The 57,671-nt window shown below is 28.9% G+C and carries 50 protein-coding genes (2 of these 50 cut by a window edge); 29 read left to right on the top strand and 21 right to left on the bottom strand.

Features of this window, described 5'->3' with window-relative positions; translation table 11 throughout:
* The 19 genes from CLTEP_RS00855 to CLTEP_RS00765 form a co-directional block, all read left to right on the top strand.
* Positions 1–2,112, top strand: the 3' portion of a protein-coding gene (locus CLTEP_RS00855; RefSeq protein ID WP_066821128.1) for an FtsK/SpoIIIE family DNA translocase. The gene continues 240 nt to the left of window position 1, outside the view; 2,112 of the gene's 2,352 nt are visible here — the last part of the coding sequence; its start codon lies beyond the left edge, outside the window; it ends in the stop codon at positions 2,110–2,112.
* Positions 2,113–2,151: 39 nt separating this feature from the next.
* Entirely contained in the window at positions 2,152–3,486 is a 1,335-nt protein-coding gene (rimO, locus tag CLTEP_RS00850; protein WP_066821126.1) for a 30S ribosomal protein S12 methylthiotransferase RimO, read from the top strand.
* Complete coding sequence (gene pgsA / locus CLTEP_RS00845; RefSeq protein WP_066821124.1) at positions 3,470–4,015, top strand: CDP-diacylglycerol--glycerol-3-phosphate 3-phosphatidyltransferase; 546 nt, start codon at positions 3,470–3,472, stop codon at positions 4,013–4,015. Before rimO ends, pgsA begins: the two co-directional genes overlap by 17 nt.
* A 179-nt stretch (positions 4,016–4,194) precedes the next feature.
* Positions 4,195–5,241, top strand: a complete 1,047-nt coding sequence (recA, locus tag CLTEP_RS00840; RefSeq protein WP_066821121.1) for a recombinase RecA — start codon at positions 4,195–4,197, stop codon at positions 5,239–5,241.
* Between the two features lie 266 nt (positions 5,242–5,507).
* Positions 5,508–7,055, top strand: coding sequence for a ribonuclease Y (gene rny / locus CLTEP_RS00835; RefSeq protein ID WP_066821119.1), 1,548 nt, complete (start codon positions 5,508–5,510; stop codon positions 7,053–7,055).
* Positions 7,056–7,198: 143 nt separating this feature from the next.
* Complete coding sequence (locus CLTEP_RS00830; RefSeq protein WP_066821117.1) at positions 7,199–7,459, top strand: stage V sporulation protein S; 261 nt, start codon at positions 7,199–7,201, stop codon at positions 7,457–7,459.
* Between the two features lie 528 nt (positions 7,460–7,987).
* The gene (locus CLTEP_RS00825; protein ID WP_066821115.1) at positions 7,988–8,497 is read left to right on the top strand and encodes a GNAT family N-acetyltransferase; all 510 of its coding nucleotides are present in this window, start codon (positions 7,988–7,990) and stop codon (positions 8,495–8,497) included.
* A 323-nt stretch (positions 8,498–8,820) separates the two neighbouring features.
* Complete coding sequence (locus CLTEP_RS00820) at positions 8,821–10,011, top strand: pyridoxal phosphate-dependent aminotransferase (protein WP_066821113.1); 1,191 nt, start codon at positions 8,821–8,823, stop codon at positions 10,009–10,011.
* Between the two features lie 235 nt (positions 10,012–10,246).
* Positions 10,247–11,227, top strand: a complete 981-nt coding sequence (locus CLTEP_RS00815; RefSeq protein ID WP_066821111.1) for a tyrosine-type recombinase/integrase — start codon at positions 10,247–10,249, stop codon at positions 11,225–11,227.
* Positions 11,228–11,578: 351 nt separating this feature from the next.
* Complete coding sequence (locus CLTEP_RS00810) at positions 11,579–12,454, top strand: hypothetical protein (RefSeq protein ID WP_066821103.1); 876 nt, start codon at positions 11,579–11,581, stop codon at positions 12,452–12,454.
* 350 nt (positions 12,455–12,804) lie between these two features.
* Positions 12,805–14,760, top strand: coding sequence for an aconitate hydratase (locus CLTEP_RS00805; protein WP_066821100.1), 1,956 nt, complete (start codon positions 12,805–12,807; stop codon positions 14,758–14,760).
* 88 nt (positions 14,761–14,848) lie between these two features.
* Positions 14,849–16,045 carry an isocitrate/isopropylmalate family dehydrogenase gene (locus tag CLTEP_RS00800; protein ID WP_066821091.1) on the top strand — a complete coding sequence of 399 codons (1,197 nt, stop codon included), beginning with the start codon at positions 14,849–14,851 and terminating at the stop codon, positions 16,043–16,045.
* Between the two features lie 132 nt (positions 16,046–16,177).
* On the top strand, positions 16,178–16,462 hold the full coding sequence (gene citD, locus CLTEP_RS00795; RefSeq protein ID WP_066821081.1) for a citrate lyase acyl carrier protein: 285 nt from the start codon (positions 16,178–16,180) through the stop codon (positions 16,460–16,462).
* Positions 16,463–16,475: 13 nt separating this feature from the next.
* The gene (citE, locus tag CLTEP_RS00790; RefSeq protein WP_066821079.1) at positions 16,476–17,351 is read left to right on the top strand and encodes a citrate (pro-3S)-lyase subunit beta; all 876 of its coding nucleotides are present in this window, start codon (positions 16,476–16,478) and stop codon (positions 17,349–17,351) included.
* A 13-nt stretch (positions 17,352–17,364) separates the two neighbouring features.
* Positions 17,365–18,906 (top strand): citrate lyase subunit alpha, encoded by a 1,542-nt coding sequence (citF, locus tag CLTEP_RS00785; protein WP_066821077.1) that lies wholly within the window; start codon positions 17,365–17,367, stop codon positions 18,904–18,906.
* Positions 18,906–19,451, top strand: coding sequence for a citrate lyase holo-[acyl-carrier protein] synthase (gene citX, locus CLTEP_RS00780; protein WP_066821075.1), 546 nt, complete (start codon positions 18,906–18,908; stop codon positions 19,449–19,451). Before citF ends, citX begins: the two co-directional genes overlap by 1 nt.
* Before the next feature lie 147 nt (positions 19,452–19,598).
* Positions 19,599–20,378 carry a short-chain-enoyl-CoA hydratase gene (locus CLTEP_RS00775; RefSeq protein WP_066821073.1) on the top strand — a complete coding sequence of 260 codons (780 nt, stop codon included), beginning with the start codon at positions 19,599–19,601 and terminating at the stop codon, positions 20,376–20,378.
* Positions 20,379–20,544: 166 nt separating this feature from the next.
* Positions 20,545–21,717 carry a 30S ribosomal protein S1 gene (gene rpsA, locus CLTEP_RS00770; RefSeq protein ID WP_242863842.1) on the top strand — a complete coding sequence of 391 codons (1,173 nt, stop codon included), beginning with the start codon at positions 20,545–20,547 and terminating at the stop codon, positions 21,715–21,717.
* A gap of 78 nt (positions 21,718–21,795) precedes the next feature.
* Positions 21,796–22,662: a DUF6414 family protein gene (locus CLTEP_RS00765; protein WP_066821068.1), complete on the top strand. Its 867-nt coding sequence runs from the start codon at positions 21,796–21,798 to the stop codon at positions 22,660–22,662.
* Positions 22,663–22,790: 128 nt separating this feature from the next.
* On the opposite strand, the gene CLTEP_RS00760 is transcribed toward CLTEP_RS00765, so the two are convergent.
* A complete protein-coding gene (locus CLTEP_RS00760) occupies positions 22,791–23,000 on the bottom strand; it encodes a DUF378 domain-containing protein (RefSeq protein WP_066821066.1) in 210 nt (69 codons plus the stop codon).
* Positions 23,001–23,191: 191 nt separating this feature from the next.
* On the opposite strand from CLTEP_RS00760, the gene purB reads away from it, so the two are divergent.
* The gene (purB, locus tag CLTEP_RS00755; RefSeq protein WP_066821064.1) at positions 23,192–24,622 is read left to right on the top strand and encodes an adenylosuccinate lyase; all 1,431 of its coding nucleotides are present in this window, start codon (positions 23,192–23,194) and stop codon (positions 24,620–24,622) included.
* A gap of 285 nt (positions 24,623–24,907) precedes the next feature.
* A complete protein-coding gene (locus CLTEP_RS00750) occupies positions 24,908–25,900 on the top strand; it encodes a tyrosine recombinase XerC (RefSeq protein ID WP_066821061.1) in 993 nt (330 codons plus the stop codon).
* Positions 25,901–25,942: 42 nt separating this feature from the next.
* On the opposite strand, the gene CLTEP_RS00745 is transcribed toward CLTEP_RS00750, so the two are convergent.
* A complete protein-coding gene (locus CLTEP_RS00745; RefSeq protein ID WP_066821059.1) occupies positions 25,943–26,368 on the bottom strand; it encodes a hypothetical protein in 426 nt (141 codons plus the stop codon).
* A 168-nt stretch (positions 26,369–26,536) separates the two neighbouring features.
* On the opposite strand from CLTEP_RS00745, the gene lexA reads away from it, so the two are divergent.
* Complete coding sequence (lexA, locus tag CLTEP_RS00740; protein WP_066821056.1) at positions 26,537–27,151, top strand: transcriptional repressor LexA; 615 nt, start codon at positions 26,537–26,539, stop codon at positions 27,149–27,151.
* Positions 27,152–27,238: 87 nt separating this feature from the next.
* Here the strand turns inward: lexA and CLTEP_RS00735 are convergent, their stop codons facing one another.
* The 6 genes from CLTEP_RS00735 to miaB form a co-directional block, all read right to left on the bottom strand.
* On the bottom strand, positions 27,239–28,531 hold the full coding sequence (locus CLTEP_RS00735) for a methionine gamma-lyase family protein (protein ID WP_066821053.1): 1,293 nt from the start codon (positions 28,529–28,531) through the stop codon (positions 27,239–27,241).
* Positions 28,532–28,689: 158 nt separating this feature from the next.
* On the bottom strand, positions 28,690–28,929 hold the full coding sequence (hfq, locus tag CLTEP_RS00730; RefSeq protein WP_066821049.1) for an RNA chaperone Hfq: 240 nt from the start codon (positions 28,927–28,929) through the stop codon (positions 28,690–28,692).
* Between the two features lie 78 nt (positions 28,930–29,007).
* Complete coding sequence (gene miaA, locus CLTEP_RS00725; RefSeq protein WP_066821046.1) at positions 29,008–29,949, bottom strand: tRNA (adenosine(37)-N6)-dimethylallyltransferase MiaA; 942 nt, start codon at positions 29,947–29,949, stop codon at positions 29,008–29,010.
* 12 nt (positions 29,950–29,961) lie between these two features.
* On the bottom strand, positions 29,962–31,824 hold the full coding sequence (gene mutL / locus CLTEP_RS00720; protein ID WP_066821043.1) for a DNA mismatch repair endonuclease MutL: 1,863 nt from the start codon (positions 31,822–31,824) through the stop codon (positions 29,962–29,964).
* Between the two features lie 36 nt (positions 31,825–31,860).
* Positions 31,861–34,542 carry a DNA mismatch repair protein MutS gene (mutS, locus tag CLTEP_RS00715; protein WP_066821041.1) on the bottom strand — a complete coding sequence of 894 codons (2,682 nt, stop codon included), beginning with the start codon at positions 34,540–34,542 and terminating at the stop codon, positions 31,861–31,863.
* Between the two features lie 14 nt (positions 34,543–34,556).
* Positions 34,557–35,882: a tRNA (N6-isopentenyl adenosine(37)-C2)-methylthiotransferase MiaB gene (miaB, locus tag CLTEP_RS00710; RefSeq protein ID WP_066821039.1), complete on the bottom strand. Its 1,326-nt coding sequence runs from the start codon at positions 35,880–35,882 to the stop codon at positions 34,557–34,559.
* Between the two features lie 258 nt (positions 35,883–36,140).
* On the opposite strand from miaB, the gene CLTEP_RS00705 reads away from it, so the two are divergent.
* From CLTEP_RS00705 to CLTEP_RS00700, 3 genes are all read left to right on the top strand, one after another.
* Positions 36,141–37,325: an aminotransferase-like domain-containing protein gene (locus tag CLTEP_RS00705; RefSeq protein WP_066821037.1), complete on the top strand. Its 1,185-nt coding sequence runs from the start codon at positions 36,141–36,143 to the stop codon at positions 37,323–37,325.
* A 66-nt stretch (positions 37,326–37,391) separates the two neighbouring features.
* Complete coding sequence (locus CLTEP_RS14800; protein WP_161938333.1) at positions 37,392–37,553, top strand: hypothetical protein; 162 nt, start codon at positions 37,392–37,394, stop codon at positions 37,551–37,553.
* A gap of 22 nt (positions 37,554–37,575) precedes the next feature.
* Positions 37,576–38,772: a pyridoxal phosphate-dependent aminotransferase gene (locus CLTEP_RS00700; RefSeq protein ID WP_066821850.1), complete on the top strand. Its 1,197-nt coding sequence runs from the start codon at positions 37,576–37,578 to the stop codon at positions 38,770–38,772.
* A gap of 107 nt (positions 38,773–38,879) precedes the next feature.
* Here CLTEP_RS00700 and CLTEP_RS00695 read toward each other — a convergent pair whose 3' ends face one another.
* The 10 genes from CLTEP_RS00695 to CLTEP_RS00650 form a co-directional block, all read right to left on the bottom strand.
* Positions 38,880–39,428 (bottom strand): GNAT family N-acetyltransferase, encoded by a 549-nt coding sequence (locus CLTEP_RS00695; RefSeq protein ID WP_066821034.1) that lies wholly within the window; start codon positions 39,426–39,428, stop codon positions 38,880–38,882.
* Positions 39,429–39,464: 36 nt separating this feature from the next.
* Positions 39,465–40,520, bottom strand: coding sequence for a CotS family spore coat protein (locus tag CLTEP_RS00690; protein WP_066821031.1), 1,056 nt, complete (start codon positions 40,518–40,520; stop codon positions 39,465–39,467).
* Positions 40,521–40,627: 107 nt separating this feature from the next.
* Complete coding sequence (locus CLTEP_RS00685) at positions 40,628–42,541, bottom strand: bifunctional 4-hydroxy-3-methylbut-2-enyl diphosphate reductase/30S ribosomal protein S1 (protein WP_066821029.1); 1,914 nt, start codon at positions 42,539–42,541, stop codon at positions 40,628–40,630.
* A 21-nt stretch (positions 42,542–42,562) separates the two neighbouring features.
* Positions 42,563–43,210: a (d)CMP kinase gene (cmk, locus tag CLTEP_RS00680; protein ID WP_066821026.1), complete on the bottom strand. Its 648-nt coding sequence runs from the start codon at positions 43,208–43,210 to the stop codon at positions 42,563–42,565.
* Between the two features lie 75 nt (positions 43,211–43,285).
* Positions 43,286–43,642 (bottom strand): chorismate mutase, encoded by a 357-nt coding sequence (gene aroH, locus CLTEP_RS00675; RefSeq protein ID WP_066821023.1) that lies wholly within the window; start codon positions 43,640–43,642, stop codon positions 43,286–43,288.
* Between the two features lies 1 nt (position 43,643).
* Complete coding sequence (locus CLTEP_RS00670) at positions 43,644–44,876, bottom strand: BaiN/RdsA family NAD(P)/FAD-dependent oxidoreductase (protein WP_066821020.1); 1,233 nt, start codon at positions 44,874–44,876, stop codon at positions 43,644–43,646.
* Positions 44,877–44,989: 113 nt separating this feature from the next.
* Positions 44,990–46,354, bottom strand: coding sequence for an NADP-specific glutamate dehydrogenase (gene gdhA / locus CLTEP_RS00665; RefSeq protein ID WP_066821017.1), 1,365 nt, complete (start codon positions 46,352–46,354; stop codon positions 44,990–44,992).
* Between the two features lie 177 nt (positions 46,355–46,531).
* Positions 46,532–47,416, bottom strand: coding sequence for a MurR/RpiR family transcriptional regulator (locus tag CLTEP_RS00660; RefSeq protein ID WP_066821014.1), 885 nt, complete (start codon positions 47,414–47,416; stop codon positions 46,532–46,534).
* A gap of 128 nt (positions 47,417–47,544) precedes the next feature.
* A complete protein-coding gene (gene mnmM, locus CLTEP_RS00655; protein WP_066821004.1) occupies positions 47,545–48,093 on the bottom strand; it encodes a tRNA 5-(aminomethyl)-2-thiouridylate-methyltransferase MnmM in 549 nt (182 codons plus the stop codon).
* A gap of 37 nt (positions 48,094–48,130) precedes the next feature.
* A complete protein-coding gene (locus CLTEP_RS00650) occupies positions 48,131–48,844 on the bottom strand; it encodes a pseudouridine synthase (RefSeq protein ID WP_066821001.1) in 714 nt (237 codons plus the stop codon).
* A gap of 187 nt (positions 48,845–49,031) precedes the next feature.
* Here CLTEP_RS00650 and CLTEP_RS00645 point away from each other — a divergent pair, with 187 nt between their 5' ends.
* The 4 genes from CLTEP_RS00645 to CLTEP_RS00630 all read left to right on the top strand — a co-directional run bounded on the left by CLTEP_RS00645 (position 49,032) and on the right by CLTEP_RS00630 (position 54,556).
* The gene (locus tag CLTEP_RS00645) at positions 49,032–50,165 is read left to right on the top strand and encodes a THUMP domain-containing class I SAM-dependent RNA methyltransferase (RefSeq protein WP_066820998.1); all 1,134 of its coding nucleotides are present in this window, start codon (positions 49,032–49,034) and stop codon (positions 50,163–50,165) included.
* Positions 50,166–50,417: 252 nt separating this feature from the next.
* Positions 50,418–50,897, top strand: coding sequence for an NADH-quinone oxidoreductase subunit NuoE (nuoE, locus tag CLTEP_RS00640; protein ID WP_066821847.1), 480 nt, complete (start codon positions 50,418–50,420; stop codon positions 50,895–50,897).
* Positions 50,898–50,909: 12 nt separating this feature from the next.
* Positions 50,910–52,805: an NADH-quinone oxidoreductase subunit NuoF gene (gene nuoF, locus CLTEP_RS00635; RefSeq protein ID WP_066820995.1), complete on the top strand. Its 1,896-nt coding sequence runs from the start codon at positions 50,910–50,912 to the stop codon at positions 52,803–52,805.
* A gap of 23 nt (positions 52,806–52,828) precedes the next feature.
* Complete coding sequence (locus CLTEP_RS00630; protein WP_066820992.1) at positions 52,829–54,556, top strand: NADH-dependent [FeFe] hydrogenase, group A6; 1,728 nt, start codon at positions 52,829–52,831, stop codon at positions 54,554–54,556.
* Positions 54,557–54,612: 56 nt separating this feature from the next.
* Here CLTEP_RS00630 and CLTEP_RS00625 read toward each other — a convergent pair whose 3' ends face one another.
* From CLTEP_RS00625 to CLTEP_RS00615, 3 genes are all read right to left on the bottom strand, one after another.
* Positions 54,613–55,890, bottom strand: a complete 1,278-nt coding sequence (locus tag CLTEP_RS00625; protein ID WP_066820989.1) for an FAD-dependent oxidoreductase — start codon at positions 55,888–55,890, stop codon at positions 54,613–54,615.
* Entirely contained in the window at positions 55,887–56,903 is a 1,017-nt protein-coding gene (locus CLTEP_RS00620) for a sulfide/dihydroorotate dehydrogenase-like FAD/NAD-binding protein (protein WP_169798781.1), read from the bottom strand. Before CLTEP_RS00620 ends, CLTEP_RS00625 begins: the two co-directional genes overlap by 4 nt.
* A 105-nt stretch (positions 56,904–57,008) precedes the next feature.
* Positions 57,009–57,671 carry the 3' portion of an ROK family protein gene (locus CLTEP_RS00615; RefSeq protein ID WP_066820987.1) on the bottom strand. 297 nt of this gene lie beyond the right edge of the window, so the window shows 663 of its 960 coding nt (coding positions 298–960); the start codon falls outside the window, past its right edge — the gene reads right to left on this strand; its stop codon occupies positions 57,009–57,011.

The following is a 57,671-nucleotide window of genomic DNA, read 5'->3' as shown; positions in this document are numbered from 1 at the left end:
TTTTGTTTGATTGTTAAAAAAGGAAAAGTTAATTTTAATGCAAAATTTTATGGTATTAATTTGTTTCTCATAAATACACTTTTATTCATTCAAATGGTTAAGTTGAAAGACTTCTATAGTGAAGGGAAATTCAAACTTGGATTTGAAAAGTTTTGGCATGTAAAATCAATTGTTCATGGAGGTATATTAGGGTATATTATTGATGTACCTTTGTACAAGCTATTTTCAAATGTTGGTTGCTATATTATTTTTTCAGCAATATATATAATTAGCTTATTATTGATATTTAGAATATCATTGTATGATATATTTGCATCATTAAAGGAAGTTTTAAAAAGAGAAAGGAAAATAAGTAGCGTAGAATTTGGAGATAATGATATTGAAACTGATGATGAAGCATTAATTGTTTGTGATAATAACAAAGAAAGCTTTATAAAGAACATCAATAGTAAAATTAAGATAATTGATTTCGTAAAAAAAATAAATATCGATAATGATGATAGTGAAGATGAAAAAATAGATTATTACAAGGAAAAAAATGAAAAAATAAAACTTGACTACGAAAATGTAATTATTCAAGAAGATAATACCGATAAGGAAAATGAGATTAACTCATTTGATGATAAAAAAACAACTAAAGAAAAAATAGAAGAAGAAATAAAAATAAATTCCTTAGTTATGAAAGAAAAACCAATATATACATTTCCAACTATAGATTTGTTAGAAGAAAACAATGAACATAAATCTAAAAAAAGTGATAAAAGAGAGTTACTTAATAGTGCCACAAAACTTCAAGATACATTGAATAGTTTTGGCGTAAAAGCTAAAGTTATTCAGGTTACAAAAGGACCTTCAGTTACAAGATTTGAATTGCAACCAGATCCAGGTGTTAAAGTTAGTAAAATAGTTAATTTAGCAGATGATATTGCGCTAAATTTAGCATCTTCTGGAATAAGAATTGAAGCTCCTATTCCAGGAAAAGCAGCCGTTGGAATAGAGGTACCAAATAAAGAGCAACTTCCTGTTTGCTTGAGGGAAGTAATAGAATCAACAGAATTTAGCAGTTCAAAGAATAATTTAGCATTTTGCCTTGGTAAGGATATCGCAGGAAATTGTGTTGTAGGTGATTTAAGTAAAATGCCTCATGTATTAGTTGCTGGTGCAACTGGTTCAGGGAAAAGTGTTTGCATTAATTCATTAATAATAAGTTTATTGTTCAAATATTCTCCAGAAAATGTTAAACTGTTATTAATAGATCCTAAAGTTGTTGAACTCAACATTTACAATGGTATTCCTCATTTGTTAATTCCTGTTGTGACCGATACTAAAAAAGCTGCAAGTGCATTAAATTGGGCTGTAAATGAAATGACTAGAAGATATAAAGCTTTTGCAGATAATGGTGTTAGAAATATTGAAGGTTATAATTATTTAGTAGAGCAAGGAAAAATTTCAGAAAAAATGCCTTGGATTGTAATAATAATTGATGAATTAGCTGATCTTATGATGGTTGCACCCAAGGATGTAGAAGATTATATAGCTAGATTAGCACAAATGGCACGAGCTGCTGGAATGCATTTGGTAATTGCTACACAAAGGCCGTCTGTAGATGTTATTACAGGCATGATAAAAGCAAACATACCTTCTAGAATTTCATTTGCAGTTTCAAGTCAAATAGATTCAAGAACTATTCTTGATTCATCAGGAGCAGAAAAATTATTAGGTAAGGGAGATATGTTATTCTATCCCGTTGGTGCACCAAAGCCTATAAGAATTCAAGGTGCTTTTATTTCTGAAGCTGAAGTTGAAAGGGTTGTAGAATTTATAAAAGTTCATGTAGAAAATATAGAATACGAGACGGATATTATTAATGAAATTGACAATAATTTAAATGCAGATAATAGTAAAAAAAATGAAACTGATTCTTTATTGAGTGAAGCAATTGAATTTGTGATTAAAAGCAACTATGCATCTACATCAATGCTTCAAAGAAAATTTAAAATAGGTTATAATAGAGCTGCTAGATTAATGGATGAAATGGAGGATAGGGGAATTATTTCTGCAAGAAATGGAAGCAAACCAAGACAAGTGTTAGTAACAAAAGAACAAATATAGTAGAATTAATTTATAAGAACTACTTAGGAGGAAGATGAAGTGAACAATTTAAAAGCGTGTGTTATTAATTTAGGATGTGATAAAAATAGAATAGATTCTGAGATTATGCTGAATTCTTTAAGTAACAACTATAAAATAACTGATAAGCCGGAAGAAGCGGATATTATCATTATAAATACTTGCGGTTTTATAGAAGATTCTAAACAAGAATCGATTAATACGATTTTGTATATGGCGAATTATAAAAAACAAAATTGTAAAGCCTTGATAGCAACAGGATGTTTAACACAAAGATATGGTAAAAAGCTATTAGAATTAATGCCTGAAATAGATGGTATTTTAGGTGTTAATGATTATATTCATTTAAATGATGTTATTGAAGGTGCATTAAATAAAAAAGAGAAATGTTCTTTTTGTAGCTATAGTGATATCAATATTAATACTGGTAAAAGAGTACTTACTACAAAACCACATATTGCTTATTTAAGAATTTCTGAAGGATGTAACAATAGTTGTGCATATTGTGCAATACCACAAATAAGAGGAAAATTTAGGAGCAGATCAATAGAAGATATATATAATGAAGCTATTGAGCTTGTTGATATGGGAGTAAAAGAACTCATTCTAGTTGCACAGGATACTACAATGTATGGTGTGGATTTATATGGTCAAAAGAGTTTACATTTGCTATTAAATAAATTATCGAATATTAAAGAGCTAAAGTGGATAAGATTATTATATTGCTATGCAGAAGAAATAACAGATGAAATTATAGATGAAATTGCATCAAATGAAAAAGTATGTAAGTATATTGATATTCCTCTTCAACACATAAGTGACAATATACTAAAAAATATGCGAAGAAGAGGAAGGAAAAAAGTTATTCTGAACAATATAAATAAAATTAGAGAAAAGATTCCAAATGTTATATTAAGAACTACGTTTATAGTTGGTTTTCCGGGGGAAAAGGAAGAAGAATTCAATGAACTTAAAAATTTTATTAAGAAAACAAGATTTGATAAGTTAGGTGTTTTTAAATATTCTAGGGAAGAAGATACTGCTGCATATGATATGCCTAACCAAATAGATGAAGAAGTAAAAGAATTTAGAGAAGCAGAACTAATGTTTTTACAACAAAATATTTCATTTGAAATTAATTTAAGTAAGATTGGTAAAGTGTATGAAGCTATTGTTGATGAATATGATGGTCAATATTATCATGTAAGAAGCTATGAAATGGCTCCTGAAGTAGATGGTGAAATATTAGTTAAATCAAATGTTTCTTTAAATGCTGGTGATATTGTTAATGTAAAAATAATTAAAGCTTTAGAATATGATTTGATGGGGGTTATAAACGATGAATCTAGCAAATAAACTAACTATTTTAAGAATAATATTAGTTCCTATATTTTTATTTTTTATTATTGCAAAAGGAATACCATATGGGACATTAATAGCTACAATTATCTTTATTTTAGCATCTATAACAGATAAACTCGATGGATATATAGCTAGAAGTAGAAATCAAATAACAAATTTTGGTAAGTTTATGGATCCGCTAGCAGATAAATTATTAGTTATTTCAGCATTGATATGTTTCGTTGAATTAAAAGTAGTACCTAGTTATTATGTCATAATAATTATTGCTAGGGAATTTGCTGTATCAGGTCTAAGAACAATTGCTGCATCTGAGGGGAAAGTTATTGCAGCTAGTTGGTGGGGCAAAATTAAAACAGTAATTCAAATGACAGCTATAATAACTGCATTAGTAAATCTCATAATAAATAATAATATAATAGATATTTTGACTCAAATATTATTTGTTATTGCTGTTATAATTACAATAGTTTCAGGTGTTGATTATTTTGTTAAAAATAAAAATATAATACATACCAATAACTAATGCATAAATTCTAAATAGCGACTATAAAAGTATATTTTGGTAATAATTTAAATAAACAATTTAAAAAGAAATTAATGCACCGCTTGTATTAATATTGACTTGTTTAAGTAATTTGTGTATAATTGTATTAGAACAGGCGTTCGATAATGAAAGGAAGGTGAACCCTTAGGGTATTTACTATGAATAATGATAAATTAAAAGCTTTAGAAGCAGCTATGGGTCAAATCGAAAAACAATTTGGCAAAGGTTCTGTCATGAAACTTGGAGAAAAAACCATATTAAATGTTGATGCTATATCTACGGGATGTTTAGGTTTAGATATTAGTTTAGGGATAGGTGGAGTACCTAGAGGAAGAATAATTGAAATTTTTGGGCCAGAATCATCTGGTAAAACAACAGTTGCACTGCATATCGTAGCAGAAGCTCAAAAAAATGGGGGAGTTGCAGCTTTCATTGATGCTGAACATGCACTCGATCCTGTTTATGCCAAAGCACTAGGTGTTGATATTAATAATTTAGTTGTTTCCCAACCTGATACAGGCGAACAGGCATTGGAAATAGCAGAAGCTCTTGTACGTTCGGGAGCTGTTGATGTTATTGTAGTCGATTCAGTTGCAGCTTTGGTACCAAAAGCTGAAATTGAAGGAGAAATGGGAGATTCACATGTTGGATTGCAAGCTAGACTTATGTCACAAGCTTTACGAAAACTTGCTGGTTCAATAAGTAAATCTAAATGTGTTACAATATTTATAAATCAGCTTAGAGAGAAAGTTGGCATAATGTTTGGCAATCCAGAAACTACTCCAGGTGGTAGAGCACTTAAATTTTATTCATCCGTAAGAATGGATGTTAGAAGATTTGATACAATTAAACAGGGTGATCAATTTTTAGGAAATAGAACACGTGTAAAGATTGTTAAAAATAAGGTTGCGCCACCATTTAAACAAGCTGAATTTGATATCATGTTCGGAGAAGGTATTTCTAAGGAAGGAAACATTTTAGATATAGGTGTTAAAGAAAACATTGTTCAAAAAAGTGGAGCTTGGTTTTCATATGGAGATATACGTCTTGGACAAGGAAGAGAAAATTCAAAGCAGTATCTAAAAGATAATCCTAATATTGCAGTTGAAATAGAGAATAAAATAAGGGCAAAGTACAATTTGCCACTTGCACAAAACAATAACATTGTAAATGATGATAAAAAGAAAGAAAAAGATAAAAAATAATCTACATTATTTATAAAAAATCACGGGAAGTAATGCCTGTGATTTTTTATAAATAAAAAAAATGGGCATAATAGCTACTATAGAAATAGTTAAACTAATTTCAAAAATTCTATTATCTTGACATAATTTGAAAAGTAATATACAATTAACGTGAGTGCTATTTTTGCATATTGAAAATACTGCTAAGTCTTAAAATATGACACCTTTTCAAACTTTAACGTATACCCGTTAAGTCATACATTACCGACTAAAGGAGGTGTTATGGTATGAGAACAGACTTGATTTTAATTGTGTTAGCTGCTAGTATTGTGGGTTTAATTGCAATTTTTGTTATTATATATACAAGAAAAAATATATCTCAGGCTAATATTGCAAAAGCTGAGCAAGAAGCGAATCGTATAATTGAAGAAGCTAAAAAGGAAGCTGATGCGAAGAAAAAGGAATCTATCATTGAAGCCAAAGAAGAAATACATAAGCTTCGTGCAGAACTTGAAAAAGAGTCAAGAGAAAGAAGAAATGAGCTTCAGAGGCTTGAAAGAAGAAATTTGCAAAGAGAAGAATTTCTAGATAAAAAAAATGATACATTAGAAAAGAGAGAAGAAATTCTTAACAAAAGAAGTCTAGAAATCGACAAAATGGAACAGCAAATAAATGAGCTTTATGTTGAGCAAAAAGAAGAGCTTGAAAGAATTGCAAATCTTACTACTGAAGAAGCAAAACAATTATTGCTTGAAGATATTAGTAAAGAAATTAAACATGATGCAGCTATGATGATAAAAGAAGTTGAAACTAAGGCTAAGGAAGAGGCAGATAAAAAAGCTAGAGAGATTATTACTTGTGCAATACAAAGATGTGCAGCTGACCATGTAGCTGAGTCTACTGTCAATGTTGTTTCCCTACCTAATGATGAGATGAAAGGTAGGATTATAGGAAGAGAAGGAAGAAATATTAGAACGCTTGAGACATTAACAGGTATAGATCTAATTATTGATGATACACCTGAGGCGGTCATTATTTCGGGTTTTGATCCTATACGAAGGGAAGTAGCTAAAATTGCATTAGAAAAATTGATTGTTGACGGTAGAATTCATCCTGCTAGAATTGAAGAGATGGTTGAAAAAGCGAAAAAAGAAGTAGAAAGCATTATAAAGGAAGAGGGCGAACAAGCAACATTTGAGACGGGTGTTCATGGACTTCATAGTGAAATGATAAGATTATTAGGAAGATTGAAGTACAGAACAAGTTATGGTCAAAATGTGTTAAAACATTCTGTTGAAGTTTCATTCCTTGCTGGTATGATGGCGTCTGAATTAGGACTTGATCCATCGATTGCCAAAAGGATAGGATTACTTCATGATATAGGTAAGGCTGTTGATCATGAAATTGAAGGGCCACATGCATTAATTGGCTCAGAAATAGCAAAGAAATATAGAGAATCTTCAGTCGTTGTGAATGCTATTGCCGCACATCATGGTGATGTGGAGCCTCAAACTATAGAAGCTATTTTAGTTCAGGCTGCAGATGCTATTTCAGCAGCTAGACCTGGAGCAAGACGAGAAACACTAGAAGCCTACATTAGGAGGCTTGAGAAATTAGAAGAGATTGCAAATTCATTTGAAGGTGTTGATAAGTCTTATGCTATTCAAGCAGGTAGAGAATTAAGAATTATGGTTAAACCTACTGAGATTGATGATTTGGGTGCTGTAGAAATGGCTAGAGGTATAATAAAAAGAATAGAAAATGAGATTGAATATCCAGGGCAAATAAAAGTTAATGTTATAAGGGAAACACGTGCAGTAGAATATGCTAAATAGTATTAATAGATGTTTAATTTAATTGAGAATATAACCTTTTAATTTGTAAATTTTAGTACAAATTAAAGGGTTTTTTTTAAATTTGTAGAATATTATTAGAAGCAAGTATTAGAATAATAATGTATTTAATGCAGGAGGTAACTATGGAAATATTGAAAGTTTCAGCAAAATCAAATCCAAATTCTGTTGCAGGAGCTTTAGCGGGAGTATTGAAGGAAAATGGTACAGCAGAAATTCAAGCTATTGGAGCGGGAGCAATCAATCAGGCTGTCAAAGCAATAGCAATAGCTAGAGGATTTGTTGCACCAACAGGTGTAGATTTAGTTTGTATTCCAGCTTTTACTGATGTCAAAATAGATGATGAAGAAAGAACAGCAATTAAATTTATTATCCAAGCCAGATAATTAATAAAATTATCTTCTTGATATCTCTTGATCGATTCTATAAGACTCCCACTCCTATAAGTGGGAGATTGAAGCTTTTTGCTTCAGGTGGAATAGAGTCTCCGCCTGAAGTCTCGATGTTTTGCTTTAGCAAAACGAGTTAACTAATTTTTAGGAATATAGGGGGGAGGTAGACTGTTGCAGAATTATTATAAAAAGCTATAAAACTATCTAAAAAATTGTTAAGGATACAAGTACTAAATTTGTGATATAATTAGAGTTAGCTATTGTGAATCCCGTATATTGCGAAAGTGATATAACCATTGGGTAGAACCATGAGGGTGGTAGCTAGCAAAAACCAAGCAAATGTTAGTGAATACAAGTAGTTACACTTAAAAGTAAACTTGTATATGTAGGATTCGTTGTATCCGAATTTAAGCCCTCGGACTATTATATCAAACCAAAGTAGCTTCGGCAAAATGGGATAGGTTGAACAGGGAATTAAACAAGCTTTATAGAGTTTTATAAGGTTTTGGCAACGGAATGTAAATGAACTATATAATAAGACCTATACAAATTGAAGATGCTAAATTTATAAACGAAATTAGACGTATGGATGGCGTACGTGAAAACATAATGGGGATTAAATCTGATAGAATAAGCAAAACAGAAGAATTTATTAGAAATCTTTCACCAAACAATCATATATTAGTTGCTGAGATTCAAGAAAACAACATTAAGAAAGTTGTTGGTATGGTAGGATTGACTGTGAATCAAAGTCCTAGAGTAAGGCATTCAGGATATGTAGTAATTTTTGTTCACAAAAATTATCAAGGAATGGGTATAGGTAGAACATTACTAAACCAAATCATCGATTTGGCTGATAACTGGTTAATGCTTGTACGATTAGAACTAGGTGTCTTTACCGACAATGAAGTAGCTATTAATCTTTACAAATCTCTAGGTTTTGTTATTGAAGGAACAAAAAAATTTGCTGCAATACGAAATGGAAAATATGTTGATGAATATATAATGGGTAGATATTCAAATTTACATTAAATTTGTTTTTTACATTAGTAAAATTTAAGTTGATTTGCGTATTAATTTAATCATTTATATCCCAAAATACATATTTATTTATATTGAACAAAATACAATACTAAATTATAGGTATCAACATTATTGTGTATGGTAAATATTATTTTGAATTAGGTTTATATTGCTTTTTATACTTTTATTATTTACAACAGTGATAAATAGTGATATATTATTTATATGAAGGATATTATGCATAATAATATGTTGATGAAGAAATAGTTTCAATATAATAAATTATGTATCTTCATTACAAAATTAATTTTATGTATATGGGGGAATATTATATGATATTATCGAATAAAGCAAATCAAATTGCAGCATCATTAACTTTAGCTATAACTGCAAAGGCAAAAAAAATGAAGGCTGAAGGCATTGATGTTATAGGTTTTGGAGCGGGTGAGCCAGATTTTAATACACCTGATAATATTCAAAATGCTGCTATAGAAGCAATTAAATCTGGTAAAACTAGATATACTGCGGCATCTGGAATTTCTGAATTAAAAGAAGCTATATGTGCAAAGTTCAAGAGAGATAATAATATAGAATATACACCATCTCAAATAATAGTTTCAACAGGTGCAAAGCAATGTTTAGCTAATGCTTTTCAAGCAATATTGAATCCTGGTGATGAGGTTATAGTAGCTATACCATATTGGGTAAGTTATCCAGAATTAATTAAACTTGCAGATGGAGTACCTGTATTTGTAAAAACCACAGAAAAAAATCATTTTAAATATGATATTAAAGAATTAGAAGAAGCTATTACAGATAAAACAAAAGCTATTCTTATAAATAGTCCAAATAATCCTACCGGTACAGTGTACAGTGAAAAAGAATTGAAAGATATTGCTGAATTAGCCCAAAAATACGATTTAATAATAATATCAGATGAAATATATGAAAAGTTATTGTATGGTGAAGATAGCCATATTAGCATTGCAAGTATTTCAAAAGATGCTTATGATAGAACAATAGTGATTAATGGAGTTTCCAAGGCATATGCTATGACAGGTTGGAGGATTGGATATGCAGCAGCAAGTGAGACAATAATTAAGTTGATGTCAAACATCCAAAGTCATACTACTTCTAATCCAAATTCAATTGCACAATATGCTTCTTTAGAAGCATTAAATGGAGATCAAAATAATTTAAATTATATGATTGAGGAATTTAAACACAGAAGAGACTATATGGTAAATAGAATAAATAATATAAATAATTTATCATGTATAAACCCAAATGGAGCATTTTATGTGATGCTAAATATTTCAAAAGTACTTGGTAAATCGATTGATGGAGAAATTGTTAATGATTCATTAGATTTCGCTAGAATTCTATTGGATAAGGAAAAAGTTGCTGTAATTCCTGGTGCAGCTTTTGGTGTCGATGAATTTGTTAGATTATCTTATGCAACATCAATGGAGAATATTATTGAAGGATTGAATAGGATTGAAAATTTTATAAAGAACATATAAAATAATTAAATTTGTGTTATTAATAAAAGCTGTCTTCTTTTAGACAGCTTTACTTATTTTGTTCACAAATCTGTAAGATTTCTTTTTATAAGTAGTAAATTAAAAATTAATTCTTCAGTAAAACGAGTTCGTTTTCATATGCTATAATGTTGTTATAGAATTATAAATTTAAAACAAATGATAGAAGACTATATAATTTGCAAAGAGAGAATAGTAATGAGGTGATAAGTGAATTATGGAAAATAATAAACTTATTAGTAAAATAATAAACGAAATAAGAATCCCTGAAAGAAAGCATTTTATTAGATATTTTTTAGATTTAAAAGCAAATAAAAGTAAATATACTGCAAAAAGTTATGAAAAAGATATTATAGATTTTTTCAATGTAGATGATATTGAGCATATTACTATAAACGATATAATCAATGTTACAATATTTGATGCGGAAAACTTCATTTTAAAGTTATCTCATGAAGGTAAATCTTCTGCTACGATTAATAGGAAAATATCTGCACTCAGTTCATTGTATAGATGGTTACTGAAATTTGGTGATAATTCGACTGGTATTCAAATAATAAAATACAATCCTTTTGCAAATTTAAAAGAAGAAAAACCTAAAGTCATTAATAAAGAAACTGAATTTCTTACAAAAGAAGAGAGTGTTAAACTTCTAGATAGTATAGATACTTCCACAGTTCTTGGATTGCGAAATAAGGCAATACTCTCATTAGCACTTACAACTGCATTGAGAAAATCAGAATTGATCAATATAAAGTTGGGAGATATTATAGTATATAATGGTATAAGTGCTATTAAAGTAATAAGGAAAGGTAATATAAAGGATATGGTTAAATTACAACCATCGGTAGAACAGCTTATAAATGAATATATAAAAAAGACAGGACGAAACAAAAATGATAATTCAGATGAATATCTCTTTATTGGACATTCATCTAATGGGCTTAACGGTAAAAAGCTAAATCCTAATACGCTCAACTTAATGATAAGAAAGGTTTGCAAAAAAGCGGGAATAAATAAAAAGTTAAAGGTTCACTCAACTCGACATACAGCTATTACTCTTGCTATAACTGCTGGAGCTTCTATTGAAAAGGTAAGGGATTTTGCAGCACATAAAAATTTAGCAACTACAAATAGGTATATTCATTCAATTGATAAATTAAAGAATAATGCTAGTGATTTTATAGATATTGTTTAATACTCTATTTTGCTCCCTCTTTTTGTACTGAATTAATAATCAATATAAACCATAATTTTTATTTTTATAAGCAGAAAACTTAATACTCATACCCGTATAAATTATAATAATAATTTCATTTTCAACCACTAGATATAATAAAAGTTATATCTAGTGGTTGATTTTTGCACAAAATTAAGGTAAAATACTAGTATACAATATGTAAACATATCGTATACCTTTTAAATACTTATGTTTACATATGTAAACATAAGTATTTAAGGAGCGGTGATATCGTTTTTTTATATTTAAATTTATAAGAGAGGTAGGTGAAATACCAATTTACTGAAATATGTTAAATTGGTGATGTATATGGGAGATTCAATTATAAGCGTAAGAATTAATGAAGAACAAAAGAAGAAATTTAATGAAATGGCTCAAAAAATAGGAATAAACAATAAAGAATTCATGGAATTACTAATAAGTTCTTATGAGTTAAATAAAGCACAAGAATTAAATACAGATATGTCAAATGATATTAAAGAATTGCAAAGATTATCAAAAAGAATTGTTGATATATATGTAAATTCAATTGAACGTTTTGAAATTAAAAATATAGAGAGCAGTAAAGAATTTCAAAGGAGTATAAAAGAAAAGAATAATAAAATTAACGAACTAAAAGACATGGTATCAAAACTTCAAGAAGAAGCTAAAAAGGTCAAAATTAAAGAAAAAGAGATTATAGAATACAAACAAAAGATCCAAGGGTTTGAAGAAGCGTGTAATAATTTAAAATCTCTAAATAAACTCCAAGAAGAGAAACTAAAAAAAATGGAGGACAGCAAAGATGATATAAAAAAAATGCTTAAACAGACTTCAAATCTAAAAGCTATAATAAGTGAATTGGAAAATAAAAATAGAGAATTATCAACAATAAATGCAGAATTGACAAATGAAAATAAATTTTTGAAAGAGAAATTAATAGATATAAACAAAAATTTCGAAAACGAGATTAATTCACTGAAAAAAGACTTTGATAATAAATTGCAATTTACCAATGAAAAATTTGAATTAGAAAAAAATAATATATATTTAAAACTTAAGCAAGAATATAACGAGAAAATGGTACAACTTCAAGAAAAATACGAAAATAAACTATATAAACTTATGAAAGAAAAAGAAGATTACTATAATCAATATATTTTACTTTTAAAAGAAAATAACAGTAAAAGAAATGGACTAAAATAAAAAGTCCATTTCTTTTACTGTTATATAGATATAAATATTCCAAAATATATTACATTAAGAAATAAATATTAATAAAAATAGTGCACATATTTAAAGATGAAAATACATACTTTATATTATAAAGCCTTGGAATTCAAGCTATTTAGCGTTTTTAGCAACTTTTCAATATAAATCTAAATTTTTTGAAAATAAAAAAATAATCAAAAATTTAGCATATTTATATTGAAATTATATTTCTAATATGGTATTATACTCTTGAAAATGGATTAGTCCATTATTCCATTTTTATGGACTTGCTCTATTAAATATGGAATTTAAATAATAAATATGATTGAGGGGGCTTAGATAATATGGCGAAAAGTATTGTTCAGAAAATATTGGAAAACCATATTGTAGAAGGAAAGTATGAACAAGGTAAAGAAATTGGTATCAGAATTGATCAAACATTAACACAAGATGCTACTGGTACAATGGCATATTTGCAGTTTGAAGCGATGGGAGTACCTAAAGTTAAAACTGAACTCTCTGTAAGTTATGTTGATCATAATACTGTTCAAATTGGTTTTGAAAATGCAGATGATCATAAGTATCTTCAAACTGTAGCAGCAAAGTATGGTATAGTTTATTCTAGAGCGGGTAACGGAATTTGTCATCAAGTTCATCTTGAAAGATTTGGTAAACCGGGCAAGACTCTTCTTGGAAGCGACTCGCACACACCTACTGGTGGTGGTATAGGTATGTTAGCAATTGGCGCAGGTGGATTGGACGTTGCTGTTGCAATGGCTGGAGGATGTTTTTATCTAAGTTGCCCTAAAGTAATAAAAGTAAACTTACATGGAAAGCTTAGACCATGGGTAGCAGCTAAAGATGTTGTATTAAAAATGCTTGATATTTTCACAACAAAAGGAAATGTTGGCTGCGTATTTGAATATGGTGGAGATGGTGTTAAATCTCTTTCAGTTCCAGAAAGAGCTACAATAACCAACATGGGTGCAGAATGTGGTGTTACAACATCAGTATTTCCTAGTGATGAAGTTACAAGAGAATTTTTAAGGTCTCAAAACAGAGAACAAGATTGGGTTGAAATTGTTGCTGATGAGGGAGCAGAATACTATAAGGAAATTGATATAAATCTTGATGAGTTAGAACCTATGGCTGCAACTCCTCATAGTCCAGGAAATATTAAACTTGTTAAAGAATTAGAAGACATAACTGTAGATCAGGTATGCATCGGTAGTTGTACTAATTCATCATATAAAGATTTAATGACAGTTGTAAATATATTAAAAGGTAGAAAAACACATCCTAATGTGAGCTTTGTTGTAGCTCCTGGTTCAAAACAAGTTTTTGAAAATATTGCAAGAGAAGGTGCTTTAACTGATTTAATATCTGTAGGAACTAGAATTGCTGAATCTGCATGCGGATTTTGCATAGGAAATAGTCAATCTCCTAAGACAAATGCTGTATCATTAAGAACTAGCAACAGAAACTTTTATGGACGTTCAGGAACAAAAAGTGCAAATGTTTACCTTGTTAGTCCAGAAACTGCTGCAGCAGCTGTTATTACTGGTAAAATGACAGATCCAAGAAAGCTTGAAGATATGGGTATAGAATATCCAGATGTAAAAATGCCTTCAAAATTTCATATCGATGATAGTATGTTTATTTTCCCTAATGAAATTAAAGAGGATGTAGAAGTATACAGAGGACCAAATATAGGAAACCCACCTCAAAGTGAATCACTTCCAGAAACAATCCATGGTGAAATTACTATAAAAGTTGAAGATAAAGTTACTACTGATCATATAATTCCAGCAGGAAGCAAAATGAAGTATCGTTCTAATGTACCTAAGTATTCTGAGTATTTATTTGAAGTGGTAGATCCAACTTTCCATGATAGAGCTGAGAAAATAAAGAATGCAGGAGAACACAATATAATTGTAGCTGGATATAGTTATGGACAGGGATCATCTAGAGAGCATGCTGCACTTTGCCCAATGTATATGGGAGTTAAAGCAGTAATTGCAAAATCTATAGAAAGAATTCACAATGCTAATCTTATAAACTTTGGTATTGTACCACTTACTTTTAAAAATGAAGAAGATTATGAAAAGATAGAACAAGGTGATAAACTTGAGATACCAGATATACGCAATAGAATACTTAATGATTTACCTCTAATAGTTAAAAATAAATCAAAGAGTATAGAATTTGAGGTAAATTATAACTTCTCTGATAGAGAAAAAGAAATATTAGCTATTGGGGGAACATTAGAGTATATGAAAAAGCACTCAAAAAATGCTTAAGACAATCATATTTAGTGTTATATCAATTGATTTTAATTATGTGATTATTAAATTAATTTAAATATTAAAATTGAGGGAGTTGTGGAATATGTATAATAAAGAAATAGAAAAAGCAATGCAACACTTAGCAACCATTACAAAGAGTCAATTAGAGCGTATAGAACGCATGAAAGCTGCAGAAGAATGGGTGAATTTTGATGAATTAGATACAATCGTTATAGGTGTTGTTGGTGGCGATGGTATAGGACCTATGATATGTGAACATGCCAAAAATGTACTTGAATTTATGCTCAAAGATGAAGTGGAAAAAGGTAGAATTGAATTCAGAACAATTGAGGGCTTAACAATTGAAAATCGTGCTAAAGCTATGAAAGCAATACCTGATGATGTTCTTGAAGAAATCAAAAAATGTCATGTTATATTGAAAGGACCAACTACAACACCAAAGAAAGGTGATAAGTGGCCTAATATTGAAAGTGCAAATGTAACAATGAGAAGAGAATTAGATTTGTTTGCAAATGTACGTCCAGTTAAGGTACCAGATAAAGGTATAAACTGGATGTTCTTCAGAGAAAACACAGAAGGAGCCTATGTACTTGGAAGTAATGGAATCAATGTAACTGATGATCTAGCATTAGACTTTAAAGTAATAACAACTCAAGGAGCCGAAAGAATTATACGTTTGGCATTCGAATATGCTAAAAATAATGGAAACAAGAAGGTTACAGTTGTTACGAAAGCAAATATACTCAAAACAACTGATGGAAAATTTTTAAGTATTGCTGAAAAAGTTGCAAAAGATTATCCTGAAATCAAATGGGATGATTGGTTTATAGATATAATGACTGCTAAACTTATAGACCCAGAGAGAGCAAGCCAATTTGAAGTAATAGTAATGCCAAATTTATATGGTGATATTTTAACAGATGAAGCTGCTCAAATTCAAGGCGGTGTTGGAACAGCTGGAAGTTCAAATATTGGAAAAAGATATGCAATGTTTGAAGCTATACACGGAAGTGCTCCAAGAATGGTTGAAGAAGGTAGAGCTCAGTATGCAGATCCATGTAGCATGATTAAAGCAGGTGCAATGTTATTAAATCATATAGGGTATGCTGAAAAATCAAGAAGATTAGATATGGCACTTGATATATGCGTTCAATATGAAAAGAAATTAGTTATAACAGGACGTCCAGATGGTGCTAAAGGTGAAGAATTTGCTAAATACGTAATGGATACTTTAAGTGATCCAGGATTAGAAAGTAAATGGCAAAGTTATCAAAAATAAAAACTGTAGTGATTTTCTTTTGATTGTATTATAAAACTTTAGTGAGTCATATTATTTTTAGTTAAATAGTATGGCTCAACTAAAGTTATTATAATGTTTGTTAAATAAAAATTTTAGAACGGAGGCAGGAAAATGGAAATAAAAACTCGTGCTGTAGCCGGAACATCAGAATCAAGTGATATTACTATTATACTAGAACCAAGCGATTCTAATGAAATAAACATTAATTTAACAAGTTCAGCTGAAAAACAGTTCGGAAGACAAATAAGAAAAGTAATAAATAACACATTAATGGAACTTGGAATTACTAGGGCAAATGTTACTGCAATTGATTTTGGAGCTTTAGATTGTGTAATAAAAGCTAGAGTACAAACAGCAGCTTATAGAGCAGCAGAATCTAAAGAATATAAATGGTAGGGGGTGAATGAACATGATAAAATTACGACGAACTATGATGTATATTCCTGGTAATAATCCGGGTATGATAAAAGATGCTCATATATATGGTGCAGATTCTATAATGTTTGATCTTGAGGATTCAGTATCTTTGAAAGAAAAAGATGCAGCAAGATTTATGGTATATAATGCATTAAAAACGATTGATTATGAAGGAACAGAAACAGTAGTTAGAATTAATGGTTTAGATACACCTTTTGGTAGAGATGATTTGGAAGCTATTGTTAGAGCACAACCTGATATAATAAGACTCCCAAAAACAGAAAAAGCAGAAGATGTAATTGAAATGGACAAACTTATATCTGAAATAGAAGCAAAGATTGGATTAGAAGTAGGAAGTACTAAAATAATGGCAGCTATTGAAAGTGCTGTAGGTGTTATTAATGCATATGATATTGTTACAGCAAGTCCAAGATTAGTTGCAGTTGCTATCGGAGCAGAAGATTTTGTAACTAATATGAAGACAAATCGTTCCTTGGATGGAATTGAACTTTTAACAGCAAGAGGACAGATTTTGTTAGCTGCTAGAGCAGCAGGAGTTTATGCGCTCGATACAGTTTTTTCAGATGTTAAAAACGATGAAGGTTTTATAAATGAAGTAAAACATATAAAGCAGCTTGGATTTGATGGTAAATCTGTTATACACCCTAATCAAGTTGAATTGGTGCACAAAGTGTATACTCCTTCTGAAAAAGAAATACAAAAATCTATAAGAATACTTAAAGCAATTGAAGAAGCAGAGCAAAAGGGATCAGGCGTAATATCTCTAGATGGTAAAATGATTGATTTACCAGTAGTTGAAAGGGCACGCAGAGTAATAGCTTTAGCTAAAGCTTCAGGTGTATATTAGGGGGGTGAAATAAATGGTTAAAAATGCAGTTGGAAGAGAAATTCCAGAAAGAATTGAAGGCATAGGCGATTTAAAACCATATTGTGGTCCATTTGAATACAATCCTTTAGGAAGAAAAATAGGACCAAAATTAAGCAAGATTTTACCAGGTAAGAGTAAAATTTTAAATAATATTAAAGAAGCAATTATTGAAACAGGATTAAAGGATGGTATGACTATTTCATTTCATCATCATCTTAGAAATGGTGATTATGTTGTTAATATGGTAATGGATGTCATAGCAGATATGGGAATAAAAGATATTGTGGTAGCAACGAGTTCATTAACTAATGCTCATCAAGAATTATTGAGACATATTAAGAATGGTGTAGTAAGAAGAATAGAAACAAGTGGTATGAGAGGTAAATTAGGAGAAGAAGTATCTAATGGTTTAATGGATGTACCAATAATTATACGTTCACATGGTGGAAGAGCAAGAGCAATAGAATCAGGTGAAGTATCAATAGATGTAGCATTTTTAGCAGTACCATCTTGTGATGAATATGGAAATGCAAATGGATTTTCAGGTAACTCTATATGCGGTTCTTTAGGTTATGCAAAAGTAGATGCAAAATATGCAGATAAAGTAGTTTTGATTACAGATAATCTAGTTGAATATCCAAATGTACCTGCAAGTATATCTCAAGCGGATGTTGACTATGTTATAAAAGTAGATAGTATTGGTGATTCAAATGGAATTATGTCGGGTGCTACAAGATTTACAAGTAATCCAAGGGAACTTTTAATTGCAAAGAGAGTAGCAAGATTAATAGAGGTTTCGGGTTATTTTGAAGATGGTTTTTCAATGCAAACAGGTTCTGGAGGAGCTTCTTTGGCAGTTACTCGCTTCATAAAGGATAAAATGATAGAAAAAGGTATAAAAGCAAGTTTTGGATTAGGCGGAATAACTCAACAATTCGTTCAATTACATGAAGAAGGATTAATCAAAAAATTATTTGATACTCAAAGTTTTGATTTAACGGCTGCAAATTCTGTTGGCAAAAATACTAATCACATTGAAATAGATGCATCATTATATGCAAATCCACATAATAAAGGATGTATAGTAAATAAATTAGATTTTGTTATTTTAAGTGCACTTGAAATCGATTTAGATTTTAATGTAAATGTAATAACTGGTTCTGATGGTGTAATAAGAGGTGCATCTGGTGGACATTCTGATACTGCAGCGGGTGCTAAAATGTCTGTAGTTGTTGCACCACTTGTAAGAGGTAGAATACCTTCCATTGTAGAAAGGGTTAATACAATAGTTACTCCAGGTTCAACTGTTGATGTTGTTGTAACTGATAGGGGAATAGCCGTAAATCCTTTAAGAAAAGATTTAATAGATAGATTTAAAGCAGCTAAAATTGATATCTGTTCTATTGAAGAATTGAAAGAAAAAGCTTATAAATTAACAGGTACTCCAGATCCTATAGAATACACTGACAAAATAGTTGGGTTAGTACAGTATAGGGATGGAACAATAATTGATGTAATAAGACAGGTAAAATAATGAAGGCGGATATTTTGAGTAGTGAAAAAGATATTTTGTTTAAAATTCTTTTATCAAGAGAAAAGAGAGCTGAAAAACAAAAATATTTGGTTAATAAATACAAATGTAGCTTAATTTCATTTACTCTCAATATACCAGGAGCTACTAAAGATAGTGAATTATACAGAAGAATTCATAGAGAAGGTATAAAAGAGATATTAAGTGCATTAAATAATGAGCATTTACCTATACTTTGTAAGGAAGAGATTTATGAAATAACAGGAGCTGAATGCTATATATGTATAAATGTAGATGGACTTAAATTAAAAGAACTAATGGTAAATATCGAAGAAAATCATGAATTAGGTAGAATATTTGATATTGATGTATTTGACAGTAATTTTAGAATTATTAAAAGAAAGAAAATATGTTTAAAAGAAAGAAAATGTTTTATATGTAATGATGATGCTATAGTATGTAGACGTAATAATAAGCATACAACCGAGGAACTACTAAAAAAGATAAATGTCATGGCTTCAGATTTTTTTAGGGAACAGAGCAAGTAAAATTTTAGGCAAAACAGGTGACACAGATGTTGTCACCTGTTTCAATATAAAAAAACACATAAATGTATAGTAAAATATATCAATATTTAGTATAATATTTTATGGAAAGCAAATTAAAACATTAAATTTTGTTCGGGAGATGATTGCATGGAATACAAAAACATTTTATTAAAAAAAGAAGGTAATATTGCTATTTTGAGCTTTAACAGACCTAAAGTTTTAAATGCATTAAGCACTGATGTTTTAATAGAATTAGATAAAGCAGTAGACGAAATAATAAAAGATGAAGATATTTTTGTTTTAATATTAACTGGAGAAGGTAAAGCATTTATTGCTGGTGCAGATATTTCTGAAATGAAGGATATGAACCCAAATGAAGGAAGAAATTTTGGTGAATTAGGTTCTAAGGTTTTCAGAAAAATCGAATTAATGGAAAAGCCAGTTATTGCAGCTGTAAATGGTTTTGCATTAGGTGGAGGATGCGAATTAGCTATGAGTTGTGATATAAGGATAGCTAGTGAAAAAGCTAAATTTGGACAACCTGAAGTGGGCTTAGGAATAACTCCTGGTTTTTCGGGCACACAAAGATTATCACGCTTAGTTGGTGTTTCGAAAGCTAAGGAACTGATTTTTACAGGTGATATTATAAATGCTAAGGAAGCAGAAAGGATAGGTCTTGTAAACAAAGTTGTTGCACAAGAAGAACTTATGAATGAAGCTATGAAAATGGCTAATAAAATTGCATCCAATGGTCAAATAGCAGTTAGATATTCTAAAACAGCTATAAATAAAGGTATTGATACACATATTGAGGCCGGCATAGAAATCGAAAAAAATTTATTTGGTTTGTGTTTTGGATCTATAGATCAAAAAGAAGGAATGTCAGCTTTCTTAGAAAAAAGAAAGCCTATGTTTTCAAATAAATAATGAGTAAGCAAAAATATGCTGGGATATGTTTTATATTCCTAGCATATTTTTTATATATTTCTGTGTGAAAAATAATGTGTTTAATATATACAATTTTGATATAATATTATGTGAACTAGAAATTTTCTATTAACTAAGACAAGAAATTTTACAAGGAGTGATGATTTTGGTAACTACTAGCGTAGAAAATATCAATGAAACTATGGATTATATGTATACTAATGTTCCTGTAATACACAGAGGAGACATTGTATTGGGAAAAGTAATTTCTGTATCTGAAAACGAAGTTATGGTTAATATAGGGTATATGGCAGATGGAATTATATCAAAAGATGAATTATCCTATGATAAAAATATTAATACAAAAGATATTATAAAAGAAGATGATGAAATTTATGTATATATACTAAAAGTTAGCGATGAAGAAGGTAATGTAGTTTTATCTAAAAAAAGAGCTGATAGCATCAAAGTTTGGGATGAATTGAAAGAATATTATAAAAAGGGTACAAATTTAGATATAGTTACTAAAGAGAAAGTAAATGGTGGATTAACTGCTGAAATCAAAGGATTAAGAGCATTTATACCCGTATCACAGCTATCAATATCGTATGTTGAAAACTTAGATGATTATGTTGGTAAGAAATTAACTGTTAAGATTATAGATTTAGAAAAAGATAAAAAAAAGATAGTGTTATCAGCTAAAGAAGTTCAAAAAGAAGAGTTAAAAGCTAAAAGAGATAAATTATGGGCTGACATAAAAAAAGGCGAAAAAAGGAAAGGTAAAGTAAGTAAACTTACAAAATTCGGAGCATTTGTTGATTTGGGGGGAATAGATGGATTAATACATATTTCTGATTTATCGTGGAGAAGAGTAAGTAACCCTTCTGAGGTTGTTAAAGTAGGCGATTCTGTAGAAGTATATGTACTTGATTTTGATAAGGATAAAAAAAGAATATCATTAGCATTAAAAGATGTAAATCTAAATCCTTGGGATAAAATAACACAAAAATATAAAATTGGAGATATAGTTGAAGGTACTGTTGTTAAAATTGCTGATTTTGGTGCATTTATAGAAATTGAACCAGGTATTGAAGGGCTTGTTCACGTAACTGAACTATCAAATGAAATGAATATGAAACCTTCAAGCATAGTAAACATCGGAGATATCGTTAAAGTCAAAATACTTGACATTGATGAAAATAAAAAGAAATTGAGTTTAAGTATGAAAGAGGTATCTGATAAAACTGATGACGAATTTATTAGTTATTCTGAAGATGAGGAAAAAGTTACTGTAGGAGATTTATTAAAGGATAAATTAAAAAATTTAAATTTTGACTAATTTAGTTATTGAATTTGTTCTAAAATAGAAAAAGAAATTATAAAATAAAATATAATTTCTTTTTCTATGGTGAATATTATGAATGATAGAGTAATTATTCCACTTTACATTAACAATGTTATAATTAAAAGTTTATTTACAATAATTCTCAATGAATTCGAGGAAAGTAGAACCACGAATTCAAGAAACCAAATGTCTATTAATATTAATACTCCATTGAGTGAATTGACATATGATAATTGTAAAAAATATATACAAGGTGATATGAATATACAATTTCTCAATGAATTCTCAAGAGAACATACTGAAAAAAATATATCAATTGACATTGAAATTATGGGTAGAATCAGAAAAATATTGGATAGGAATAATTTATTAAAAAAAATTAGTACTGCCTCCAACTTAGAAAAAATTAATGAAAAAGACTTTGTAGAGTTTCAATGCATACTAAAAAAGAATCCCATATTAGAATATGTATGTGACATAATTAATGCTATTGAAATGGAACTTACTTTTTTACCATTTGATAACAGTAGAGATATTAATAAAAATTTTAGATATGAAGTTTTAGAAAAATTAAAAAAACAAGTAAATGACTTAGCTAATAACAGATGTTTAAATTATATAACTGAAAAATTGTATGGTTCAAACTCAAGAATGATTGTTCCGTTAGAAAATAGATATCTACTAGATAACATTGATTATATTGACAATGAACGTGTTACTATTTTAGGTAAAATAACAAAAAAGATGAAAAATACTAATAATAGAAATATTGTTCATATGTTAAATGGAACTTGCTTTGACTTACTCAATGAAGAATGCTCTAATCAATTCATAAATAAAATATTGATAAATACTGATTTAATTGAAAATTATAATAGCTATTTGCAGAATATTGATGGTTCAATGATAGAAGTTTTACCAATTGCAATATATATTTAATTTCAGATAAAAACAAATCTTTGTATTTCGCAAAATATACATTGTATATTTTAATTATTTATTTTTATATGCTTAATGATAAAACACAGGGTTATAAATTAACCTGTGTTTTATCATATTATGAAGCTTCATTTTTTTACTTTGATTGCCATTACAAGAAGATTCATACCCGAAACTCCTATTAAAATATAAATTATTCTTTCTAATACTGGAGATAAGTTTCCAAATATGCATCTTATAAGATTGAAATCAGCTGTTAATCCAAAAATGCACCATGTTATTGCTCCAATAATAACTAATACAAATGATACTTTATCAAATAAATTAAATTTATACATAAGAACCTCCTTTTATATAACGAGTATATTATAAAGTTATTTATTAAAAATATATTTATATGGTAACGAAAATATTACTACATAAATATTTAAGTTATCCGAACAAAATTATTATCATTAAACAAACTATATGTTATAATATGAATGAATAACAATAAAATTATGTTTATGTACGTATATGGAGGTAAATTATGAGAACAAAATATAATACACCACTAAATAGCAGATACGCATCAAAAGAAATGTCTTATCTTTTTTCTGATGATATGAAATTTAAAACATGGAGAAAACTTTGGGTAGCACTTGCAGAGAGTGAAATGGAATTAGGACTTAATATTAAAAAAGAACAGATACAAGAACTAAAAGAAAATATTGATAATATTAATTATGAAGTTGCTGAAGAAAAGGAAAAAGAAATTAGACATGATGTAATGAGTCATGTATATGCATATGGTCTGCAGTGTCCAAATGCAAAAGGAATAATACATTTAGGTGCAACATCTTGTTTTGTTGGAGATAATACTGATTTGATAATTATGAAGGAAGCTTTAATACTAATAAGAAAAAAAATAGTAAACATAATATATTCTCTATCAAATTTTGCTTTAAAATACAAAGATTTGCCAACATTAGGGTTTACACATTTCCAGCCTGCACAATTAACTACTGTAGGTAAGAGAGCATCTTTATGGATATATGAATTAATACTTGATTATCATAATTTAAATTTTGTTATAGATAATATTAAATTAAGAGGAGTAAAAGGCACTACGGGCACACAAGCGAGCTTTATGAAGCTTTTTAATGATGATAGTGATAAAGTTAAAAAATTAGATGAGCTTGTTGCAAGAAAAATGGGTTTCAATGATACATATCCAGTATCAGGTCAAACTTATTCAAGAAAGATAGATTCTATAGTTTTAAATACACTTTCAGAAATAGCACAGAGCGCATATAAATTTAGTAATGATATAAGACTATTGCAAAGCATGAAAGAAATAGAAGAACCGTTTGAAAAGAAACAAATAGGTTCTTCAGCTATGGCATATAAAAGAAATCCTATGAGAAGTGAAAGAATTGGTGCTTTATCAAGATATATAATTGTAAATTCGTTAAATCCTGCTATAACAGCTTCAACCCAATGGTTTGAAAGGACTTTAGATGACTCTGCAAATAAAAGAATAGCTATATCTGAAGCATTTCTTGCTCTTGATGGTGTTTTAGATTTATATTTAAATGTTTCTAAGAATTTAGTAGTATATACTAAAGTTATCGAATCACACGTAAACAGAGAATTGCCATTTATGGCAACTGAAAACATATTAATGGAAGCCGTTAAGAGAGGAGGAGACAGACAAGAATTACACGAAAAAATTAGAGTACATTCTATGGAAGCTGCAAGAAAAGTTAAAGAATTTGGGCTTGAAAATGACTTGATAGATAGAATTATCAATGATAAAACTTTCAAATTATCTAAAGAAGAAATCGAAAATATTATTGATCCAGTTAAATTTGTTGGAAGAGCACCTCAACAAGTCGAAGAATTGATTAATGAGTATGTTAAGCCTATGATAGATGACAACAAAGAAATTATTGGATTAGAATCTAATATTACAGTATAATATTTAATCAAAATTTTAGCATTTTCAAAAATAACTAATCAGTAAGCTTGTTATTTTCTTTCAAACAAATGCTTAATCAAAACAAATTTACTTAAAAGCATATAATGCATAAAATTATATAGCATTATATGCTTTTATACTTTATTCTATATTCAATTTTTGATAAAATTGTGGTGTGGGTATTTTTGATGTAATTATTAGAAAAGAGCAGAGTGTAATCCTATTCATAACGTCGTGAAATATAAATTTCACGACGTTATGAATAGGAATCGATTGGGGGATATTATGAATTACAATATTAACAAGATTTACGATACTGAAATTCCAAAAATATTGAATAAATTTCTAAATTATTTATTTGCTATCGAAGGAAAATCTATCAATACCATAAATGGATATAAGTCTGATTTAAGTTTGTTTTTTAAATTTATTAAAATTTACAAAGTTGGAATTACACAAAATATCATTACAGAACTTGATAAAATAAAAATAAATGATATAAATGAGGATTTAATAAAAGAAATTGAATTAGATGATTTAATTGCCTTTATAACCTTTTTAGAAATAGATAGAAATAATAGTAACTATGCTCGTGCAAGAAAAGTAGCTTCTCTTAAGTCGTTTTTTAAGTATTTGAAATGTAAGGCTAAAATGATTAATGAAGATCCTTCTGAAGAACTTGAATCTCCAAAGCTTATAAAAAGAAACCCTATTTATCTAACTTTAGACGAAAGCAGAAGATTATTACAAGCAATTGATGGTAAAAATAAAGAAAGAGATTACTGTATAATCATGTTTTTCTTAAACTGCGGTCTTAGATTATCAGAACTTTGCAATATAAATATCAATGAAATAAATTACGATACATTAACTGTTATAGGCAAAGGAAATAAAGAGAGAACTATATATTTAAATAAGGCTTGCATTTCAGCACTTGAAAATTATTTGCCAATTAGAGATAAAATAATTGATATGGCTCCACCTGAACATAGTAATGCATTATTTATTAGTTCAAAGAAAATGAGGATATCTGCTAGAGCAGTTGAAAGAATGGTTAAAAAATATATTGAAAAAGCAGGATTAGACAAAAATAAGTATAGTCCTCATAAATTAAGACACACTGCGGCTACCTTAATGTACAAGCATGGCAATGTTGATATACGAAGCTTACAAGTACTCTTAGGTCATGAAAATGTTTCAACAACTCAAATTTACACACATGTTGATGATGAAAAGCTAAGAGAAGCTGTTAGTTTAAATCCTTTATCAAGCGAATAATAGGTATATATAATACCATTATTCGCTTACATTTTCCTTCCCCTACCCTTTTCTTTTATTAAGTACAACAAATCCAGGATATTCTTCATGTGCTAATTTATTAAGAAGACTTTCATTATTAAGTATTTCATTTAAATTCTCAATATCATCAATATATTCCCACATATCATCATTATCTAAAATATCAAATGAAGTATCTGAATCACATTGCGAAGTATAAAAATCCTCTGAATAAGTTATGCCAAATTTTTCTTCATATAAATCTGTTTCAGTGCTATCTGTACTATCAGTGTTATTTGTAGTATTTTCAATAACATCAGTTATTTTGATAGCTTTAACATCATATCCTTCTAATTCTAAACATTTACCGCAGTTAGTACATTTTTTATTAGGATAAAGTAAGCATGTTTCACATTCACCACAGTTGTTGCATATTTTATTCGAATCAAAAATACAATATTTAGACATACCATCAACCTTCTTTTACCAGTATTTTGACTATATTTCAGTATGGTATTATATCAGATTAGACACTAATATGCAAATTTATATTGTATTTTATTAGAACATAGGTTTGATAATAATTTATTGCTATGCTATAATTCTTGTATATGGCTATATTTAGGAGGGAAAGGTATGACTAAAAATAGAGATATAGGCAAAAAACAAAGAGAAATATACGAATTTATAAAGTGTCAAATTCAAGAAAAAGGATATCCTCCATCAGTAAGGGAGATATGTTATGCAGTTGGTTTAAGTTCTACTTCTACAGTCCATGGTCATCTGGCTAAATTAGAAAAATTAGGATATATAAGACGTGATCCAACTAAACCAAGAGCCATAGAATTGTTAAAAGACTCTATAATAAAGAAAGAGATGATAGATATACCTATTATAGGTAATATCACAGCTGGTTCTCCTATTCTTGCAGTTGAAAATGTTGAAGATACATTTTCAATTCCTTTACAATTTGTGAAGAAAAACAAAGACCTTTTCATTCTTAAAGTCTCTGGAGAAAGTATGATTAATGCTGGAATATTAGATAGTGATTTAGCAATTATTGAAAAAACTTCAGTTGCTGAAAATGGAGACATAGTAGTTGCATTAATTGATAATGAAGCTACATTGAAGAGGTTCTTCAAAGAAAAGGAATACATCAGATTGCAACCAGAAAATTCTAATATGGAACCTATCATTGTGAAACAATGTGATATTCTTGGAAAACTTGCAGGTATATACAGACAATATTAAAAAATATCTTCAGCTAATAAAAATTTTACTTAGCTGAAGATATTCTACTTTCTAAACAGTATAAACACATAATTTAGTAATTCACATCTATTTTTTATCTGATAGCACTTTAGAAAGCGCAATTAATATACCAATTTTAGCATGATCAAATGTTAAACCACCTTGTAAATAAGCAATATATGGTTCTCTGATTGGTGCATCTGCTGATAATTCTATAGAAGAGCCTTGAATAAATGCTCCAGCTGCCATAATAACTTGATCAGAATATCCAGGCATATCCCATGGCTCACATTCTGCAAATGAATCTATTGGTGAGCCATGTTGTATACCTTTACAAAATTGAATCAATTTTTCTTTATCATTGAATTTAATAGCTTGTATAATATCGCTTCTCTTATCATTATATTTAGGCAAAACTTCAAAACCAGCAATCTCCATAATTCTAGCACAGAGTATAGCACCTTTTAGTGCTTCCATTGATATATGCGGAGCTAAAAACAGTCCTTGATATAGTGAGCGCATAACTCCAAATGTTGAACCACACTCCCCTCCTATACCTGGAATTGTTAATCTATATGATGCTTGTTCAACATATTTATGCTTTCCTGCTATGTATCCTCCAGTAGGTGCTATACCACCACCAATATTTTTAATTAATGAACCAGCAATTAAATCTGCACCTACATCGGTTGGTTCTTTTGTATCAATAAATTCACCATAGCAATTATCTACAAAGCATATTATTTCAGGATTTATTTGTTTTACAGTTCGTATTATTTTTTCTATTTCTGATATATACAAAGATTTTCTCCAACCATACCCAGTAGAACGCTGTATGTGAACTAATTTTATAGATGAATCATTTTTAATAACATTTTCTATTTTATCAAAATCTATTTCATTGCTTTCTGTAAAATCTATTTGTTTATATAATACCCCAAATTCAGCCAATGAGCCTATACCACTATTATTATCTATCCCTATGATACTATGCAATGTATCATAGGGAGAACCACATACCGACAGCATTGTATCTCCTGGTCTTAGGTTTCCAAATAAAGCAGCTCCAATTGCATGAGTACCATTTACAAAATGCGGTCTTACTAAAGCACTTTCACAATTAAATATTCGTGCATAAACTTTATCTAATGCATCTCTACCAATATCACCATATCCATACCCAGTAGAATTTGTAAAATGAGATTCAGCAATCATTTCAGCTTGTAATGCATTTAGAACCTTTAGTTGATTAAACTCTCTAATTGAATCTAACTCTTTAAATACATCGCTTACATCTTCAATCGCTTTATCATAAATATCTAATACATTTTCGGTTATATTATACTTTTCAATAAGAAATTCTTTTGTTTCTTTTATCATAGTTGCTCTCCCATTAATACTTATTTATTCTAAAAAACTCCCACTTCTATAAGTAGTATATTGAAGTTTTTGCTTCAAGTGAAATAGAGTCTCTGCATAAAGACTCTATGCTTTGCTTTAGCAAAACGATTTCATTTTAGCAAAACTGTAAGAAATATTTACTTCTCTTTTGAGTTATCAATATATAATATTGGTTTATCAGGTGTAATAGATGATATTGCATGTTTGTATATTAACATTTGCTTACCATCTAAATTCAATATAACTGTGAAATTATCAAATCCTGAAACATTACCCTTAAGTTGATATCCATTTAGTAAATGTATTGTAACTGATATCTTATTTTTCCTAGCATTATTTAAAAATATATCTTGTAAATTATTATTTAATTTAGCCATATAGTCTTTACCTCCATATAAATTATTAATTTAATTATACAAATTAATTATCAACAAAAATACTCTTTTTGAAGAGGTTTATAAAGTACTGTTACATTTATAATGTTTAACTATCTCATGTGCAACACTTTCATCATTTTTAAAATTATCCTTATCAATCCAAATAACTCTTTTATCCTTTCTAAACCAAGTAAGTTGTCTTTTAGCATAATTTCTACTGCCTTTTTTAATCAAATAAATTGCTTCATCTAAAGAAATATCACCATTTAGATACATCAATATTTCTTTATACCCTATACCTTTCATTGATTGCATATCTTGAGTAAGCCCCATGCTTTTTAGACGTTTTACTTCATCAATCAGTCCGTTTTGAAGCATTATATCAACTCGCTTATTAATGCGTTCATAGAGCATTTCTCTATTCATAGTTAATACATAGTAATGTACTTTATATGGAATATCATAAATATCTATTTCTGAATTCAACTGAGCAATTGTTTTACCTGTGACTTTATAAACCTCTAAGGCTCTTATAACTCTTTTAATATCATTAGGATATAGCTTATTATAAGATTCGCTATCGCAATTTTTTAATAAATTATGAACATATTCATTTCCTTTTTCTTTTGCTAATCTATGTAAATAAGCTCTATATTCTTCATCTTTATTAGTTTCGGCAAAATTATAATTAAATATTAACGAATTTATATACAATCCTGTACCTCCAACGATAATTGGAAGTTTACCTCTTGATGTAATGTCCTTAATAAGGTAGTCAGCTCTATCATGAAATTCTGAAACACTGAATTCTTCAGTAGGTTCTATTATATCAATCATATGATGAGGAATACCCTTTTTTTCTTCATCTGTAATTTTTGCAGAACCAATATCCATATGTTTATATATTTGCATTGAATCAGCTGATATTATTTCTCCATTTAGAGCTTTTGCTAATAATATTGAAATATTTGTCTTTCCTACTGCTGTAGGGCCTGCTAATATTAATATATTCGATTTCATCAAAATCACCTTTTACTGAATTCTCTTAAATTTTTTCTCTAGTTCATTTAGCGTAAATTTTATTATTGTTGGTCTTCCATGTGGACACGTAAATGGGTCATCACACTCTCTTAAATCATCAATTAAACGAGCCATTTCATCTAAAGAAAGTTTATCATGTGCCTTAATAGCAGCCTTACATGCCATTTTTGCAATAACATCATATTTTACTTCTGTAGTCTTACCAGTTCCCATATTTCTTAAATTATCAACTATTTGCTCAAATAAATTTGATAAATCTGGTTTCCCTAATATTACAGGAACTTCTCTAATAGCGATAGTATTTTCACCAAAGATTTCAATATTAAAACCTGTATCAGTAAATATATCGCTATTTTCAGCATAAATAACAAATTCTTCAGGAGTCATTTCTTTTACCAATGGAGTAACAAGCATTTGTGAAACTACAGAATTATTGGCAATACCTTTTCTGAACTTTTCAAATAATATTTTTTCATGTGCAGCATGCTGATCAACAATGTATAACGTATCATACGACTCAGCAATAATGTAAGTGCTATTAAACTGACCAATTATTTTTAATTCAGGGAAATTTACTGTTGTATTTGTATTACTATTAGTATTGTTACCTAAAATAGTATTTTCATAATTTAAGCTTTTTGCATCAGCCCTAATATATTGCTCAATATTAGAGGTAATATTAGGTTTAGTATTCTTATCCGTAGTGTTTTCAAAAACACTTTTTGTTTCCTTTATAAGAGTTTTATTCATATGTTCTTCTTTAGATGGAGACTTTAAATCAATTGGTATTTGAGATATAGTAGTAGATTGACTATTATTCTTTTCAATTGATGGAAAATCATTATTTATGTTAAAACTTTCTTTAAGACTATTTCTTAAAGCTTCATGAACAGCATCAAAAACCAATTTGAATATAACCTTATCTTGTTGAAATTTTATTTCTGATTTTGTAGGATGAACATTCACATCTATATATTCAGGGAAAATATCTATAAACAGAATAAAAAAAGGAAATTTATTTATAGTTAAAAAAGACTTAAAAGCATTTTCAACAGCTGCAGTTATTAACTTGCTTTTTATTAATCTTTTATTAACAAATATGCTTTGTCTATTTCTACTGCCCCTACTTATTTCAGCATTTCCTACGTAACCATGTACAGAAGCTATATCAATATGCTTTTCAAAGCTAATAATATTGTTATACACTTCTTTCCCATAAAGTATTCTTATATTTTCTAAAACATTATCATTTGCATATGTTATAAATGATTTTTTACCATTTTTATAGTATTTGAAAGAAATATCAGAATTTACAATTGCAATTCTGGTTAACATATCTGAAATCAAAACAGCTTCTCTTTGTGCAGATTTGAGAAATTTTTGTCTAGCAGGAACATTATAAAACAAATCATTCACTTCAATAGCCGTTCCATTACTACAACCTATCTCTTTTATATAGTTTATATTTCCACCACTAATGCTTATTTCCTTACCAAAATCAAAATACTTAGTTTTAGTTTTTAAAACAACATTTGAAACAGAAGCTATACTAGCTAGTGCTTCACCTCTAAATCCAAGAGTATTTATTGAGTAAATATCAGCAATTTCCTTGATTTTACTTGTTGCATGTTCATTAAATGCTTTTTCAATATCTTCTGGATGAATACCAATACCATCATCAGAAACTTTAATACTTTCTTGACCACCGTCATATATTTCAATACAAATATTTTTTGACTCAGCGTCAATACTATTTTCAACTAGTTCTTTAACAACAGAATAAGGTCTTTCTACTACTTCACCTGCAGCTATTTTATTTGAAGTTTGTTGACTAAGTACATGTATCCTCTTCATTACTCCATCTCCCTAAGTATGAACTTATCTACAAGATTAAATACTATTCGCCTTTTTAATTATATCATATAACTTATTAAATCCATCTATTAGCGTAAGATTTAATATATCAATATTCTTTATTTCATTTATAAGGTTATCTTTTGATATATCTAAAATATTTAATTGCTTAGGTAAATCACCTTCTTTAGAAGTATACTCTTTTGATTCTTCATTGAATTCTTCATTGGTAGTCATTGCATCAGATTTTTTATCAGTTAATAATGTTTTATTTTCCTTAGCAATACAATTAATGTTTGCTGTATCATTTGTACTCTCAAGTTCAGCCAATATCTCTTTTGCTCTTTTTACAACATCATTCGGAAGACCAGCCAACTTTGCGACCTCAATACCATAAGATTCATCTGCTCCTCCAGGTACAATCTTACGCAAAAACACAATTTCACCATCGATGTTTTTAACAGCAATAGAGTAGTTTTTTACTCCTGTAATTTCACCTTCTAATTTAATTAATTCATGATAATGTGTGGCAAATAAAGTTTTACATCTTATGCGAGGAATACTGCACATATATTCTATTATTGACCAAGCAATACTTAATCCATCAAAAGTACTAGTACCCCTGCCTACTTCATCAAGCAAGACAAGACTTCTATTTGTTGCATTCTTTAATATATTAGCTACTTCGCACATTTCAACCATAAATGTGCTTTTACCAGCAGCTAAATCATCAGATGCACCAATTCTAGTAAATATCTTATCGCAAATTGATATATTAGCTGTATTTGCAGGTACGAAGCTTCCAATTTGAGCCATCAGAGTAATGAGTGCAACTTGCCTCATGTATGTAGATTTTCCAGCCATATTTGGACCAGTTATAATCAATAGTTGATCATCTTTATTGTCTATATAAGTATCATTTTCAACAAAACTATTATTTTTAAGTACTTTTTCAACTACAGGATGTCTACCACCTTTAATTTCAATAACTCCACTCTCATTTATTTTAGGTTTAACATAGTTATTTTCTAGTGCAACTGTTGCCAAAGAACTTAAACAATCCAATTCAGATATTATTTTAGCGGCTTTTTTCATTCTGTCATTTTCCTTTTCAATGCTTTCCCTTATACTAACAAATATTTCATATTCTAATTTAATTAATTTATCTTCAGCACCCAATATTTCCTCTTCCATCTTTTTTAGTTCAGGTATTATAAATCTCTCAGCATTTGACAATGTTTGTTTCCTAATATATCTATCTTCAGGTATTAAATGAAGATTGGCTTTTGTCACTTCAATATAATAACCAAAAACCTTGTTGTACCCAACCTTGAGAGATTTTATTCCAGTTAATTCTCTCTCATTTTTTTCGAGATTTGAAATCCAATTTTTGCCATTGATTTTTGCTTCTCGTAATTTATCTATTTCATCATTAAATCCTTGCTTAATTATGTTGCCTTCTTTCATATTAATTGGAGGATTTTCATTAATGCTTTTTTCAAGTAAAGAAAAAATATCTTTTAAATCATCTAATTTTTCATTCATAGATACAATTAAATTCGAATTAAATTCTTTAAGCAAGTATTTTATTGAAGGAATTTTGCTAATAGACTTCTTCAGTGTAATTAATTCTTTTGCATTTACACTTTTACAACTTATTTTTCCAACAATTCTTTCAATATCGTATATGTTTTTTAAGCTTTCTTTTAATTCTTCATGATAATGTATGTTGTGAATTAATTCTTCTACTGCTAAAAGACGCTCTGTAATTTTACTTTCTTTTACTAAGGGTTGCTCCACCCATTTTCTAAGTCTTCTAGCACCCATAGATGTATTTGTTTTATCAAGCACCCACAATAGAGAACCTTTTTTACTGTTATTTCGAATTGTTTCAGTTAATTCAAGATTTCTTCTTGAATTAGAATCTATCACCAAGTAATCAACAATATTATAATATTCTAATGAATCAATATGAGATAACGCTGACTTCTGAGTTTCAATTATATATTTAAATAACCCACAAACCGAATAAAATAATTCATTTGTATATAGTTCTTTATTATAATTATTAAACTGTTCTCTTAAAATATTTTCAGCATTATCCGTAAAAAATTTATTTTCAAAACAAGTATAAAGAATAGGAAACTTTTCTTTAAACGTATTAATAACACATTCATCAATTGTATCTTGATAAATAATTTCAGAAGGATTAAATTTTGAAATTTCATCTATAATTATTGATAAATTAAACTTAGTCTCAGTACAATAAAGTTCTCCAGTAGAAATATCAGCAAAACTTAAACCACATAAATCTGTTTCATTATCTATAAAAATACTCATTATAAAATTATTTTTACCTTCTTCTAAAAAATTAGAATCAGTATATGTTCCAGGAGTAATAATCTTAACTATATCTCTTTTTACAATGCCTTTTGCCAATGAAGGATCTTCAATCTGTTCACATATCGCTACTTTATATCCTCTACCAACAAGCTTACCTATATATGAGTTTGCAGCATGATATGGTATGCCACACATTGGAGCTCTTTTTTCAAGTCCGCAATCACGTCCAGTAAGAACCAATTCAAGTTCTTTTGCTGCGATTTCTGCATCATCAAAAAACATTTCATAAAAATCTCCAAGTCTAAAAAACAAAATACAATCTTGGCATTTTTCTTTAATTTGAATATATTGCTTCATCATAGGAGTAAGAGCCAATTTAGGTACCCCCTTTATACTTCTTCACCGATTAATGAAAATGATTTTGCCTCAGTAATCTTAACATTAACTAATTTGCCTATATTTTTATGATCTCCTTTAAAATTAACAAGCTTCGAAGTTCTAGTTCTTCCCGTCAATTTTGAAGGATCTGTCTTGCTAGGTGATTCAACTAGTACTTCTACAATCTTATCTTCATATTCTTTATTTTTCTTTTTAGAAATTTCATTAACAACTTCGACAAGCCTATTAAATCTTTCATGTTTTATATTCTCGGGAATTTGGTCCTCATATTTAGCAGCCGGTGTACCGTTTCTTTTAGAATATAAAAATGTAAATGCAGAATCGTATTCTACTTCTTTTACAAGACTTAATGTATCATTAAAATCTTCCTCAGTTTCTCCAGGAAAACCCACAATGATATCTGTAGTCAATGCTACATTAGGTATAGCCTTTTTTATTCTATATACTAAATCTAAATATTGTTCTCTAGTATAATGTCTATTCATCTTCTTTAATATTTTCGTTGAACCTGATTGAAAAGGTAGATGAATATGTTCACAAAGTTTGTCGCATTCAGCTATTGTATCAATAAGTTCTTGAGATAAATCTTTAGGATGAGAAGTCATAAATCTTATTCTTTCTAATCCTTCTATATTATTAATTCTTCTTAAAAGCTTAGCAAAGTTTATTTCAGGCTTTAATCCTTTACCATATGAATTAACATTTTGACCCAATAAGGTAATTTCTTTATATCCTTTAGCAACTAATTCTTTTATTTCTTTCTCAATATCTTCTGGAGTTCTGCTTCGTTCTCTTCCTCTTACATATGGTACAATGCAATAAGTACAAAAGTTATTACATCCATACATAATCGTAACAAAAGCTTTAACGCTGCTTAATCTATCAACAGGAAGTCCTTCAATAATTTCGCCTTCATTATTCCAAATATCAACAATTTGCTTTTCACCATTTATTATTCTATTTAAATATTTAGGGAACTTATATGCATTGTGTGTTCCAATAATTATATTAACAAAAGGAAATTTTTTAGCTAATTCTTCAGCAACTCCAGGCTGCTGCATCATACACCCAGAAATTGCTATTATTAATTTAGGATTTTTCTTCTTTAAGTGCTTTAACTGTCCCAAATTACCAAACACTTTTTGTTCTGCATTTTCTCTTACAGCACATGTATTAAAAATTATTATATCTGCTTCTTCTTTAGATATTACTCTTGAATAATTTTTTAATTTTAACATACCCGAAAGCTTTTCAGAGTCTTCCTCATTCATCTGACAACCCCATGTTTCAATAAAATATTTAAGTTTATTATTCATACTCTTCCTCTTTTCTAGTATTTATTTATCATTAACTTATTATATAAAATTTAATAGCTTTTTTGAAGTAAATTTTAATATATATTTAGCATTTGACAAAAAAACAACATATTATATAAATTAATAAAAACTATAACTCATATATTTATTTACTTGAAAAAGATATATATCATAAAGTATAATATAGTTGGAGTTTATAGTACACAAATGTTCTTAATAATGTATACTTTTTCGTATAATAAATTTGGAGGTGTTTTTGTGGAATTGAAATTTGCAAATAGAGTTTCTAATGTTAAAGCTTCAGAAATCAGAGAATTATTAAAATTAACACAACAGCCTGAAATTATTTCTTTTGCTGGAGGACTTCCTGCACCAGAGTTATTTCCAAAAGAAAAACTCAAGATCATATTTGATAAGGTTATGGAAGAAAGCGGTAGTGTAGCTCTTCAGTACACTACAACTGAAGGATATCTTCCTCTAAGGGAAATTATTGCTGAACAAAGGATGAAACCAAGTGGAATAAACTGTACTGCAGAAAACATAATGATAACCAATGGTTCTCAACAAGGTTTAGAATTTTCCGCAAGATTATTTGTTAATGAAGGTGATGTAATTATTTGTGAAAGTCCAAGTTATCTTGGTGCAATTAATGCATTTAAAATTTATGGACCTAAATTTGTTGAAATTCCAATGGATGATAATGGTATGATAGTTGAAGAATTAGAAAAAGCTTTGAAAAAATATCCTGAAACTAAAATGATATATACTATTCCAGATTTTCAGAATCCTAGTGGTAAAACAATGAATTTAGAAAGAAGAAAAAGAATTGCAGAGCTTGCTTCACAATATAAGATACCTGTTATTGAAGATAGTCCGTATGGTGAATTAAGGTTTGAAGGTGAAAAGTTACCATGTATACAGAGTTTTGATACTGAAGGCTATGTAATAACTTTAGGAACGTTCTCAAAAACATTCTGTCCTGGTTTAAGAATTGGTTGGGTATGTGCTAATCCAGAAATAGTTCAAAAATATGTATTGGTTAAACAAGGTGCTGATTTGCAGAGTGGGACAATAAACCAAATGGTTGCAGCTAAGTTTATGCAAGAATATAATCTTGATGATCATATAGATAAAATAATAGATGTTTATAAAAAACGTAGAGATTTAATGTTAGATAGCATAAAAAAATATTTTCCTGAGGGAATTAAGGTTACTTATCCTGAGGGTGGATTATTTACTTGGGTTGAGTTAAGAGAAGATATTGATGCTAGAAAAGTAAATATGGAAGCACTTAAAGAAAAAGTTGCAGTTGTACCTGGAGGCTCTTTCTTCCCTAATGGTGGTAAGGAAAATTACTTTAGACTAAACTATTCTAATATGTCAGAAGATAAGATAGTTGAAGGTATTAAAAGATTAGGTAATGTGCTTAAAAAATATTATTAATTTTTATAATTTTTAATTTATTTATTTTCTCCTTATAGGTAATACTATCTATAAGGAGGGATTTTTATGTATAATGCAAAAGAAAATAATGTTTCTGATATGTTTTCTAATAATAAATTAAAGTATGATTGTATATGTGAAAGAATGTATTTCGAAATAAATCAAAATAGTTCAATGGTAAATGTAAAAAAATCTCTTATACCCATTGAAAATATTTTGGAGGATTAAATTGTTGAGAGGAGCAATAACAATGATATTATCTAACAGAATTCAAAACATGCAATTTTCACCAATTAGGAAATTAGTTCCTTACGCTGAAGAGGCTAAAAAGAAAGGAGTGAGTGTGTATCATTTAAACATTGGACAACCTGATATAAAAACTCCTGAAACATTTATAGAAGGTATTAGAAAGTATGATGATGAAGTATTAAAATATGCTAATTCACAAGGTATTCCAGAATTGATAGAAAGCTTTATAAAATATTATAAAGAATGGAATATAGAATTTGATAATGATGAAATAATTGTTACAAATGGTGGCTCTGAAGCGCTAATGTTTGCATTAATGGCTATCTGTGATTATGATGATGAAGTCATTATACCAGAACCATTTTATACTAATTATAATGGCTTTTCTGCAGTTGCTGGTACAAAAGTGGTTCCTGTAACAACAAAAGCAGAAGAAGGATTTCATCTTCCAAGTAAAGAAGTAATTGAAAGTAAAATAACAGATAGAACGAGAGCTATAATGATTTCTAATCCAGGAAATCCTACAGGTGTTGTTTATTCAGAAGAAGAAGTTAGAATGCTTGCTGATATAGTAAAAGAACATGATTTATTTCTTATTTCGGATGAAGTATATAGAGAGTTTGTATATGATGGTCTAAAATATACATCAGCACTTTATATGGATGATATAGTAGATAGAGTTATTTTAATTGACAGTGTTTCTAAGAGATATAGTGCTTGCGGAGCAAGAATTGGTTTAGTTGCATCTAAAAACAAAGAAATAATTAATCAAATTATGAAGCTTGCACAATCTAGATTATGTGTACCTACTGTTGAACAAATAGCTTGTGCTAATCTTATTAAAACTCCAAAAGCTTATTTTGAAGAAGTTTTAAAAGAATATGAAACAAGACGAAACATTTTATATAAAAAACTTTCTGAAATGCCTGGTGTTATTTGCAAAAAACCTACTGGTGCATTCTATGTGGTAGCAAAATTACCTGTTGAATCTGGAGAAGACTTCGCAAAATGGTTGCTTACTGATTTTAACTATCAAAATAAAACTGTTATGATTGCCCCTGCTGAAGGATTTTATGCTACAGAAGGATTAGGTAAGGATGAAATTAGAATTTCATATTGTCTAAATACTACTGCATTAGAAGATGCAATGAATATACTTGGTATGGCATTGGAAAAATATATTAGCATCAAAAAATAAAAGTAAAGGGCTATCGTACTAAATAGTTAGTGCGTAGCTCTTTTTTTGAGTAGAAGATAATTGATTAATTTAATTATCTCCTACTCGATTATAAAAATATTTTTCATTTAAATAAATCCTATTTTTGTATATAAATCAATAGCAATATTGTTTTTATACTCTACCCTTATTTTTACACTATCATAATCAGTATCCACTAATAAGCTTAACAAATAATATAATAGTTGTTTGCCATATCCATAACCTCTGAATTCCTTTTTTATACCTAGGTTTACTATCTGTGGTATATCATCTTGAAGTATTATTTGACCATAACCTATAAATTGCTCCCCTTTTTTTAAAAATATCGACCATTCATTTCTATAATAACTTTGCTTTTCATCCCAATATATATCAGTTACTTGTAGAGGAATTCTATATGGCGCATTGAAAATTTCATTTTGAATATCACAGCGTAACTGTTCATCTTTATCTATGGTAAAATTTACAAATTTTATATCATCATCATTGAATTGATACATTTCAAAGTCATTTAGATTATATGTCATTTCATATACTTCTATTTTGTTTATTTTATCATTAAGAAAAGAGTTTTGAGTAAATGATTTTTTTAAATAGTTAAATATTCTTGAATATACTTTTTTTAACTGGTACATGTAAGTTCTTCCTCGCAAATAGTTACTCATTAATTATTAGTGATAATCAATCAAAAAATTAATATACTCATTGATAAATGCATCTTGATATTGTAAATATTTTATAATTTTATTTAATTTATGAATGTACTTATCTTCAGACCAATTCTTATTATTTATATATCTCTTTTTGCCTAATTTCCAGAATTTATGAGGGAAAATTATAAATGCCAACATAATTTCAAGTTCATTCTTTGAAAGTTTATAAATCGAATTATAGCTTTCAATAATAGCTCTAGCTGAATTAAATCCCCATTTATACTCTTTTTTGTACATTAATCTTTGTATAAATTTTCCGAGATCATTAAATCTTAAATCAATTATTATACTATTCATATCAATTAAATAAAATTCTTTATCTTTTTTAATAATATTTTGATAATAAAAGCTATTGTGACATATTGTTTTTTTCGATGAATATTCTCTGGAAATTTTATGATATTGAGAAGAATTGAGTGTATTGAGTGCTTTTAGTCCTCTATAGTAGAATTTATCAATATTTGCTAAAAACATATTATCAAATTCATTTATTAACCTTTTTTTACTTATAGAATTCTCAAACCTCTCAAAATCATTTAAATTATCTATAAATATTTTGGACCAATTTTTCATATTATTTTTAATATTATATTTTTCTACATTTAGTAATTCAGTTGATTTATGAAATTCTGCCATAAGTTTAGCAGCTTTGCAAGCTTCATTTATATTGGATAAATCACATTCTACTCCATTTATCCACTCTGTTGCAAAAAATATCATATTCTTATATTTTACATATACATGTTCATTAGTTGTTTTTAAATATCTGGGGGTATTTTCAAATCCTAGCTTTCTTAAATCTTCTACCAATTTGTATGATGATAGTACTTTTTTTCTTCCGTTCTTCATTTTTTTTATACATATTTCTTTTGAATCTTTTAACTTTACTTTATATGCACTTCTAACTTTACTAGCCGTTAAAAATTTCAAACCATAATTTTTGCAAATTTCATTGAGTATAATTTCCTCTTCATAGGTACATTTAGAATTATCACTCAATTTTCTATAATTCATATTGTAATCCCCCAATAGTCATGCTACTAAAATTATATTAATTTTAATATAATTTATTACAAAAATAGAACGTAATTATACGTTCTATCAAAAACACACAAGTAATGTTAAATTTCTTCTAGAGCCTTAATACTTAAAGAAATCTTTTTATTTTCTTTATTGACATCTAAAATTTTAGCTTTGACTAATTCACCAATTTTTAAAACTTCTTCTGGTTTATTAATTCTCTTATGTGCAATCTGAGATATATGAATAAGACCATCTATACCCGGTTCTAATTCAACAAAAGCACCAAAACTTGCAAAGCGAACTACTTTTCCTAATACAACATTACCTATTGGATATTTTTCATCAACATTTGTCCAAGGATCTTCTTTAAGTTTTCTAATACTAAGTGACAATTTTTTATTTTCTTTATCTATATCAAGAATATAGACATTTATTTTTTGACCAATCTCTAATTCATCTTCAACTTTAACAACTTTACCCCACGATATTTCAGAAATATGAAGCAATCCATCCACACCGTTGATTTCAACAAAAGCACCAAAATTCGTTATTCTTCTAACTACTCCTTCAACTACAGCACCTTTTTCTAGCGATTTCCATGTTTCGCACTCCATTTTTTCCTTTTCACTTCTTAATATTTCTTTTCTAGATGCAATTATTTTTGTTTTTCTTCTTTCAACTAAATATTCAATGACTACAACCTCTAATTCTTTTCCTAAATAATCTTCCATATTAGCTACGTGGTGTAAATCTATGTGTGATGCTGGAATAAATACTCTAATCGATTTATAGCTAGCTAATAATCCACCTTTAATTACTTGTTTTATTAATACTTTGATTACACGCTTTTCCTTAAAAGCATCCTCTAATTCAACATAAGCTTTTTCTCTATCAATTTCAATCTTTGATAAAACAACATTGCCATCAGAGTTTTTTACATTAATTACTTTTGCTTCAACTACATCACCAATATTAAATATATCAGTTAATACAGTATTTTCATCTTTAGTAACTTCATTACGAGGAAGTAATCCGTCAGATTTGTATCCTAAATTTACATAAGCTTCATTTTCAGTTAAAGATATAATTTCACCCTTTATAACCTTACCTACATAAATTTTTACATCGTTTTCTTCCATAAATTTTAATTGTTCATTCATTTGAGTATTTTCGTTGTTCATTTTTAATATAACCTCCTTTATAATCCAATCTGGTGTCGAAGCACCAGCAGTAACACCAATATTTACTATATTGTTGGAAAAAATAATTTCTTCTGGAATCTCTTTGGCACTTTCAATATGAATTGTTCTAGAGCAATTGCTTTTACATATTTCATAAAGTTTAGTAGTGTTTGAACTATGCTTACCACCAATTACAATCATAACTTGAACTTTTTTGGAAAGTTCATATGCAGATTTCTGGCGAATACCAGTAGCACTACATATAGTATTAAACACTAATGTTTCACTGCAATTGTCTATCAATTTACTAGCTATATTTTTAAAAATTTCATATTTTTCAGTGGTCTGTGAAACAATGCAAACTTTTTTAGAAAAGTTAGGAATATATTTCTCTCCTTTTGTTATAAATGCATCATCATCGCACCATCCATTAATTCCAATTACTTCTGGATGATTTTCATCTCCAACAATAACAATCTGATAACCTAATCCATGGTACATCTGAACTTTATTATGAATGGCTTTAACATATGGACAGGTTGCATCGACTACAATTAAGCCTTTGCTTTCTAGGTCATTTAATATATTTTTTGACACCCCATGCGAACGTATAATAACAACATCATTTTCATCTAAAGAATCTATATCTTCATACTCAATAGGATATACACCTTTTTCCTTAAGAAATTTAACTACATCATTATTGTGTATTAATGGTCCAAGAGTATAAATTTTTCGTCCATATTTATTCTTAGTATTCAACGAAATATCAACAGCACGCTTTACGCCATAACAAAATCCAGCATTTTGTGCTAAAATAACATTCTTCACAAAATCACCACTTTTATTTAATTAATTTTTTGTTATATATTCTTCCATTATTAAAACAACCTGTTCAATAGATAAATTAGTTGAATCAATTTCTATTGCATCATCTGCCTTTTTTAGAGGAGCTATTTCTCTATGTGAATCCATATAATCTCTTTCAATAATTTTTTTCAATAAAGAATCATAATCTACTTCAATATTCTTCTTCACCAATTCATTATAACGTCTTCTTGCCCTCTCCTCTGGAGAAGCAATTAAAAAAAATTTAAAAGGAGCATTTTTTAAGACAACAGTACCAATATCCCTTCCATCCATAACCACATTAAACTTCTCTGATATATACTTTTGTACTTTTACTAATTTTTGTCTAACTTCTGATATTGCTGCATATCTTGAAACATTTTGACTAATTAAAGGAGAATAAATCTTATCACTTGTGTTCACACCATTAACTATCAAATCATTTCCATCAAAATACATATCCATTGAATCAATTAATTCACATAGCTTTTGAACATCATCAGGCTCAATATTATTTTCCAAAGCTTTTAATGTAACAACTCTGTACATAGCACCAGTATTAATATACATAAAATCCAATCTTTTTGCTAACAACTTTGCAACAGTGCTTTTTCCTGCACCTGCAGGTCCATCAATCGCAACACTAATCAAATTATTACCGCCTTTCTAAAAACGTATACCATAATAGTATTCTATGTAAAAAATAAAAATCCTCTTTAAAATACACTATTTGAATAAATCTTCCCTTAATTTTTTTGCATCGTTTAGATAAACATATTCAGCACAAGTTTTATTTTCATCATTCGCAATTAATAGTATTCTTATACATAGTTTTAACGAATTTTCAACATTCATTTCGTTAAAATGCATTATTGCTGCAGAACTCAAATTATAATGTTCTCGTATTATTTTACCAGGATATTCTTTTGTAATATCACTAGTACATGAAAAAAGAATAGCCTTGATTGAATCAAGTTTTAAATTATTTCTGTTAATAATCTCTGAAAACAACAGTATTGAATTTTTCTTAATTTCTTCAATAGTGTTATTTTTTATTGTTATTGCACCTCTAATAAATATCATGTTATTTCACCACACTCTTACCAGCTAAATATCCCGTGGAAAAGGCTATTTGCAAATTAAAACCACCTGTAAATGCATCAACATCGATTATTTCTCCTGCAAAATAAAGATTTTTAATTATTTTCGACTTTAATGTTGAAGGATTTATTTCTTTTGTATCAATACCACCTTTTGTAATTATTGCTTCTTCTATTGGACGAAAACCTTTAATATGCAAAGTAAAATTTTGAATAACATATAAAAGCAATCTTCGTTCTTCCTTTGTGATTAGGTTTACTTTTTTATTTGGATCAATTTTCGATAATAGTATTACTGTATCTATAATTTTTTTAGGTAATAAATCACATAGTGAATTTTTAAAATCTTTATTTATGTACTTTGAAAAATCCTTTTGTATTCTTTTATCTAAATCACTACTGCTTAAAGCTGGTTTAATATTAATAATTACTTTTAAATCCATTTTATCAATATATTTATTAATTACACTACTAGCACTCAATATGATTGGGCCTGAAATTCCATAATGTGTAAATAACATTTCACCAAAATCTTTATATAACAGCTTATTATTCTCATTTGTTACTTTGATTTCTACATTTTTCAAAGATAATCCCTGTAAATCTTTTATCCAATCTTCTTTAACTTCAATTGGTACTAACGCACCCATTGGAGTTATAACATTATGACCTAATTTTTTAGAAAATTTAAATCCATCTCCAGTTGAACCTGTTTGAGGATATGACATACCACCTGTACAAAGAATAAAGCAGTCTCCTTTAATCACATCATTATTTGATAATACAACGGCTGTAATCAAATTATCATTTACAATAAATTCTTTAACATTAGAATTAAGCATAATATGTACATTATTATTTTCTAAGGACTTTTCGAGTGCTTTAATAATGTCAGATGACTTATCAGATTTTGGAAAAACTCTATCTCCTCTTTCTATCTTGAGTTTAACACCATTATTTTCAAAAAAATTCATTACATCTGTATTAGAAAATGTGTATAACGAGCTATACAAAAAATTAGGATTTGTAGGAACTTTATCAAAAAAATCACTAATATCTTTCGCATTAGTAACATTACATCGTCCTTTTCCTGTAATAAATAATTTTTTGCCCAATTTTTCATTTTTTTCGATTAATATCACATCATTATTTTGACTAGCTGCTATTGCAGCCATCATACCGGCAGGGCCTCCTCCTATTACAATAACTTTTGCCATTCTAGTATCACCTCACATTCTTACTCTATATAATTTAATACATTTGAACTTTTTATTCAATAGTAACTGAAAAAAAGAGAATCCCTAAAGGATTCTCTTTCAATTAAATATTTTTAGTAATTACCTTGGGCATGCATAGCATCAGCAACTTTTATGAATCCAGCAATATTTGCTCCTGCTACTAAATTATATCCAAATCCATATTCCTCTGCAGCCTTCATAGCACTATTATGAATATTAATCATAATATCATGAAGCTTTTTGTCAACTTCTTCAGCAGTCCAAGAAAGTCTCATACTGTTTTGTGCCATTTCAAGAGCTGATACAGCAACTCCACCAGCATTAGCTGCCTTTGCAGGTCCAACTATTACACCATTCTCTTGTAAATACTGAACAGCTTCATTTGTACAAGGCATGTTAGCACCTTCACAAACAAATTTTATTCCATTAGCAACAATCTGTTTAGCATGATCTAAATGAATATCATTTTGAGTAGCACATGGTATAATAATATCAGCTTTAACACCCCATGGCTTTTCTCCTGGGAAGAATTGAACACCAAATTTATCAGCATAATCTTGAACCTTATCTCTTCCTGATGATCTCATTTCAAGTAAATAATCAATCTTCTCACCAGTAACCCCATCCGGATCATATACATATCCATCTGGTCCAGAAAGTGTAACTACCTTACCACCTAATTGAGCAACTTTAATACATACTCCCCAAGCAACATTACCAAATCCAGAAATAGCAACTGTCTTTCCTTCAAAACTTTCGCCTTCATGTTTAAGCATTTCTTGACAGAAATATGTAACACCAAATCCTGTAGCTTCTGGTCTAATCAAGCTTCCACCATAAGATAATCCTTTTCCAGTAAGAACTCCATTTTCAAAAGCTCCTTTGATTCTTCTATATTGTCCATAAAGATATCCTATTTCTCTTCCGCCAACACCTATATCTCCTGCTGGTACGTCAACATTTGGACCAATATGCTTGTATAATTCAGTCATGAAACTTTGGCAGAATCTCATGATTTCGCCATCAGACTTTCCTCTAGGGTCAAAATCGGAACCACCTTTACCTCCACCAATTGGTAGACCTGTCAATGAATTTTTTAATATTTGTTCAAAACCTAAGAACTTGATAATACCAATATATACTGAAGGATGGAATCTAAGACCACCTTTATAAGGTCCTATAACTCCATTAAATTGAACCCTAAAACCACGATTAACTTGTACATTTCCTTCATCATCAACCCATGGTACTCTAAAGATAATTTGTCTTTCAGGTTCACAAAATCTTTCAAGAAGATTTTCTTCAATATACTCTGGATGTTTTTCGATTACTGGAGTAAGAGAAACTAATACTTCTTCTACAGCTTGTAAAAATTCAGGCTGTTCAGAATTTCTCTTTTTAACATTCTCCAATACTCTTTCAATGTAGGCTTTTGCATTAAGGTTTTCCTTTGCCATGGTAATTACCTCCTAAAATGAAAATAAAAATTCATAATTTATTTTTTTTGAAATAAATTTTTCTTTATGCTTATTATATTCTATACTTATCTTAATATTCCTTCTTAATAAAATAAAAAATTTATATTTATTATATACTTTTTTTTATTTTATTATACATTTTTTATTGATTTATTATTATTGATTGTCTTTATCCTTGTCTTTATAATCATAAACCTGATATTCTTCCCATATGTGTTCAAGCCTAGAGAATGTATTAGATATTTTTTCTTTTTCTCTTAATCCAACGGCCATTATTAATGCATTAATTACGCTTAAAGGTGCAACCAAAGAATCAACAAAAGATGCCATATTGCTTTGAGCAATTAAAGTATAATCTGCTTTTGCAGCTAATGGAGACAATAAACTATCAGTTAATGCAACTACTTTTGCATTTCTATTCTGAGCAAATGTTAATGCATCTATTGTTTTTACAGCATATCTTGGAAAACCAATTCCTATAACCAAATCATTTTCATTAACATTAATCATTTGTTCTAAAATATCACTTATACCATATCCAACAACCTTAACGTTATCCAATATTAGATTTAAGTAGAACCCTAAAAAATCAGCTAATGCAGTTGAACTTCTTAAACCAATTATGTATATATTTCTAGCCTCAAAAATTGAGTTTACTACTCCATCAAAAGTATTATGATTTATTTTTTCTAATGTTACTCTAATATTCTCCATATCAGCTTTAAGCACACCTTTAAGTGCATTTCCTTGACTAATATAATCATTAGATAATTCTATCCTTTGTACTGAAGTAAGCTTGTTTTTTATCATTTCTTGAAGTGATTTTTGCAAATTAGGATATCCACTAAAACCTAATTCATTGGCAAACCTTACAACTGTAGATTCACTTACACCAACGCTAGTACCTAACTTTGCAGCTGTCATAAATGCTGCTTTATCATAATGCTTTAAAATATATTCTGCTATTAATTTTTGACCTTTGCTCAACCTTGAAAACTTTTGTTGAATTATTCTCATTAAATCTTTTGAATTATTATCCATGCTATCAAGCTCCTTTTAAATTTTTGATATGAAACAAATAATTCATTTGAATGTATACTGCAATATATAATTCATCTTAACATTAATTGCAATTTTTTTCAATCATTCATTCATAAACTTTTTTAAAATTATTTCTTTTCTATTACTGCAAGTATGGGTGCATCAGCACTTCTATTATAAAAAGTATGAAGTAATACACCATATTTATTTTTAGGTAAGTTATTCAATAACTCAAATATCTCATTTTTTTCTTTCTGACCTTGCTCATGACCATGATAAATAGAAATAGTAATCAATCCTCCACTAGATAGTAGTTCTAAAGAATACTTAATGCTTTTAACTGTTGTTTCTGCAATTGTTGTTATTTTTTTATCTCCACCAGGTAAATAACCTAGATTATAAATGAAGCAATTTACTTTTTCTTTAATGTATTCATTGAATTTATGATGTGAGTCGTTTATAATCACCACGTTTTTGTTACATATATTTTTTTCTTTGTATTTTTCAGTTGCACATTTCTGAATATCAAATGCATAAACTTTTGAAAATATTTCTTTTAGAAAATCTGTATCATATCCATTGCCAAGTGTAGCATCTACAGCTACATTAAAATCTCTGCAATAATTTTTAATTATATTATGTGATAAATCACTAACATCTGAAACATATTTAAACATAATTAATACCCTTTCATGTGAATTTTAAATTTTTAGACTAAATATTTTTTATATATTCTAATTCATTATCATCTAAATAACGCCATTTACCTAATTGTAAATTATCTAATTTTATTTTACCTATTGAAACTCTCTTTAGATTGATTACAGAATGTCCAATTGAATCACACATCCTACGTACTTGTCTGTTTTTTCCTTCATGAATTATAATTTTCAATTTTGTATTATTATTATTATTTATAGACAATATTTCTGCTTTTGCTGGAGCTGTAATATACCCTCCAATATCAACTCCATTGCATAATTTTTTTATTTCTTTATACTCAACTACTCCCTTAACAACTGCTATATATGTTTTATCCAAAGCTTTTCTAGGATGAATAATTTGATTATATATTTCTCCATCATTAGTTAATAATATCAAACCTGAAGTATCACAATCTAATCTTCCAATTGGGTAAATTCTTTCTTGGATATCTACTAAATCTAATATCGTTTTTCTTCCCTTTTCATCTTTTACAGTAGAAATATAACCTATTGGCTTGTTTAGAGCTATGTAAATTTTATTATTCTCTGGTTTGACTATATTATTTTCAAATTTCACTACATCTAAGTCTGGATTTACTTTGAACCCTAATTCAGTAATTATTGAATTATTTACTTTTACCTTTCCCTGTAATATCAAATCTTCACATTTTCTTCTTGAAGCAATACCACATCTGGCCAAATACTTTTGCAATCTTTCGCTCATACTATCACCTGCTTTTTCTATAGTTAAATATAATAAATCTAAAACAATTATAACCATAAATATATATATATACAATAACTAGGTTTAAGCTAGTTGCCATAATATATAATCATTCATTATTCTTTTCTTTAATTATTTTAAATAATACTATATAATGAAATCAAAAACATAGAAAGTAGGAATATTTATGGCTAAATTCGAATTAGTTGCTACTTCAGCATTTGGTATTGAATCAATAGTTGCAAAGGAATTAAAAGAATTGGGTTTTTCTAATTTAAAAGTAGAAAATGGTAAAGTAACATACATTTCAGATGAAAAAGGAATATGTTTATCTAATTTATGGCTTAGATGTGCAGATAGAGTTTATATTAAAATAGGTGAATTTAAAGCAAAAACATTTGAAGAGCTCTTTCAACAGACAAAAGCTTTACCTTGGTCTCATTATCTTCCTGAAGACGCTAATTTTCCAGTTTCAGATGCAAAATCAGTTAAATCTCAGCTATTTAGTTTATCAGATATACAATCAATTGTAAAAAAAGCTGTTGTTGAAAGCATGAAAGAAACTTATTACAAAGATTGGTTCAAAGAGACAGGAAGTAAGTATCCCATTCATGTTTCAATATTGAAGGATGTAGTAACAATTTTAATTGATACAAGTGGAAGTGCACTTCATAAAAGAGGTTATAGAGAAATAGGAAGCAAAGCTCCGTTAAAGGAAACATTAGCAGCTGCATTAATTAAGATTAGCAATTGGAAAGCTGATGCTCCATTAATCGATCCATTTTGTGGTTCTGGTACAATTCCGATTGAAGCAGCACTTTTAGGTATGAATATAGCTCCTGGATTAAACAGACATTTCATTAGTGAAGATTGGGACATTATTTCTAAAGATACATGGAAACATACTAGAAAAAAAGCTTATGAAGCAATCTATTATGAAAAAGAATTACATATATTTGGATACGATATTGATGGTAAAGTTATTTCTATTGCTAGAAAAAATGCTGAAATAGCTGGCGTTGATGATTGTATACATTTTCAAAAACAGCCCTTAAGTGAATTGCGTACAAAAATGAAAAATGGATTCATAATATGTAATCCACCCTATGGTGAAAGATTAGAAGAAAGTGAAACTATTAAACAACTCTATTCTGAAATGGGTAAAATTTATAAGAAACTGAATTCGTGGTCATATTTCATAATTACATCATATGATGAATTTGAAAAATGTTTTGGGAAAAAATCAAATAAAAACAGAAAATTATATAATGGTAGAATTAAATGTTACTATTATCAATACTTTAATTCTTTTAAGAAGTAAATTCGTTCTAATAAGGCAAAAGATTCAATACATTGTCCATAGAATATGAAATATTACAAACTTATTAATTACATATATTTCCTGGGAAATGTATGTAATTAATTTTCTTCTATTTAAAGAACTGTTTCTAAAATTATTAGTTTAGAAGCAGTTCTTTTATTGTGTAGTTATTTATTATGGATAATATGCTTTAACTTGGAAACACTAGATTTGGGTGATGATTATATTCTTAATGAAAGGAATGATTATAAGTTGCATTCAAATAAATTATCTAACACAAAGTTAAAAGAATTGGATGAATTTATAGAAACTGTACCCCAAAATCAAAGTTCATTAATTGCAGTATTGCATAAAGCTCAAAAACTATTTGGATATTTGCCTAGTGAACTTCAGGAATATATAGGTGAAAAACTAAATGTTTCAACTGCAAATGTATTTGGAGTAGTTACTTTCTATTCATATTTTACAACAGAACCAAAAGGAAAACATGTTATAAGCATATGTATGGGAACAGCTTGTTTTGTGAAAGGTTCATCCGATGTATTAAATGAGTTTGAAAGAAAACTCGGTATCAAAGCTGGAGAAACAACACCTAATGGTAAATTTACTATAGAAACAATAAGATGTATTGGTGCATGTGGACTTGCTCCAGTAATAACTATTGATGATAAAGTTTATGGACACTGTACAGTTGAAATGGTTGATAAAATTCTGCAAAATTTTTCAGAATAGGAGGTTTTATATGTGGAAAAGATTCAATCTATTGGAGAACTAAAAGAACTTCACGAAAGATTTAAATCCCTTTTGGTATTAAGAGAAATTCCAAAATCAGAAAATAATTTTATTAAAACAAAAGATTTTGACAAAAGAGAAGTACTAGTGTGTGCAGGAACAGGATGTAGATCTGCCAATAGTAAAGAAATTGTAAAAGAGTTAAATAAAAATATTATTGAGGCTGGATTAGCTGAAAAAGTAAAAGTTCATATAACTGGCTGTTTTGGTTTCTGCGAAAAAGGCCCAATAGTTAAAATTTATCCTGATGATGTGTTTTACATAAAAGTTAAACCAGATGATGCATATGAAATCGTTAATAAACACCTTAAAGAAAACCAAATAGTTGAAAGGTTATTGTACGAAGAACCTTCCTTAAAACAAAAAGTTAAGACTCAAAATGAAATGTCATTTTATAAAAAACAATTTAGAATTGCACTAAGAAATTGTGGTTTAATTAATCCAGAAAGTATTGATGAAGCAATTGGTTCTAAAGCATATTTAGCATTAGCCAAAGTCCTTACTGAAATGTCACCTGATGATGTAATAGACTATATATACGAATCTGGTTTAAGAGGAAGAGGAGGAGGAGGTTTTCTCACCGGTAAAAAATGGAGCTTTGCGAAACAAAGTAACTCAAAACAAAAATATATTATTTGCAATGCAGATGAAGGAGATCCCGGTGCATTCATGGACAGATCTATACTCGAAGGAGATCCTCATAGCGTATTAGAAGCAATGGCAATTGCGGGATATGCTATTGGAGCATATCAAGGATTTATATACATAAGAGCAGAATATCCATTAGCAATAGATAGATTACAGATTGCTATAAAACAAGCTAGAGAATATGGACTCTTAGGAAATAATATATTAGGAACCGGATTCAATTTCGACATAAGTCTAAAATACGGTGCAGGTGCTTTTGTTTGTGGAGAAGAAACAGCATTAATTCATTCAATAGAAGGATTTAGAGGTGAACCCACTTATAAACCACCTTTCCCTGCTATACAAGGTTTATGGAAAAAACCTACGATAGTAAACAATGTTGAAACATTAGCTAATATTCCTGCTATCATAAACAATGGAATAAAATGGTTTACATCAATCGGTACAAAGACATCAAAAGGCACAAAAGTATTTGCCTTAGCTGGCAAGATAAATAATGTAGGTTTAGTAGAAGTACCTATGGGAACAACATTAAGGGAAATTATATATGACATAGGTGGTGGTATCAAAGGAGAAGCTGAGTTTAAAGCTGTGCAAACCGGAGGACCTTCTGGTGGCTGTATACCTGCATCACTTTTAGATACTCCTATAGACTATGAATCCTTAAATGAGATAGGATCAATGATGGGATCAGGTGGAATGATTGTTATGGATAAAAACAATTGCATGGTAGATATAGCAAAATTTTATCTTGAGTTCACACTTGAGGAGTCATGTGGAAAATGCACTCCATGTAGAATAGGAAATACTAGACTATATGAAATATTAGACAAAATCACTAAAGGTAATGGAACTAAACAAGACTTAAAAGATTTAGAAGAATTAAGTCAAATCATAAAGGATACAGCATTATGTGGATTAGGTCAAACATCTCCTAACCCAGTTTTGAGTAATTTAAGATATTTCAGAGATGAGTTTGAGGCACATATAAATGATAAAATATGCCCTGCTGGTGTATGCAAAGAACTTGTCAGATATTATATAACAGATAAATGTATTGGATGCACAAGATGTGCAAAAATTTGTCCAGTAGGTTGTATAAGCGGTAATATAAAGGAAAAGCATATAATCGATCAGGATAGATGCATAAAGTGTGGTTCATGTTTTGAGGTATGTCCCGTAAATGCAATAATAAAATAGTATTTAAGAAAAGAGGTGTTAATATGATATCCTTGACTATAAACGGACAAAAAACAGAAGTTGAAGAAGGTACTTCAATATTGAAAGCTGCGCAAAAATTAAATATTCATATACCTACGCTTTGTCATTTTAAACTACATGATGACAGAACAATAAACGAACCTGGTTCTTGTAGAGTTTGTGTTGTCGAGATTGAAGGAAGACGAAATCTTGCACCTGCTTGTGCTACTCCAGTATCAGAAGGCATGATTGTTACTACTAATTCAATAAGAGTAATTAAAGCAAGAAGAGCTATTGTAGAACTATTGTTGTCAAATCATCCTAAAGAGTGCTTACTATGCGAAAAAAATATGAATTGTGAGCTTCAAAGTCTAGCTGCGGAATTATGCATAAGAGAAATTAGATATACAGGAAAGAGGACTAAATTTAAAAGCGATAACTCAAGCTATTCTATAATAAGAAATTTGGATAAATGTATTTTGTGTAGAAGATGTGAAACTATGTGTAATGAAGTCCAAACATGTAATGTTTTATCTGCAATTAATAGGGGTATGAATACAGTTGTTGCACCAGCTTTTAATCTTCCTATTGCTGAAACAAATTGTACATTTTGTGGTCAATGTGTTGCTGTTTGTCCTACTGCTGCTCTTACTGAAGTTCATTTTATACCAAATGTCATTGATGCACTTATTGACAAAGAAAAATTTGTTATTGTAGAAACAGCTCCTGCTGTTAGAGCTGCTCTTGGAGAAGAATTTGGTTTTGAACCTGGAACAGCAGTTACAGGTAAAATGGTTACCGCACTCAGAAAACTTGGTTTTGATAAAATATTTGATACCAATTTTGGTGCTGATTTAACTATAATGGAAGAGGCAAAAGAGTTTATTTATAGATTAGAAAACGGTGGCAGACTACCTATACTTACTAGTTGCTGCCCAGCTTGGATAAGGTTTATAGAACATAATTTCCCTGATTTATTAGATATACCATCTACATGCAAATCGCCTCATCAAATGTTTGGCACAATCGCTAAAACATATTATGCTAAAAAAATAGGTATAGATCCTAAAAAAATTGTTGTTGTTTCAATAATGCCTTGTTTAGCAAAAAAATATGAAGCTCACAGACCTGAAATGGAATATAATGGTCTTAGAGATGTTGATATTGTTATTTCAACAAGAGAACTCGCTAAGATGATAAAAGAATCAGGAATTAATTTTAGTGAACTTGAAGAGGGTGAATTCGATAACCCATTAGGATTATCCTCTGGTGCAGCTGACATATTTGGTGCCTCAGGTGGTGTGTTAGAAGCTGCTGCAAGGACAGCTTATGAATGGCTTACACATAAATCGAGTTCTCCTCTTGAATTCCATTCTGTGAGAGGAATAGATGGTTTTAAAGAAGCTTCTCTTGATATCAATGGCACAGAAATTAAAGTGGCCGTAACAAATGGATTAGGAAATGCAAGAAAATTATTAAATTCAATTAGAAATGAAGAAGTTCAATATCACATGATTGAAATAATGGCGTGTCCTGGTGGATGTATTGGTGGAGGCGGACAGCCATATATATATGGAGATACTTCTATTCTTAAGAAGAGAATAGAAGCATTATACAATGAAGATAAAAATAAAAATTTAAGAAAATCTCATGAAAATCCATATATATTACAGTTATATGATGATTTTTTAGGTGAACCGTTTGGTGATAAAGCACATAAACTCCTACATACTCACTATACTAAAAGATAATGATAAGCAAGAAGTTCTGGTTATACAGCAGAACTTCTGCTTAAAAATTTAAATCATCATATTAATTTATTATCAAATATTCCATATAGCCCCAGATTACTAATTCTTTCATTTATTTCATCTATATCAGTAGTATATAATCCTATCGCTTTCATCCTTTCAAAATAGATTGAACCAGAAAAAGTATATCTACTTTTCTTGTCATTTTTCTTAAGGAATCTGTAATTTGCAAAAGATATTATGTCACCAATTGCAGTTTTCTTTGGAAGAACTAACGTTCGAATACCTTTTAAATACCTTACAGCATTATGACCTGCCAATGAACCAGTGCATATAGCTTCAGTATGTCCAACGAAAAGTCCTGATTTTTCACCTGCACAAAAAAGATTATCTATACCTACAACTTTTAAATCATTATTCCTTTTAGCACATGAAAGATATCTTATTGAGTTTCCTTTCCCACCTGAATAAGGATCAACGTACTTGGCATTCTCTAGACCCTTAATTTTTCTTAATTTATCCAAAGGATAATAACTAGTCATTAATTTTGCATACCCAGTATCAAGTAATATTATATTTTCTGCAAATTCCTTCAATGCGTACTGCTGACAAACCTTTTTAGATAACTTATCCATATCTATATCTTCTATTGGAACCTTTAATATGACAACTCCCTTTTCATTTAACTCATTTCGTATTTCCTCAGATAAACTTTCCTTTGACAGTTTACATGATCCACTATATGCACCGTAAATTTCTTCTGCTCTTTCTCCTTTCATATCTTCGAGTCCAGCTCTTTTAGTTATGCTAACTCTAGGTCCAAATGAGGGACACCTTAATACACACATAGAACATCCATTCCCATATCTTAAGCAGTTTCCCATAGGTCCTGTCGAACCTGTTGTCTCTATAAATACATCTCCTTTTATATAAGTACCATCACATAGATAAATTCCTAATATCTTTCTATTTTTCTTTTCTATATCTACAACTCTTTTTACTGTATGAATTTTAATATCCATTTCTTCTAAGTGTCTTTTTACAACTGGTTCAATATTATTAACATCGTATAACCATGCATGTTTATGCCCCGGAAAATCTAAGTTCTTATGAAGTGACATGTTATCAGTAATATTAATAAGATCTCCTGCACCTAAAGCTTTAATTTCCTCTGCTGCAGTGAATCTACCATTATTTCTCATAATGCCTCCTATATTACCCAACCCTAAAAGCATATCTGTTTTTTCAAAAATATGAACTTCTGCACCTGCTTTTTTTGCCGTTATTGCTGCCGCACATCCAGACCAACCTCCACCTATAATTATTACCTTCAAAACAATCTCCTCCCCTCTAAAACATATTTAGGATCAGTTTGCATTTTACACATTCTTCTCAATTTGTGGTCTTTATTTTTTCGCGTACAACAACCACAAATTCCTTCACCACAACTCATTTTAGCATTATTACAACAAGTAAATTTAATACTTGGATTACTTTTAGACATAATTTCATTTATATTATTCAAATCAACTGCATATAAGCTTTCACTTACATTCTCAACTATTTTCATGACATTATAATTTAATATATCAGCTGCACTACAATGAACCAATTTAATATTATTTTTTAACAATATATCAATTAATAGCTCTTTGAATTCAGTTGTCAATTTTCCATTTTCAAATGTATTGCAATGTATTATTTCACAATCATAGTTTAGTAAATACTCATATATAAAATTGTCATTATAGTTTCCCTTATCAAGTATTGAAATTATTTTATTGTTATTTTTGTATAATTTTTTGAGTACAGGAACTAAAGGTGCTTGCCCTATTCCCCTTGCAATTGTTAAACACACACTATTTTTAACATTGTTTATATTCCTCAATCCTAATACACCGTTCCAAAATGGTCCTTTAACTAGTAGTTCATCCTGTATTTTCAATTCATTTACCTTTTTTGTTTTTATACCTTTAAGTTCAATTGCAAATGTCAAACTACTATTTTGTATATCAGCATCCATTATTGAAATAGGGAAATCATAAAATTGATCCGTATTTGGATTTCTTAAAAATACAAAACTTCCAGGATAAATTAAATTATTAACCAACATTTCTGGAGCTTTTATAGTTAAAATAATAGAATTTTCACTAAAGTTTGTTTTTCTGATAATAGAACATTTATAGTATTTTCTACCCGACTTAGCTTTTTTGTTATTCCAAATATATTCTTGATAGATACAAACTCCTTTCCAATTTGCACAATCACATCCTGTTGCCCCTTGAAGCTGAGAACATATTATGCAGTCACCAGTCTCTGCTAGATGGCAAGGACAAGGTAGTAACACTAAACTGCGATAGTAAACTTGCTTATACAAAAGAAAATGTTATAATTTAATAAAAAAAAACAAGAGACTGCTTTATAAAAAACAATCTCTTATAATTTATGTATACTAATCTATGTTATTATTTTTACCTAACATAGCGGCACCAATAATTCCAGCTTCATTGCCTAATTTTGCTATAGTAATTTTTCCAACTGAAAAACTCTTAAAATATCTATTATCTAAAACACTCGATTGAATTTTTTCAAGTAAAAATGTTCCAGCTTTTGAAAGCCCTCCACCTATAACAAATATTTCAGGATCAATAATAGAAACAATATTCATAATGCCAATACTCAAATATTTTACCATTCTATCAACTGCTTTATTAGCTAATTTATCACCCTGTTTTGCCGCATCAAAAATCATTTTTCCATCAATATTATTTATGTTACCATCACTTAATACATTTAAAATAGATTCTTCATTATTTTCTTGAAGTAATTTTTTAGTATAATTAATTAATGCAGTTGATGAAGAAAATGTTTCTAAACAACCATTTCTACCACAATTGCAATTATAATAATTCTCTCCTACAATCATATGTCCAATTTCTGAACCTATTCCATTAGAACCCGTATAGACTTTGCCATCAATGATTATGCCCCCTCCTACACCAGTTCCAAGAGTTATAAATACCCCATTCCTTACACCTTTCATTATACCAGCCTCATATTCTGCTAAGGCTGCAACTGTCGCATCATTATTAATATAAACTGAAACACCTATTTT

This window comes from Clostridium tepidiprofundi DSM 19306 (assembly GCF_001594005.1).
Lineage (GTDB): Bacteria > Bacillota > Clostridia > Clostridiales > Clostridiaceae > Clostridium_AC > Clostridium_AC tepidiprofundi.
Note: the sequence above shows the minus strand (reverse complement) of the source record. Positions and strands in the feature narration are given on the sequence as shown.

Bases quoted from the DNA above. Each gene is read 5' to 3' on its own strand.
- pgsA (WP_066821124.1), top strand. From the start codon at position 3,470: ATGAATCTAGCAAATAAACTAACTATTTTAAGAATAATATTAGTTCCT.
- recA (WP_066821121.1), top strand. From the start codon at position 4,195: ATGAATAATGATAAATTAAAAGCTTTAGAAGCAGCTATGGGTCAAATC.
- rny (WP_066821119.1), top strand. From the start codon at position 5,508: ATGAGAACAGACTTGATTTTAATTGTGTTAGCTGCTAGTATTGTGGGT.
- CLTEP_RS00830 (WP_066821117.1), top strand. From the start codon at position 7,199: ATGGAAATATTGAAAGTTTCAGCAAAATCAAATCCAAATTCTGTTGCA.
- CLTEP_RS00825 (WP_066821115.1), top strand. From the start codon at position 7,988: ATGAACTATATAATAAGACCTATACAAATTGAAGATGCTAAATTTATA.
- CLTEP_RS00820 (WP_066821113.1), top strand. From the start codon at position 8,821: ATGATATTATCGAATAAAGCAAATCAAATTGCAGCATCATTAACTTTA.
- CLTEP_RS00815 (WP_066821111.1), top strand. From the start codon at position 10,247: ATGGAAAATAATAAACTTATTAGTAAAATAATAAACGAAATAAGAATC.
- CLTEP_RS00810 (WP_066821103.1), top strand. From the start codon at position 11,579: ATGGGAGATTCAATTATAAGCGTAAGAATTAATGAAGAACAAAAGAAG.
- CLTEP_RS00805 (WP_066821100.1), top strand. From the start codon at position 12,805: ATGGCGAAAAGTATTGTTCAGAAAATATTGGAAAACCATATTGTAGAA.
- CLTEP_RS00800 (WP_066821091.1), top strand. From the start codon at position 14,849: ATGTATAATAAAGAAATAGAAAAAGCAATGCAACACTTAGCAACCATT.
- citD (WP_066821081.1), top strand. From the start codon at position 16,178: ATGGAAATAAAAACTCGTGCTGTAGCCGGAACATCAGAATCAAGTGAT.
- citE (WP_066821079.1), top strand. From the start codon at position 16,476: ATGATAAAATTACGACGAACTATGATGTATATTCCTGGTAATAATCCG.
- citF (WP_066821077.1), top strand. From the start codon at position 17,365: ATGGTTAAAAATGCAGTTGGAAGAGAAATTCCAGAAAGAATTGAAGGC.
- citX (WP_066821075.1), top strand. From the start codon at position 18,906: ATGAAGGCGGATATTTTGAGTAGTGAAAAAGATATTTTGTTTAAAATT.
- CLTEP_RS00775 (WP_066821073.1), top strand. From the start codon at position 19,599: ATGGAATACAAAAACATTTTATTAAAAAAAGAAGGTAATATTGCTATT.
- CLTEP_RS00765 (WP_066821068.1), top strand. From the start codon at position 21,796: ATGAATGATAGAGTAATTATTCCACTTTACATTAACAATGTTATAATT.
- CLTEP_RS00760 (WP_066821066.1), bottom strand. From the start codon at position 23,000: ATGTATAAATTTAATTTATTTGATAAAGTATCATTTGTATTAGTTATT.
- purB (WP_066821064.1), top strand. From the start codon at position 23,192: ATGAGAACAAAATATAATACACCACTAAATAGCAGATACGCATCAAAA.
- CLTEP_RS00750 (WP_066821061.1), top strand. From the start codon at position 24,908: ATGAATTACAATATTAACAAGATTTACGATACTGAAATTCCAAAAATA.
- CLTEP_RS00745 (WP_066821059.1), bottom strand. From the start codon at position 26,368: ATGTCTAAATATTGTATTTTTGATTCGAATAAAATATGCAACAACTGT.
- lexA (WP_066821056.1), top strand. From the start codon at position 26,537: ATGACTAAAAATAGAGATATAGGCAAAAAACAAAGAGAAATATACGAA.
- CLTEP_RS00735 (WP_066821053.1), bottom strand. From the start codon at position 28,531: ATGATAAAAGAAACAAAAGAATTTCTTATTGAAAAGTATAATATAACC.
- hfq (WP_066821049.1), bottom strand. From the start codon at position 28,929: ATGGCTAAATTAAATAATAATTTACAAGATATATTTTTAAATAATGCT.
- miaA (WP_066821046.1), bottom strand. From the start codon at position 29,949: ATGAAATCGAATATATTAATATTAGCAGGCCCTACAGCAGTAGGAAAG.
- mutL (WP_066821043.1), bottom strand. From the start codon at position 31,824: ATGAAGAGGATACATGTACTTAGTCAACAAACTTCAAATAAAATAGCT.
- miaB (WP_066821039.1), bottom strand. From the start codon at position 35,882: ATGAATAATAAACTTAAATATTTTATTGAAACATGGGGTTGTCAGATG.
- CLTEP_RS14800 (WP_161938333.1), top strand. From the start codon at position 37,392: ATGTATAATGCAAAAGAAAATAATGTTTCTGATATGTTTTCTAATAAT.
- CLTEP_RS00700 (WP_066821850.1), top strand. From the start codon at position 37,576: ATGATATTATCTAACAGAATTCAAAACATGCAATTTTCACCAATTAGG.
- CLTEP_RS00695 (WP_066821034.1), bottom strand. From the start codon at position 39,428: ATGTACCAGTTAAAAAAAGTATATTCAAGAATATTTAACTATTTAAAA.
- CLTEP_RS00690 (WP_066821031.1), bottom strand. From the start codon at position 40,520: ATGAATTATAGAAAATTGAGTGATAATTCTAAATGTACCTATGAAGAG.
- aroH (WP_066821023.1), bottom strand. From the start codon at position 43,642: ATGATATTTATTAGAGGTGCAATAACAATAAAAAATAACACTATTGAA.
- CLTEP_RS00670 (WP_066821020.1), bottom strand. From the start codon at position 44,876: ATGGCAAAAGTTATTGTAATAGGAGGAGGCCCTGCCGGTATGATGGCT.
- gdhA (WP_066821017.1), bottom strand. From the start codon at position 46,354: ATGGCAAAGGAAAACCTTAATGCAAAAGCCTACATTGAAAGAGTATTG.
- CLTEP_RS00660 (WP_066821014.1), bottom strand. From the start codon at position 47,416: ATGGATAATAATTCAAAAGATTTAATGAGAATAATTCAACAAAAGTTT.
- mnmM (WP_066821004.1), bottom strand. From the start codon at position 48,093: ATGTTTAAATATGTTTCAGATGTTAGTGATTTATCACATAATATAATT.
- CLTEP_RS00650 (WP_066821001.1), bottom strand. From the start codon at position 48,844: ATGAGCGAAAGATTGCAAAAGTATTTGGCCAGATGTGGTATTGCTTCA.
- CLTEP_RS00645 (WP_066820998.1), top strand. From the start codon at position 49,032: ATGGCTAAATTCGAATTAGTTGCTACTTCAGCATTTGGTATTGAATCA.
- CLTEP_RS00630 (WP_066820992.1), top strand. From the start codon at position 52,829: ATGATATCCTTGACTATAAACGGACAAAAAACAGAAGTTGAAGAAGGT.